Genomic DNA, 54137 nt, shown 5'->3' with positions numbered 1-54137 from the left:
GCGCTGGTCGATATGGCAGGTCGGCTGATCGGCATCAACACCGCCATCGTCACCCGCGATGGCGGATCGAACGGGATCGGGTTTGCCATCCCCTCGGCGCTGGTGGCGAGGGTGGTGGAACAGGCCAAGGCCGGTGCCACGCAGTTCAACCGCCCCTGGGCCGGCATCGGCGGGCAAGAGGTGGACGGCAGCCTGTCCGAAGCCCTTGGTATGGACCGTCCGCTGGGGGTGCTTGTCACAACCTTGCACCCGCAAAGCCCCTTTGCCACCGCCGGCCTGGTGGAGGGCGATGTGGTGCTGTCGCTGGGTGGGGCTGCCATCAACACGCCGCAGGAATTCATGTTCCGGCTGGCGGTTCTGGGAAGCGGCCCGCAAGAGGTGCGCTATCTACACAAGGGCGTTGAGGCCACCACCTCGGTCACGCTGGGCCCCGCACCCGATACCCCGGACCGGCAGGCGGTCACGGTAACGGAAGAGGTGGTGCTGCAAGGGGCCAGCCTGGCGCGGATCAACCCGGCCGTGATGGCCGAACTGGGCCTTCCACTGGGCGCCAGCGGCGTGGCGGTCACCGCGGTTGATGGGGTTGCCCGTGACGTGGGGCTGCGGCCCGGTGATATTCTGGTGGCGCTGAACGGCCAGATGGTCACCACCCCGGACGAGGCGCTTGCGGCCAGCCGTGAACAGGCCCGGCGCTGGCAGATCGACCTGATCCGCGGTGGTCAGACGCTGCGCCTGCGCTTCCGGCTTTAGATTCCCGGCGCCGAGGCCTAGACTGCCGCCATGGCAGACCTGTTCGACACCGCAAACGCGCCCCGGCAAGGTGCGCCCCGCCCGCTGGCCGACAGGCTGCGGCCCAAGTCGCTGGCCGAGGTAATCGGGCAGGAGTCGGTGCTGTCGCCCGATGGCCCCCTGGGGGCCATGCTGGCGGCGCGGTCGCTGTCCTCGCTGATCCTGTGGGGGCCGCCGGGAGTGGGCAAGACCACCATCGCGCGGCTGCTGGCGGCGGAAACCGATCTGGCCTTCGTGCAGATCAGCGCCATCTTCACCGGCGTGCCCGATCTGAAAAAGGTGTTCGAGCAGGCGAAGATCCGGCGGCAGAACGGGCGGGGAACGCTGCTGTTCGTCGATGAAATCCACCGCTTCAACAAGGCCCAGCAAGACGGGTTCCTGCCGCATATGGAGGATGGCACCATCCTTCTGGTCGGGGCCACCACCGAAAACCCCAGTTTCGAACTGAACGCGGCACTTCTGAGCCGGGCGCAGGTGATCGTGCTGGAACGGCTTGATCTGGCTGATCTGGAACGGCTGGCGCAGCGGGCGGAAAAGGAACTGGGCCGTGCCCTGCCGCTGAAGGGCGAGGCGCGCGAGGCGATGCTGGAAATGGCCGATGGGGATGGCCGGGCGCTTCTGAACCTGATCGAACAGGTGGCGGCCTGGCGGCTGGACCATCACCTTGACCGCGACGAACTGGCCCGGCGGCTGATGCGCCGCGCTGCGCGCTATGACAAGTCGGGCGATGAGCATTACAACCTGATCTCGGCCTTGCACAAATCGGTGCGCGGCAGCGATCCCGATGCCGCACTGTACTGGTTTGCGCGGATGCTGGAGGGCGGCGAAGACCCGCGTTTTCTGGCCCGCCGCATCACCCGCATGGCGGTTGAGGATATCGGGCTGGCTGATCCGCAGGCACAGGACGTATGCCTGCAGGGCTGGCAAACGTATGAACGTCTGGGCAGCCCCGAAGGCGAGCTGGCGCTGGCACAGGCGGTGGTCTACCTGGCGCTCGCGCCCAAGTCGAACGCGGTCTATACCGCCTACAAGGCGGCCCGGGCGCTGGCCCGCGAGACCGGCAGCCAGATGCCGCCCCGCCACATCCTGAACGCGCCGACCCGGCTGATGAAGGACATCGGCTATGGGTCCGGCTATGCCTATGACCACGACGCCGAAGACAGTTTCTCGGGGCAGGACTATTTCCCCGAAGGCATGAAGCGGCCGGTGCTTTACACCCCGCCCGAACGCGGCTTCGAGCGTGAGCTGAAGAAGCGGATCGACTATTTCGCCAAGCTGCGCAGCCGCCGGCAGGGCGGTTCTTGACGCAAGCCCCGCCCGCGCCCTAAGGGGCGCGAGACCCCCGCAGGAGCCGCCATGCTGGACGATGAGCTTTCGGACGATATTCACCCGCTGTTCCACGGGGCCCCCAAGTCGACCGAGTTCCGCAAGCTGCGCAAGCGGCTGGTGCAGAACGTGCGCGAGGCGATCGAGACATATGGCATGGTCCGCCCCGGCGACCGCTGGCTGGTCTGCCTTTCGGGCGGCAAGGACAGCTATACCCTGCTGGCGGTGCTGACCGAGCTGAAATGGCGCGGCCTGCTGCCGGTGGACCTGCTGGCCTGCAATCTGGATCAGGGCCAGCCCGGCTTTCCGGCCACTGTGCTGCCCGAGTTTCTGACGCGGATGGGCGTGCCGCATCGGATTGAGTATCAGGATACCTATTCGGTGGTGACCTCGAAGATCGCGCCGGGGGGCACCATGTGCAGTTTGTGTTCGCGGCTGCGGCGCGGCAACCTGTACCGCATCGCGCGCGAGGAAGGTTGCAGCACGGTGGTGCTGGGCCATCACCGCGATGACATTCTGGAAACCTTCTTCATGAACCTGTTCCACGGCGGGCGGCTGGCCTCCATGCCGCCGCGGCTGGTGAACGAAGAGGGCGATCTGTTCCTGGCCCGCCCGCTGGCCTTTGTGCCCGAGGCGGATTGCGACCGTTTCGCCCGGGCCATGAACTACCCCATCATCCCCTGCGATCTGTGCGGCAGCCAGGAAGGCCTGCAACGCGCGCAGGTCAAGAAACTGCTGGATGACTGGGAAACCCGCAGTCCCGGCCGGCGGCAGGTGATGTTCCGCGCGCTGATGAACGTGCGGCCGTCGCATCTGGCCGACCCGGCGCTGTTTGATTTCGCCGCGCTGGCGCTTGGCCTGCCGGGCGATACGGAAAATCCGAAACAACTTCGCCTGCCGGATTAACGAAGCGATCAACCCTTTTGGTCTTACTGGCCCGGATTGCGGGTGCCCCGGTGGCGCGCGCGTCAGGGGAAAGGACGGCCAGATGTCGAATCTGCGGTTCCCGCAGGCCGCGCAACGGGTGCTTCGGGCGTTCACCTGGGTGCGCCGCCCGGAACTGGTGGTGTTCGTGCCGGCCATGACGCTGGCCGGGTTCTGGCTGGGCGGCGAATCCGTGCTTCTGGCGCTGGCGCTTGGTCTGCCGCTGCTGTTTGCGATCGGCGGCCCCGCCCTTACCGGACGCCCGCCCCCGCAGGACGACGGTGACGGCACCACATCCGTCAGCCAGGCCATCGCGGCGATGGACCGTATCCTGCCCCGGATCGGCCAGTCGGGCCGCACAACGGCCTGTCTGGTGATTCAGTTCGACGATCTTGACACGCTGCTTGACCGGCACGGTCGCGCCGCCCAGGCCGAGGTGGTGGCGCGCACCACCGACCGTATCCGCGGCGCCCTGCGCACGGGCGATCTGGTCGCCGCGTTGCAGGGATCTGCCATTGCCGTGGTGCTGGCGCCGGTGCGGCGGCTGGATCTGGAAACGCTGGTGCAGATGAGCGCGCGGTTGCAGGCCGCCATCACCACGCCGGTTTCGCTGGGGGGCGTGCAGGTTCACATCAGCGCCTCTATCGGGTTCTGCCCGGGGGGCCGGTCCCCGGAGCCGAACGGCAAGGCGCTGCTGGATGCGGCCCAGACCGCCGCCGAGGAGGCGTTTCGCCATGGGCCGGGCGGAATCCGGGCCTGGTCCGCCGATATGGCGCAGGGAAGGGCCGCGCGCGATGCGCTGCGCGACGATCTGGAAACCGCGCTTGAGACGGGCCAGATCCGCCCGCATTTCCAGCCGCAGATCTGCACCGACACCGGCGAAATCTCGGGGGTTGAGGCGCTTGCCCGCTGGCATCACCCCGAACGCGGCTGCCTTTGCCCTGCCGATTTCCTGCCCGCGCTGGAAGGCAACGATCTTGGCGAACGGCTGGGCGAGGTGATGCTGTTCCAGGCGCTGACCGCGCTGGTTGGCTGGGACAGGGCCGGTCTGCGGGTGCCTTCGGTCTCGGTCAACTTCTCGGCAGAGGAACTGCGCAACCCGCGCCTTCCCGACCGCATCCGGTGGGAGCTGGATCGGTTCGACCTGCCGCCCGAGCGGCTGACGATTGAAATCCTGGAAACGGTGGTGGCGCGGACCGACAATGACATGATCGTGTCCAATATCGCCCAGCTTGCCCGGCTGGGCTGCGGCATCGACCTTGATGATTTCGGCACCGGCAATGCGGCCCTTTCGACGCTGCGCCGCTTTGCCGTGCGCCGGCTGAAGATCGACCGCAGCTTCGTGACCCGTGTCGATCAGGACCGCGATCAGCAGCGGATGGTTTCGGCCATTGTCTCGCTGGCCGACCGGCTGGACCTTCAGACGCTGGCCGAAGGGGTTGAGACGGCAGGAGAACATGCGATGCTGTCGCAACTGGGCTGCGGCCATGTGCAGGGCTTTGGCTTGGCCCGGCCCATGCCGCTGGACGAGGCGACCGACTGGATCGCCCGGCATCGGAACCGGCAGGACCGCCTGCCGCGGATCGGATTGCAGGGCGGGGGGATGGCGGGTGGCTAGGGGCTGCAAGGCCGGATTTCCCGCGGATTCGGGCCGGAAATCGCCCCGCTGCGCGATTGTGCCCCGCCGATGAGGGGCGAAACCGCTTGACCTTTGCCGCCCCCTTCTGTTGAACAGCGCCGATCCTTCCTTCACGCTTGGCGGTGTCCAGATGGGCGACAACAACAACAAGAATCTGATCCTCGCCACGGTGCTCAGCTTTCTGGTCATCATGGTCTGGTTCGTGCTGTTCCCGCCGCCCGAGCCGGTGGTTGCGCCCGATCCGGCCACGGCCACAAAGACCGCCCCTGAAGGCAGCGCTGCAACGCCGGCGGTGCCGGGGGCCCCTGCCGCCGCTGCGGCTGGCGCCGATGTGGCGACCGCCGTGCCGGAATCGCCCCGGCTGAGCATCGACACGCCCGAACTGCAGGGCTCGATCTCGATGAAGGGCGCGCGGATCGACGATCTGCTGCTGAAGAAATACCCCGAGACGCTGGACCCGGGCTCGCCCATCGTGCGGCTTCTGTCGCCGGTCGGGGAAGAGCATCCCTATTATGCCGTGTTCGGCTGGCTGCCTGTTTCGGGCCTTGCCGCCGGAGAGGTGCCCGATGCCCGCACCGAATGGACCATCGCCAAGGGCACGACGCTGGCACCCGGCCAGCCGGTCACCCTGTCATGGGACAATGGCAAGGGCCTGACCTTCCTGCGCGAATTCCAGGTGGATGAAAACTATCTCTTCACCGTGACCGACACGGTGAAGAACACCGGCGCCGCGCCGGCGCAACTGTCGCCCTATGGCATTGTTGCCCGCCACGGCCTGCCGAAGATGCAGAACTTCTTTGTCATCCACGAAGGCGCGGTGCGCCGCACCGATGGCACCTTGGAAGAGACCCGCTACAAGGACGTGGTCAAGCTGGACGCCAACCCGGCCGAGGCTGCCGCGACCGAGATCGTGGAATCGACGGGCGACGGCTGGATCGGCTTTACCGACCATTACTGGATGACGATCCTGGTGCCGGAACAGGGCAAGCCCTTCACCCAGGTGACCAAGCACGTCGCGCAATCCGACATCTACCAGGCCGAGGTGCGCCAGCCCGCCGTGAGCGTGGCGCCGGGCGAAAGCATCACCAACAGCACCCGCCTGTTCGCGGGCGCCAAGGAATGGGAAGTGATCCGCGCCTATCAGAATGAGGCCGGTATTCCCGGGTTCATCGACTCCATCGACTGGGGCTGGTTCTATTTCCTGACCAAGCCGATCTTCCAGGTGCTGCACTGGCTGCACGGGCTGATCGGCAACATGGGTCTGGCCATCATCGCGCTGACCTTCGTGCTGAAGCTGATCGTGCTGCCGCTGGCCTACAAGTCCTATGTCTCGATGGCGCGGATGAAGGAACTTCAGCCCGAGATGGAGGCGATCAAGCTGCGCGCCGGTGACGACAAGCAGCGGTTGCAGCGCGAAACGCTGCAGCTTTACAAGGACAAGAAGGTAAACCCGGCGGCGGGCTGTCTGCCGATCCTGATCCAGATCCCGATCTTCTTCAGCCTGTACAAGGTGATCTTCGTCACCATCGAACTGCGCCACGCGGCGTTCTTTGGCTGGCTTCGTGACCTGTCGGCGCCCGACACCTCATCCATCTACAACCTGTTCGGCCTGCTGCCCTGGGCTTCGCCCACGCCGGGCACGCTGATGGCGACGATCTTCATCGGTGTGCTGCCCATCCTGCTGGGCATCACCATGTGGCTGCAACAGAAGCTGAACCCGGCGCCCGCCGATCCGGTGCAGCAGCAGATCTTTGCCTGGATGCCCTGGGTGTTCATGTTCATGCTGGGCGGCTTCGCCAGCGGTCTGGTGGTCTACTGGATCACCAACAACCTGATCACCTTCACCCAGCAATACCTGATCATGCGCAGCCACGGCCACAAGCCTGACCTGTTCGGCAACATCAAGTCAGGCTTCCGCAAGAAAGAGGCGGTGGCGGTGGCCACCGTGACACCCGCGCCGGCCAAGGCCGACGCCAAGCCGGCCCCGAAAGAGGCAACGCCGAAGCCGGTGGCGAAATCTCCGCCCAAGGGCGGCGGACGGAAGAAATGACAGGGCGACTGGCGTATATCTTCCGCCACCCGATCAAGGCTCACGGACGCGAGGAACTCGCGTCCGTTGTGCTTTCGGCGGGGGCGGCGCTGCCATGGGACAGGCACTGGGCCGTGGCACATGCGGTGTCGAAGTTTGATAGCGCGGCGCCGGCCTGGGTGTCCTGCGGCAACTTCCAGCGGGGCGCGCGCACGGCCAGCCTGATGGCCATCGAGGCGCGGTTCGATCCGCTGTCGGGCGTGATGTCGCTGACCCACCCGGAGCTTCCGCCCCTGACCTTTCGCCCCGAGACGGAAGGCGCGCGTCTGATCGACTGGATCGCGCCGATCAGCCCGCAAGACCAGTTCCGCCCGGTCGCGCTGGTGCGGGCGCCCGATGCGGCGATGACCGACACGCCCTTTGCCAGCGTCTCGATCAAGAACCTTGCCTCGAACGCGGCGCTGGCGGCGCATATGGGGGTGGATCTGTCGATCCATCGCTGGCGTGGCAACCTCTGGCTGGACGGTGTGCCCGCCTGGGCCGAGTTCGACTGGATCGGCCGCCAGCTGCGCATTGGCGGTGCCGTGCTTGAGGTGCGCGAACGGGTGGGGCGCTGCAAGGCCACGACCGTGAACCCCGCCACCGGCCGCGTTGATGCCGATACGCTGGCCGCGCTGCGGCAGGTGGTTGGCGCGCAGGATTTCGGAGTTTTCGCCGTGGTCATCGACCCCGGCCCCATTGCCCGCGATGACCGGGTGGAGCTTTTGCCATGACCCTTGCCTTTTCGCTTGCCCCCGAACCCGAGGACGAGGCCCGCGAGGCCGGGCGGCTGCTGTTCGCCGGCCCGGTCGATTTCGTCAAGGGCGTGGTCGCCATGTCGGGCCTGCCGCCGGCTGACCGGCTGGAGGTCTGCTTTGCCGGCCGGTCGAACGTGGGCAAATCCAGCCTGATCAATGCGCTGACCGGGCGCAAGAACCTGGCCCGTGCATCGAACACGCCGGGGCGGACGCAGGAGATCAACTATTTCGCCCTGGGCGACAGCCGTTACCTGGTTGACCTGCCCGGCTATGGCTATGCCGAGGCGCCGGTGGCCATCGTTGCCAAGTGGCAGGCGCTGCTGAAGCAATATCTGCAAGGCCGCCAGACCCTGCGCCGTGCCTTCGTGCTGATCGACACGCGGCATGGCGTCAAGGAGGTGGACGAGGAGATCCTGTCGATGCTGGACCGCGCGGCGGTGACCTTCCAGGTGGTAATGACCAAGGCCGACAAGGTGAACCGTGCCACGCGCGAGGCGAACATTGCCCAGGTGATGCAGGCGCTGCAAAAGCACCCGGCCGCCTATCCCGAGATCGTGGTCACAAGTTCCGAAAAGGGCGAGGGGATCGAGACCCTGCGCGCGCTGGTCGCCACGCTGCAATAGGTGGCCCGGCGTCAACCGGGCTGGAAAGGCGGCGCGACCTGCGCCACAAAGGGGGCCTGAAAGGTTGCCCATGTCTTCCATGTCGCCCGAACCGCGTTCCGCCCTTGCGCCCCTGTCGCACCCGAGTTTCCGTCTGATCTGGACGGCCACGCTGGCATCGAACCTTGGCTCGCTGGTGCAGGGGGTTGGCGCGGCCTGGCAGATGGCCGAACTGACCGATTCCGAACGGATGGTCGCGCTGGTGCAGGCCTCGACCACGCTGCCGATCATGGTTCTGGCGGTGGCGTCCGGCGCCGTGGCCGACAATTTCGACCGCCGCCGGGTGATGCTTCTGGCGCAGGTTTTCATGTGTGCGGTTTCCACCCTGCTGGCGCTGGCCGCCTGGGCCGATCTGCTGGGACCATGGAGCCTGCTGGCCTTTACCTTCCTGATCGGGCTGGGCGCGGCGCTGCACCTGCCGGCGTGGCAGGCGTCGATGCGCGATCTGGTGCCGCGCGAAGACCTGCCTGCCGCGGTGACGCTGAATTCGGTCAGCTTCAACCTGATGCGGTCGGTGGGGCCGGCGCTTGGCGGGCTGATCGTGGCCTCGGCCGGGCCGGCGGCGGCCTTCGCGCTGAACGCGGTCAGCTATCTGGCGGTGATCTATGCGCTGGCACGCTGGAAATCGCCGGTCGAGGAGCGGAACCTGCCGGCCGAACGGCTGGGCAGCGCGATGTGGGCCGGGCTGCGCTATGTCACCTATTCGCCCAATCTGGTGCTGGTGATGGGGCGGGGCTTCCTGTTCGGGTTTGGTGCCGTGGCGGTGATGGCGCTGCTGCCGCTGGTCACGCGCGATCAGCTTGGCGGCGGGGCCACCAGTTTCGGCCTGATGCTGGGCATCTTTGGCCTTGGGGCCATTGGCGGGGCCTTTGCCAGCTCAACCATCCGGCGGCTGTTCCGGCTGGAAACCATCGTGGCCGGGTCTTTCGCCGCCTTCGCCGCGGGAACCACGGTGCTGGCGCTGGCCAACAGCATCCTGGCCGCCGTGCCGGGGCTGATGCTGTGCGGCGCGGCCTGGGTGCTGGCGCTGTCGAACTTCAACGTCTCGACCCAGCTTGCCACGCCACGCTGGGTGGTGGGGCGGGCGCTGGCGATCTACCAGTCGCTGGCCTTTGGCGGCATGGCACTGGGGGCCTGGATCTGGGGCCATCTGGCCGAGACGACGACGATTCCCACCGCGCTGTATTCCGCTGCGGCCTTTCTGGCGCTTGGCGGGGCCATCGGGTTCTTCCTGCCGATGCCGGCCCTGTCGGAAGCGAACCTTGACCCGGCCAACCGCTTCAACGCCCCGGCGTTGCGGCTGAAGCTGAAGCCCCGATCCGGGCCGATCATGGTGATGGTGGACTGGGATATTCCCACCGACAAGACCGAGGCCTTCCTGGGCCTGATGGCCGAACGCCGCCGCTTCCGCCGGCGGGATGGCGCCCGGCAATGGGTGCTGATGCGCGATCTGGAAAACCCCGACATCTGGGTCGAAAGCTACCATGTGGCGAACTGGACCGATTACCTGCGCCACAACCAGCGCCGCACCGCGACGGATGCCACCAATTTCGACCGGCTGATGGAGCTGCACCGCGGCCCCGGCTTCCCCCGCGTCCATCGCATGATCGAGCGCTATACCGTGCCCGACCATGACGACATGACGCCGCTGGACCCGGCCTAGACGTGCTGGGCGCCGTTCACCTCAAGCTCGGCGCCCGAGATATAGGTCGATTGGTCCGAACACAGGAACCAGATCGCATCGGCCACTTCCGAGGTCTTGCCAAGCCGCTGCATGGGCAGCTTTTCCACGATCTTGTCGGTTCCGGGCGACAGGATCGCGGTGTCGATCTCGCCCGGGGCAATGGCGTTGACGCGCACCCCCAGCGGGCCGAAGTCATGCGCCATTTCCCGCGTCAGCGCCGCCAGCGCCGCCTTTGAGGTGGAATAGGCCGCCCCGGCAAAGGGGTGAACCCGGCTGCCGGCAATTGAGGTGACGTTCACGATGGCGCCCTTGGCGGCCGAGAGTTCGTTCATCAGCCCGCGCGCCAGAATGATGGGGGCAAAGAAGTTGACATGGAACACCTGTCCCCAGGTCCGCAGGTCGGTGTCCAGCGTGTTCAGCCGGCTGCCGCCCGGCCCTTTCGGCGAAATCCCGGCGTTGTTGACCAGCGCGTGCAGCTTGCCGTCGATCCGCGAGCGGATTTCCTCGATCGCGGCGATGGTTGCGTCGGGCGAGGCCAGGTCCAGTTGCACATGCGCCTCGCGGCCGCCGGGCCAGGGGCAGCGGTCATCGAAGGGCTGGCGCGAACAGGTCAGGATGCGCCAGCCCTCGCGTTCGAACCGCTTGACGGTTGCGTGGCCGATCCCGCGCGAGGCGCCGGTCAGCAGCAGGGTCTTGGTTTCGGTCATTCGGCGCACTCCTCAGGATTGCGCTGAACCCTAGGCTGCGGCGCGGCAAAGGCAATCCCTGCTTGGCAGAAGGGATGAAAAGTCTTATGCGGCGCCAGTGCCCGGAGGCCCTGATGAAGCAGCAGACCCTGACCATGCAAGACGCCCAAGCCACCGCCAAGATGTTGTCCGAAGCCCTTCCCTATCTGCAGCGGTTTTCCGGTGCGGTGGTGGTGGTCAAGTTCGGCGGCAATGCCATGGGCGATGATGCCGCCATGGCCGAATTCGCCCGCGACATCGTGCTGATGCGGCAGGTGGGCGTGCATCCGGTGGTGGTGCATGGCGGCGGCCCGATGATCAATGACATGCTGGGCAAACTGGGCATCAAGTCGGAATTTGTCCGTGGCAAGCGGGTAACGGACAAGGCCACCGTGCAGGTGGTCGAGATGATTCTGTCAGGTCTGGTGAACAAGCGGATCGTGCAGGCGATCATGGATGCCGGCGGCCGGGCCGTGGGCATTTCCGGCAAGGACGACGACCTGATGGTGTGTGAGGCCGACGATCCCGAACTGGGCTTTGTCGGCCGTCCGGTCGAGATGAACGTGCAGGTGCTGCGCGACCTGTACAACGCCGGGATCATTCCGGTGGTGGCGCCGGTGGCGACGGGCATGAAGGACAACGAGACCTTCAACGTGAACGGCGACACGGCGGCCGGGGCCATTGCCGGCGCCTTGCAGGCCGACCGCCTGCTGCTGCTGACCGATGTGCCGGGGGTCAAGGACGCCAGCGGTCAGGTGATGACGCAGATCACGCCGGACGAGATTCGCCAGATGACGGCGGACGGGGTGATTTCCGGCGGGATGATTCCCAAGACGGAAACCGCGCTGATGGCCATTGAACAGGGCACCCGCGCGGTGACGATTCTGGATGGGCGCATCCCGAACGCCTGTCTGGTGGAACTGTTCACCGACCATGGCGCGGGCAGCCAGATCCGCGCGACCGCGCCGCGCGTCACGCCGCATGTGAAGCGGTGACCCCGGCCGAACTGGACGCCCGCCTTTTGGCGGAGTTTCTTGAGGTGCTTGGCGGCTTTGCCGTGGCCGAGGGGGAAGAGGGTTTCCCCCCGGGCACGCGGACGGTGCTGCTGCTGGGCCCGCGCGAGCCGGGGTTCTGGCCGCATTTGCAGGCCCAGACGGAATGGGACGGATCGCCCGATCCGGTGGACCGCTGGTCGCGCCGGGTTGTGGGGCGGCTGGCCTGCGATCTGGGGGCCAAGGCGCTGTTCCCCTTTGGCGGGCCACCCTACCACCCGTTCTACGCTTGGGCGCTGCGCACGGGGCGCTGCTGGCCCAGCCCGGTGCGGTTGCTGATCCATGCCTCGCAGGGGATGCTGGTGAGCATCCGTGGCGCGCTGGCGCTGCGTGACGAGGTGGCGGTGCCGCCGCCGGTGGCGCAGCCCTGTGAAACCTGTGCCGCCCCCTGCCGGACGGCCTGCCCTGCCGGGGCACTGGGGGCCGCGGGCTATGACCTGCCCGCCTGCCATGGCTGGCTGGATACGGGCGGGGCCGACTGTCTGACCGGGGGCTGTCTTGTGCGGCGCGCTTGCCCGGTCTCGGCTACCTATGCAAGGATGCCGGAACAGTCCGCCTATCATATGAGGCAGTTCCACCGATGAAGCGCCTGATCCTGACCCGGCACGCAAAATCAAGCTGGGATGATCCCACCATGGCCGACCATGACCGGCCCCTGAACGAACGCGGCAAGGCGGCGGCCGCCGATCTGGGGCAATGGCTGGCCAGCCGCGGCTATGTGCCGGAAGAGGTGCTGTGTTCGGATGCCCTGCGCACCCGCAAGACATTTTCCGGCATCGCCCCCGCGCTGCCCGGGACGCCGGTGCTGGAACTGAAGCCCGCGCTTTATCATGCCGGGCCGGATGTGATGATGGCCGTGCTGCGCCATGGCAAGGCCGATACGGTGATGATGATCGGCCACAATCCGGGCATCGCGGAATTCGCGCATCGGCTGGTGTCGAAGACCCCGCCCAGCCACGACTTCACCCGCTATCCGACCGGGGCGACGCTGGTGGTGGACTTTGCCATCGACAGTTGGGCGGATGTCGGCTTCGGGCAGGGCGTGCCGGTCGACTTCGTGGTCCCGCGCGAGATTGATGCGTGAGGGTTGTCTGACTGATGAACCCAGACCAAGGGATCAGTGCTGGACGTGTCCCGCTTTGATAAGATGATCTGTTTCGTCAAAGCAGACGAACAGGGAATCGTAGTCAATCCCTAGGCCGCTGCACATGCCAAGCGACCAGTTCATGCACCCCGACGCGTCCTTTTCTGGGTGCCCAGCGGGACCAAGAAGGTCGACGACCGCTTCAAGCGTTGTACCTGCTTTCAGATGCCGCCGCAGCAGGCTGCGCACCATTGGGCCGCGCGGACAATCGCTCTCCTTCATGACACACTGGTAGTCAGTCAGACCCTCGCAACTTCCGGCCTCGGTCCATTTTTCCGGTGTGAAGGTTTCCCCCATGAACGGGAACTCATGAAGCCAGAAGCGCGGCGCCAGCACGAATATCAGAATGGCCGCCGCCAGCAGGGCGACGGCCAGTAGGATTGCACGGGCTATCCACCTGAACAGGCGGGCCATTCGAATAGGTGCCCGTGGTTCAGTGCCCCAGAATCTGCGACAGGAACAGTTTGGTCCGTTCGCTTTGCGGGTTCGAGAAGAACTCTTTCGGGGCGTTCTGTTCGACGATCTGGCCCTGGTCCATGAAGATCACCCGGTTCGCCACGGCCTGGGCAAAGCCCATTTCGTGGGTCACGCAAAGCATGGTCATGCCTTCCTCGGCCAGCGCGATCATGGTGTCGAGCACTTCCTTGATCATCTCGGGGTCAAGTGCCGAGGTGGGTTCGTCAAACAGCATGATCCGCGGCTTCATGCACAGCGAGCGCGCAATTGCCACCCGCTGCTGCTGACCGCCCGAAAGCTGGCCCGGATACTTGTGTGCCTGTTCAGGGATCTTGACCTTGCGCAGGAAGTGCATCGCGGTCTCTTCCGCCTCGCGCTTCGGGATCTTGCGGACCCAGATCGGCGCGAGGGTGCAGTTTTCCAGAATGGTCAGATGCGGGAACAGGTTGAAGTGCTGGAACACCATCCCGACTTCCGAGCGGACCTTGTCGATGTTCTTCAGGTCCGAGGTCAGTTCGGTGCCGTCCACCACGATCTGGCCGGACTGGTGTTCCTCCAGCCGGTTGATGCAGCGGATCAGCGTTGACTTGCCCGATCCGGACGGTCCGCAGATCACGATCCGTTCGCCCTTCTGCACCGTCATGTTTATGTCGCGCAGAACGTGGAACTGACCGTACCACTTGTTCATGCCGCGGATTTCGATGGCGACCTCATCCGAGATCTTCATCTGCTTTTGCGCTTCGGCCATGGGGGTACTCTCCATTAACGGTGGTCGGTCTTCAGCTTGCGCTCGAGATACATCGAGTAGCGCGACATGCCGAAGCAGATGAGGAAGAAGATGACGCCGACAAAGATGTAGGGCTCCCAGTAGATGCCCTTCCAGTTGATGTCGGCCCGGACGGACTGGGTGACGCCGCGCAGCGGATCAAGCAGGCCGATGAAGGAGACCAGCGTGGTGTCCTTGAACAGGCCGATGAAGGTGGACACGATCCCCGGGATCGAGATCTTCAGGGCCTGCGGCATGATGATCAGCCGCTGCGCCTGCCAGTAATCCAGCCCCAGCGCATCGGCAGCCTCATACTGGCCGCGGGGCAGGGCGGCCAGACCGCCGCGGATGACCTCGGCCAGATAGGCGGCCGAGAACAGCGAGGCGAGGATGATCACGCGCAGGATCAGGTCGAAGTTGGTGCCCGGCGGCAGGAAGTAGGCCAGCAGCAGCGAGGCGGTGAACAGCAGCGTGATCAGCGGAACGCCGCGGATGAACTCGATGAAGCCGACCGAGAGCCGTTTCACCAGGAACATGTCCGACCGGCGGCCAAGCGCCAGCAGGATGCCCAGCGGCAGCGAGGCGGTGATGGCGGTGACGCCGATCACGATGGCCAGAAGAAAGCCGCCGAACTGGTCAGAGTTGACCGAGGCCAGGCCGACCGGGGCGATGCCGGTCATGGTTTTCACCAGCCAGGGGTGGACGAACATCCCATAGGCCCCGATGGCCAGCAGCCCGCCAAGGATGCCGATCCCGGCGGCGCGGCTGCGGGCGGCGTTGAAGATCCCGATGGCGGCCAGCACCCCGCCCAGACTAAGGAGCGAGGCGAAGGGGAAGTCGGCGACCATCGACAGGTTCAGGTCCAGCACACCGCTGACCACACGCATCACGGCGATCAGGGCCCAGACCAGCATGGCGACCACCCAGATCACGGCGGACACAAGCGCACCAAGCGACTTGCCCAGCAGGCCCGCGTTTTCGCCCAGACCGGGATAGAAGCTGTTGGCCGAGGACAGGGTTTTCAGGAAGCCGGTGCTGATCGTGTCGATATAGCCGATCAGCGTTGCGGCCACGATGGCCCCGCCGATGGCCACGATGGCGGCATAAAGGGTGTTCGGGCCGGCGCTGCGCAGCTTGCCGTAGAGCAGGCCGAAGCCGATGCCCACCACAACCGCCAGGATGGCCGAGAGGTAGGTCCAGACCTGGCCCCCCCACAGCAGGAACAGGGCGGCGAAGGGATAGGCCAGCGTGACCCAGATCAGCAGCTTGGGCCGGAACCAGGCCACGGCGAACAGGGCTGCCATCAGAACGATGGTCACGATTTCCACCAGGATCGGGGTGGACAGCGCCATCATCGCCAGCGCGGCCAGCACGCCGGTGATGCCGGTCATGATCGCGGCCTTGCGGTCGTTCCAGTAAAGAACCGGCGACAGGGCCACGAACAGCAGGCCGCAGGCCAGCACCGGGCGCCAGTACAGGTCTTGCGGGTAGAAGCCGAAGATATACTGGTGCCAGCGGGCCTTGATCACCGCCCAGCAAGCGCCGTCGGTGGCCCCTTCCGAGGCGACGATCGCCCGGCATTCGGACAGGCTGGTGGCGTTCCAGACGCCATGCCACCACCACGGAAAGGCCATCCAGACCAGCGAGACGACGACATAAAGGCCCAGTAGGGTAAGGACGGTGTTCAGCGGACCCGAGAACAGATTCTCGCGCAGCCATTTCACCACGCCGGATTCGCGCAGCGGCGGTTCCTGCGGCGGCAGCATTTCGGTTCGGATGAAGCTATCGGACATCTCAGCGCTCCTTCAGCTTCACGGCATTGTTGTAGACGTTCATCAGCGCCGAGATCAGCAGGCTGATCGTCAGGTAGATGAGCATCATCAGCAACATGCACTCCAACTCTCGCCCGGTCTGGTTCAGCGTGATACCGCCCAGGGTGCCGCGCAGGTCAAGGTAGCTGACCGCGATGCCCAGCGAGGTGTTCTTGGTCAGGTTCAGATACTGGCTGATCAGCGGCGGGATGATCACCCGCAGCGCCTGCGGCAGGATGATCAGGTTCATCGTGCGGCCCGGGCGCAGGCCCAGGGCAAAGGCGGCCTCGGATTGGCCGCGGCTGATGGCCATGATCCCGGCGCGGACGATTTCGGCGATGAAGGCGCCGGTATACAGGGCAAGGGCCAGCGTGAGCGCGGTAAAGCTGTGCTGCACCAGGATGCCGCCCTGGAAGTTGAAGCCCTTGGACACGCCGTTCTCATCGGCGGCAAAGGCCGGCAGTTGCAGGTGGAAGCCCATTGCCACCAGCAGCAGGATGGTGGGCGCGAACAGGATCAGCAGCGATTGCCACCAGGTAGTTGGGCGGTCGCCGGTGTCTTCCTGAATGGCTTTTGCGCGGCGCAGCAGCGCGCGGTTGGCCAGCACCGAACCGATGATCACCGCCAGCGTCGCCAGAACCGAGTAATTGATCGGCACGCTGCCGATCTGGGTGCCGCCAAGCGGGCGATCCAGCATCGGCGTGGCGACATAAGACCCGCGGTTGGTCAGGGCGACCGTGCCGAACAGCATCTTCTGGGCGGCGGGGTAGATGTCATCCGAGGTGTCCTCGGTCTGCCAACTGTCCACCATGGCCTGCGTCACCTTGAAATCATTGGGCGCGGGCTGGGTTTCCGAGGTGACAACAAAGACCAGGATGATCCACAGCAGCAGGGGCACGTTGCGGAAGGCTTCGACATAGACCGTCATCAGGCGGCTGATCAGCCAGTTGTGCGACAGCCGGAGAACCCCGACGAAGATGCCGATCACGGTGGCCAGAACGCAGCCGATGAAGGCCACGAGCAGGGTGTTCAGCAACCCGATGATGACCGCGCGCCCGTGGGTGCTGTCATTGGTATAGGGGATCAACTGTTGTTCGATGTCATACCCGGCACGAACCCAGAGGAAGCCGAAGTTGATGTCCTTGCCCTTGGCGGCAAGGTTCTGGATCGTGTTGTCCAGCAACCATCCCACCATCAGCAGGAACAGGATCAGCACGACCACCTGAATGGTGATCGACCGAAACCGGGTGTCGTAGATGAGCATTGAAAGGCGGAAGCCTTCCTTGGGTGCCTCGGAGGCAAGTGCCATGTGTGCTTTTCCCCTGTGTCCGTCCGGCTTCCGGCTTTTTGCCGGTTATGTCGCGTGATTGCGCGCGGATCGGATCATTCTTGAAACGAAGAAGGGCGCACCCGTTTGGGGTGCGCCCTGGAACTCATGCTCAGCGGAAGGGCGGAGCGTACTGCAGGCCGCCCTGGGTCCACAGCGCGTTCAGGCCACGGGCCAGGCCGATCGGGGTGGCCGAGCCGATGTTGGCTTCGAAGATTTCGCCATAGTTGCCGCCGGCCATGATCGCCGCCTTGAAGGCGCCGTTGTCGAGGCCAAGCATCTTGCCCATGTCACCTTCCAGGCCCAGCAGGCGGCGCACTTCCGGGTCGGTCGACGATGCGGCGACCTCTTCGATGTTGGCCTTGGTGATGCCCTTTTCTTCCGCGATCAGCAGGGAATAGAAGGTCCAGCGAACCACGTCGCCCCACTGGCTGTCGCCATGACGGACGACCGGGCCGAGGGGTTCCTTCGAGATGATTTCCGGAAGGATGATGTGGTTTTCCGGGTCAGCCATGGTGGCACGCGCGGCGGCCAGGCCCGACGCATCGGTGGTGTAGGTGTCGCAGGCGCCGGCCAGATATTGGCGCTGCGCTTCGCTGTCATCCTGCACGGTAACCGGGGTGTAGCTGATGTTGTTGAACTTGAAGAAGTCCGCCAGGTTCAGCTCGGTCGTGGTGCCGGTCTGGATGCAGACGGTGGCGCCGTCCAGTTCCTTGGCCGACGACACGCCCAGGTCTTTCTTCACCATGAAGCCCTGGCCGTCATAGTAGTTCACGGCAACGAAATCGAGCTTCAGGTCAACGTCGCGCGAATAGGTCCAGGTCGAGTTGCGGACCAGAACGTCAACTTCGCCCGAAGCCAGCGCGGTGAAGCGGGTTTCGCCGGTGGTGGGAACGAACTTGACCTTGGTCGGGTCGCCCAGAACGGCGGCGGCGACGGCACGGCAGAGGGCAACGTCGAAGCCGACCCAGGTGCCATTCGCATCGGGCATACCGAAGCCCGTCAGGCCGGTGTTCGAGCCGCAGATCAGCTCGCCACGCGCCTTGACATCATCCAGCGTGCCGGCCGAGGCAAACCCTGCGATCAGGGTGGATGCCGCGAGCGCGCCGAGGAGTGCCGATTTGTTCATATTTACCTCTTCCTGAGTTTTGCCCTTTTCGGGCTACGTTTGTTTGTGCCCTGCGGGCGCGCAGGGGCGGATGCTGTCGGAGGCTGCCCTCCCAGTCCGTGCAGTTTCCGCGAAAGCGCTTTGGATGGTCAAGAGTTCATCACAGGCTTCAGAAAAATCGCCTATCAAGCGGGCATTGCTTGGGTTTTTTGCACTGTTCGGGGGCGGTTCCCGAAGGGCAGGGCCAAATTGTTACCGGCACAATTCGTAGAATCGGTGCGCATCGAAGAATGCGGCCTGCCGCAGCGCTGCGGTCTCGGCGGCTTCTTCATCGGTTCCCCAAAGCTCGGCCTGCCAATCCTCGTCTATCCGGCAAAGCGACCAGGCCTCTTCGGCGGTCACGCGGCGGTTGATCAGCGCCAGCGCCAGAACCAGCGATCCGGGGATCGCGACAAGATCGTGAAAGGCGGCAAGGCGGAAGGTCGACAGTGCGGCGACCTGCGATCTGAGCGCCGCCAGACTGGCCGCGGGTTGCGGCACGGGAATGATGCCGCCGCCCACCGCAAGCGGTGCTGACAGGGCGGTGGCGGCCCAGTCCAGCAGCGGATTCCAGCCCGCCGCCTGTCGCGCGGCCAGGGCCTGCGGCGCCTCGGCGCGATAGCACAGCAGATCGGTGCCGCCATATTCGGCCAGCAGATCCACCACTTCCGCCTGCTGGACGGACAGCTTGTCGATGGCGGAATTGGCGGTGCGTGTCAGCGGCATGGTGTCGGGCCGCACCTCGCCGGTCTGCGCGTCCCACTCGGCCGCGATGGCCTCGGCCAGGGCCTGCGTCGGAACGATCAGCGGCGCCTTGGCGGGCGTCTTCACGCGCCGTCCGTCCAGCAGAACGGCAAAGCCGCCCTCCGCCGGTTCGGCCGTGGCCCTGGTCCAGAAGCGTTTCAGTGTCCAGCCGCTCATGCCAATGCGCCCCCTGTCGTCAGCCGAATACCTCGAACGGGTCGGCGGGAACATCGTCTTCCTTCCAGTCCAGCGCCTTCCAGGTGCGGGCCATGTGTTCGGGCAGGGGCGCGGTGAAGGTCATCATTTCCTTGGTGACCGGGTGTTCGATGCTGATCGAGCGCGCGTGCAGGTGCATCTTGCGCGACACATCCCCGCCGATGGCGGCGCCCCAGCCTTCGCCCTGATTTTCCGCCTGCGATCCGCCATACTTGCCGTCGCCGATGATCGGATGGCCGATCTCGGCCATATGGGCGCGCAACTGGTGGGTGCGGCCGGTGACCGGCTCCAGCGCCATCCAGGACAGGCGGTTGCCCAGGAACCAGAGGGTGAAGAAATCGGTCTGGGCGCGCTTGGCTTCGGGGTGGTCCTTGGCCTTGGCGGGGTGGATGCAGATCATCTTTTCGCCTTCGCCGCCCTTGCCGCGCCCCGGCGCCTTTTCAAGATAGAACTTGATCGAGCCCTTCTTCGGGTTCGGCACGCCGGCGACGACGGCCCAGTAGATTTTCCGCGCGGCGCGGTGGCGCAGGCTTTCCGACAGGGCGCGCGCAACCCGGTCGGTGCGGGCCAGCAGCAGGATGCCCGAGGTATCCTTGTCCAGCCGGTGCACCAGCTTGGGGCGTTCCTTGTAGCCGAAGGTCAGCGCCTCGGTCAGGCCATCGACATGGCGGTCACCCTGTCCGCTGCCCCCCTGCGACGGCAGGCCCGGCGGCTTGTTCAGCACGATCATGTGCTGGTCCATCCACAGCACGGCCGACTGGATCATCTTCACGTCGGCCGGGCTGAAGCGCGACCGTTCGGCCGGCGCCGGGGCGGGCGTGTCGGGAATGGGCGGCACGCGCACGGTCTGGCCGGGGGCCACGCGGTCGGCGGGTTTCACGCGGGCGCCATCCAGCCGCAACTGGCCGGTGCGGCACAGCTTTTCCACCGCGCCTTGCGTCAGTTGCGGAAAGCGGCGTTTCAGCCAGCGGTCAAGGCGCTGTTCGCCCTCATCCTCGGTTACGGTCAGAAGCTGGACGCCGGTCATGCAAAGACCCCCCGGAACAGGTGAAGTGCCAGCGCAATGGCGGCAAGGGACAGCAGGACCGAGCCTGCCACATAAACCAGCGCAAGGCCGGTCTGGCCACGTTCGTAAAGCGTGATCGTATCCAGCGAGAAGGCCGAAAACGTGGTAAAGCCGCCCAGCACGCCGGTCATCAGGAAGGGCGCCAGCCGGTTGCCGGACTTTTCGGCCAGAAGCACCACCAGCAGCCCCATCAGGAAAGACCCGGCCACGTTGATGATCAGCGTGGCATAGGGAAAGCCGGTGCCCAGCAGCCGGCCCGCCGTGACATTCACGACATAGCGCGCAGAGGCGCCGATGGCGCCCCCGGCAGCAACCTGGGCAAGGGTGGTTCCCGAAATCATGTGCGGCCTATGCGGCGGGGTGGGGTCAGAGTCAATCGGCGGGGCGGTTGCGGGTCTGGTCGAAATCGGGGTCCGTGCCGGGCACCGGGTCATAGCCATGGCCGCCCCAGGGGTGGCAGCGGCAGATCCGGTGCACCGTCAGCCAGCCGCCTTTCAGCCCGCCATGCCGCGCCAGCGCCTCAAGCGAATAGGCGCTGCAGGTGGGCTGATAGCGGCAGCCATGGCCGACCCAGGGCGACAGCACCAGCCGATAGGCGCGCACGGGCAGGGACAGGGCAAAGGCAAGCGGTGTCATGGCCGGGGCGCCCGTGGGGCTTGAACGGCGGCCAGGGCGGCCTCCAGATCGGCCAGCAGGGCGGCGAAGGGACGGGCGATGGTGGCCTCGGGCCGGGCGACCAGCACATAATCCCAGCCGGGCTGAGCCAGACGCGGCAGCACGGCCCGGGCCACTTCGCGCAGGCGGCGCTTGGCGCGGTTGCGGGCCACGGCATTGCCGATCTTCTTCGAGGCGGTGAACCCGATCTGCACCTTGTCCGTGCCGTCGCGCCGGTCACGGGCCTGCAACAGGAAGGATCCCGCCCCCTGCCGGCGGGCGGATGCGGCCTTCAGGAATTCAGGCCGGGTCTTCATCACGCAAACGGAAACCGCCGGAGGCGCGAGGGGCGCTTCGGCGGGTTGCCTTGTGCCCTGTGCCTCCGGCGGCGTCATGTCTTCATCCTTCCGCGCGAAAGGCGCGGCTGGGGGCCTTAGGCCGACAGAACCTTGCGGCCCTTGGCGCGGCGCGCGGCCAGGACAAGGCGACCGCCCTTGGTGGCCATGCGCGCACGGAAGCCGTGCCGGCGCTTGCGAACCAGAGTCGAGGGTTGGTAGGTACGCTTCATTGCGGCTCTCCGTCAGATCGGGTGCCCGAACCGAAGGGATTCGAGGGCTTGGAACTTGAAGCCCGCTCACTACGGGCGACGGCGGCGGCTGTCAACCTGTGCGACGCGGATTTCCTGCAAGAATTCCGCGCCGTGGCCCGCTGGGGGGGCTCCCGGGGATCAAGGCGGCGTGAAATCGGCGGACAGGGCGCATCCGCGGATGTGCGCCCGGCGTAACTGGGCTATGCCTGTCAGACCCGGTGCCAAGGATACCGCGATGCCCGCCTTCTGGAAACGCCTGCCGCTGTTGCTGATCGTGCTTGCCGCGGTGGCGGGGGCGGTGCTGCTGCGCGACCGGCTGAGTTTTGCCGCGCTGGCCGAGAATCGCGCCGCGCTGCTGGCGTTCCGCGATGCGCATTACGGGCAGGCGGTGGCGGCCTTCGTGGCGGCCTATGTGGCCATCGTCGCCTTTTCCCTGCCGGGCGCGACCGTGGCAACGCTGACCGGCGGCTTCCTGTTCGGCACCTTTCCGGGGGTGCTGTTCAACGTGGCCGGGGCCAGCATCGGCGCGGTGCTGATCTTTCTGGCCGCCCGGTCCGGCCTGGGCGCGGGCGTGGCGCAGCGGGTTGCGGCGCAGGGCGGCGCGGGGGCGCGGCTGATGGCGGCCCTGCGCGAAAACGAATGGTCGGTGCTGTTCCTGATGCGTCTGGTTCCGGCGGTGCCGTTCTTTCTGGCCAACCTGATTCCGGCCTTTACCGGCACCCGGCTTTGGCCCTTTGCGGTGACCACCTTCCTTGGCATCCTTCCGGCAATGCTGGTCTTTACCAGCATCGGTGCCGGTCTGTCCGAGGTGTTCGCGCGGGGGGAAACGCCGGATCTGGGGGTGATCTTCGCGCCGCATGTGCTGCTGCCGCTTCTGGGCCTGGCGGCGCTGGCGGCCTTGCCGATGGTTCTGAAAATGTTTCGCAAGGGGGCCGCATGATGCAGCAGATCAAGACCGACCTTTGCGTGATCGGCGCCGGTTCGGGCGGGCTGTCGGTGGCGGCGGGCGCGGTGCAGATGGGCGCGCGCGTCGTGCTGATCGAGGCGGGCGAGATGGGCGGCGACTGCCTGAACGCGGGCTGCGTGCCGTCAAAGGCGCTGATCGCGGCGGCGGCAGCGGCCGAAGCGCAGCGCAAGGGGTTTCGCGGCGTTGCGGGCGTGGCGCCGGTGGTGGATTTCGCGGCGGTGAAGGACCATGTGGCCGCGGTGATTGCCGCCATCGAGCCGCACGACAGCCAGGCGCGGTTCGAAGGGCTGGGTTGCACGGTGATCCGGGCGCAGGCCCGTTTTACCGGCCCGCAGGAGGTGGAGGCCGGCACCGCCCGCATCACGGCGCGGCGCTTCGTCATCGCCACCGGCAGCCGGCCCTTCGTGCCACCGATTCCGGGGCTGGAGACGGTGCCCTTCCACACCAACGAGACGATCTTTGCCCTGCGCGACCGGCCCGACCATCTGCTGATCATCGGCGGCGGGCCGATCGGACTGGAAATGGCGCAGGCGCATCGCCGGCTGGGCTGCGCGGTGACCGTGGTCGAGGCGGCGCAGGCCTTGGGCCGCGAAGACCCCGAGGCGGCGGCGGTGGTGCTGGCATCCCTGCGCGCCGAGGGGGTGGAGATTCGTGAAGGCGTGGGCGTGGCCGCGGTGGAAGGGCAGGCCGGGGCGATCACGCTGAGGCTGGCCGATGGGGCAAGGCTGACCGGGTCGCACCTCCTGGTGGCGGTGGGGCGCAAGGTGGCGGTCGCGGGGCTGGGGCTTGAGGCGGCGGGTGTCGAATTCGACGCGAAGGGCGTCAAGGTCGATGCGCGGCTGCGGTCGGTCAGCAATCGCAAGGTCTTTGCCGTGGGCGATGCGGCGGGGGGCCTGCAGTTCACACATGTGGCGGGCTATCACGCTGGCATCGTGGTGCGGCAGGCCGTGCTGGGGTTGCCGGCGAAGACCCGCACCGACCACATCCCCCGCGCCACCTATACCGACCCGGAACTGGCGCAGGTGGGCCTGACCGAGGCCGAGGCGCGGGCTGTCCACGGGGCGAAGCTGACCGTTGTCCGCGCCGGGTTCGACGGCAACGACCGGGCGGTTGCCGGTGCCAGGGGCAAGGGCTTCGTCAAGGTCATGGTGGTTGGCGGGCGGCCGGTCGGGGCGCTGATCGTGGGGCCGGCGGCGGGCGAACTGATCGGGATCTGGGCGCTGGCTTTGGCGGCCCGGTTGAAGCTGACGGCGCTTGCCGGGACCGTTCTGCCCTATCCCACGCTGTCAGAAGCATCGAAACGTGCCGCAAGCGCCTATTTTTCCCCGAAACTCTTTGATAATCCTGTGCTCAAGGCGGTGGTGCGTTTCGTGCAAAGGGTGTTGCCCTAGGCCGGCGCACCCCGGAGGCCAAGGCCCCCGGCCCCCGCGGACGATTTGGTGAAGGGAAGTCGGGTGTCGCAGGTCAGGACACGCGGACAGTTCTTCCGAACGCTGTCGGGGCGGTTCCTGCTTCTGACGGTGGCCTTCGTCATGCTTGCCGAAGTGCTGATCTTCCTGCCGTCGATCGCGCGGTTCCGGGCCGATTACATGCTGGAACGGCTGAAACAGGCGCAGATCGCCGCGCTGGTGCAACTGGCCGCGGATGAAATGGTCAGCCCCGAACTGGAAGCCGAACTGCTGCGCAATGCCGAGGTTTACAACGTGGTGCTGCGGCGCAACGATGTGCGGCAGCTTGTGCTGTCGTCGCCGGTGCCGGGGGCGGTGTCGGGCAATTACGACCTGCGCACCGCCGGCCCGTGGGAGCTGATCCGCGATGCGGTGATGACGCTGGTGGAACGGGAAAACCGCATCGTGCGGGTGATCGGCAACCCGGTGCAGGAAGGCGGCCAGCTTATCGAAATCACCATGCAGACCGAACCGCTGCGCAAGGCGATGGTGCGCTATGGCGGTCGCATTCTCTATCTTTCGGCCCTGATCTCGGCGGTGACGGCGGTGCTGCTGTTCATCGCGGCGCAAAAGCTGATCGTGCAGCCGATCCGGCGCGTGGTGCGGCACATGCAGCTTTATGCCGAAGCCCCGGAAGACGCGCGGCGGGTGATCGCGCCCGTGGCCGAGCTGGAGGAGATGCGTGTCGCCGAAGAGGCGCTGGCCAGCCTGCAAACCCAGTTGACCGGGGCGCTGCGGCAGAAGGAACGGCTGGCCCAGCTTGGCGGCGCGGTGGCCAAGATCAGCCACGACCTGCGCAATATCCTGACCACGGCCCAGCTTTTTGCCGACCGGATCGAGGACAGCGCCGATCCGGTGGTGGCGCGGTCGGCGCCCAAGCTGGTGAATTCGATCAGCCGGGCGGTGGCGCTGTGCGAATCGACGCTGGCCTTCGGCAAGGCGGAAGAGCCGCCGCCGCAACTGTCGCGCTTTGCCTTGCGGCCGCTGGTCGAGGAGATGATCGAGGGCGAGGGGCTGGCCGAGGCGGTTCCCATGATCGGGCCGGTGGCGCTGACCGAAGGGGCGGCGCCTGCGGGGCTGGTGTCCTGTCTGATCGACGTGCCGCCCGGCCTGACGCTGCGTGCCGACCGCGAACAGTTGTATCGCGTGCTGTCGAACCTGATCCGCAATGCCCGCCAGGCGCTGGAAGCCACGGGCGTTCCGGGCATGATCGAGCTTTCGGCCGGCGAGGGCGAGGCCGAATGGTGGATCCGCGTCGGCGATACCGGGCCCGGCCTGCCGCAGAAGGCGCGGGAAAACCTGTTCTCGGCCTTTCAGGGCGGCGCGCGCAAGGGCGGCACCGGCCTTGGCCTTGCCATATCGTCCGAACTGGTGCGCGGGCATGGCGGGCGGCTGGAACTGGTGCGCAGCGATGCCGACGGCACCGAGTTCATGATCCACCTGCCGAAAGAGACAATGGACGCAGATACATGATCGCGCGTTTTGTCTCTTGCATTGCGCCGACAGCACGGCTACATCGCCCGGCATTGCGGACCCGTAGCTCAGCTGGATAGAGCATCAGACTACGAATCTGAGGGTCGGGCGTTCGAATCGCTCCGGGTCCGCCATTTTTTCAAAGAAAATCAGGCGGTTGCCGGGGTGCGGGATTTTTCCTGTCCACCGATCCACCTGCGTCCTCGGAGGATTTGCGGCGGATGGACAGTCGGACGGGCCAGACCTTCCCCCTTCCGGGCAATAAAAGGCGGGGCCGAAGAATATAGCGGCGCGGCGGCTTTGGCAGAATGATGCGCTAGCTTTGGCAGAAAATAATTTTCCGTCAGGTTGCAGGTCTGCACGTCAGATCCAGATGAATTCCTAACACGGCGCCCCTGATAACTTCGACTCGCGCCCGGCCTCCGCCCATCGTTCGGAAAACCAGACGCGGGTGATGGCAACTTCAGAAATTTCTGATCAGCAGTTCCGCCCTGTTGGTCTGCGCGCCGTGTGCTCCAATCGAATAGGTCGTGGTCACCTCCTCGATGCGCGCCCAGGCGAACAGTGAGCGGATCTCTGGCACGTCATTGATCGACAGGATGGCGCGGCCTTTAAGGCCCCTTAAAGCCGCCTCCAGACGCTCGAAATCGGGCCGGCTGAACAGGTGCTTGCCGTAGTCGCCCTCACTGCCCCAATAGGGCGGGTCGAGGTAGAAGAGCGTCGCGTCGCTGTCGTAACGGCGGATGAAGGCCTCGAAGTCCAGGCATTCGATCACCACGCCGGACAGGCGGCTGTGCAGATCCTCGAGCATAGGCTCAAGCGTGGTCAGGTTGAACCGCGCCGGGCGGCCGGTCTGCACCCCGAAGTTGCGACCACTGACCTTGCCGCCGAACGCGGTGCGCTGGAGGTAGAGGAACCGCGCTGCGCGTTCCAGATCGGTCAGGGTTTCGGGGTTGGTTTCGACCAGGCGGTTGAATTCGACCCGCGTCGTCAACTGGAATCGCAGCACGTCGAGGAACTGCGGATAGTGGCGCTGCAGGATGCGGAACAGCGTGGCCACGTCGCGGCCGGCGTCGTTGATCACCTCGGCCCGCGGGCGCGAGGAGCGGCGCAGGAAGATGCCGCCCATCCCGACAAAGGGCTCGGCATAGGTGGTGTGATTTCTGTCGGCGTCGATCGCCGCGCAGATCCGCTTGGCGAGGTTTCGCTTGCCTCCGATCCAGGGGGCAATGGGCCGCACCGGGGTCACCGGCATTAGGGGTTCATACATCCGAATCGTGCTCCTCTGCCGCTGCCCTTGAAAGAGGGCGGATGCGGCCAAAAGCGCAGGCTGGTCGGCGGGGGCTTTCTGACGGCTTCCCCGTGTCAGAGGGGGTTACCGCCCCCTCTGGCCTCCCTTGAGGCCTTAGCCCACCCAGGCCAGCAGCGTCGCCAGCTCGGACGGTGATACAGCCCGCGACCAGATCCCGACGTTGCCGATCGAGCCCGGCAGGTCGCCGGGTTGGGCGGCCTGGGCGGCCCCGAGGGCTAGAGAGGCCATCGTCCAGGCCCCGGCCAGCGTGACGGTGGTCGATACACCCGTCGTCAGGTGCAGCGTCGCGGTGGTGCCCGAAATGACCAGGACAGCCCCGACCGCGCCCGCGAAATCAGCGGCGAGAGCAGCGTCGAAATTCTGGGTGAGGTTTTGGTAGCGCAGGTACTTGTTGCCGCTGGTGTAGCGATAGGCCAGCCGGGATATGGGCGAGGCGCTACCGAAGACATAGTGGTTGTCGACCGTCAGAGCCGGGGCGTCGAATACCACATTGACCGCGATCGTGATGGCGGTGGAGGCGCCGATCTGTGTGCCAGAAAGCTCCAGGCAGCCCGCCGGCGTGCCGCTGCCGTTGCCCATGCGGATGCGGCCATTGTCCAGGACGGGCTGACGGGCGGTGTTGCCCTGGGCCAAGACACGGCCGTTCTTGCGGCCAGTCCAGGCCGAGACCTTGCCGGATGCCAGGGTGACCGAGGCGGTCGTCGGCGCCCAAACATCCAGCGCATCGGGGATCGCGTCGACCAGCGTGTCGATGGGCACGACCACGCCAAAGGTGCGGTCGGCGGGGGCCACGAAATCAAACGTCAGGTGCATCGGTCTCTCCTACAGCGACAGGCGGAACGAATTGGTCCAGCGGTAGAGCGGGGTTCCCGGCAGCAGCTTGCTGTCCCAGACGTCGCTGGTCCTTAGAAGGCCTCTGTGGGCCGTCCATTGGTTCCCGGCGAACCCCGAAACGTCCTGGCGCTGCATGGCATACCGAACGGCGGTGGGCGGGGCAGAACAGGTAAGGACGACCGTGCGGCCACGGATCGACAGGCCGGTGATCGTTGCGCCCTCGAGCTCGAAACCCAGCCAGGAGTCGATGCCCTGCCCGCCGTAGCGACTGGCGTCGTGGGCCACCAGATATTCACCCGGCCGCAGGTGCTCGTAGTCCAGCACCAGCGTGCTGCCGATCAAACTGGGACGGGGGCGGTGGATTGTCCAAGGACGGCCGGCCGCGGTCTCGACAGCCGCGCGGGCCGAAACCTCGGCAAACTGGATCGTCGCCGGCGCCAGCGGATGCACGTTGTTGTCACCGATGGGATAGGCGTATTCGGGCGTGGTGAGCACGCCACCGCCGGCCTCGCAGAGTTGCAGCACCTCATCGACAACGTACCACTCCTCGCCCGCCTGCGCTGTGTTGGCATCACCGCCCGGCTGGCTGATCAGCATCGTCGCCGGGCCGGCCGCACCGACACTGGCCAGCATGGCGCGCATCTTGGCGATGTACCGCCAAAGTTGATCCAGATAGACGCCGGCGGGGTAGGATTTGGCCGAAGTGCCATGAACCCAATAGTGCCAGGGCACATACAGGGTTTTACCTTGCGCGGCGGCGACGGCGACCATGTTTTCGTACCAATACAGCATGTTGGTCCAGACCGTGAGAGAGCCGGTCCCGGTCAATGCGTTATCGTCGATGTCCTCGATCGGGATGCCGGCCACCCCATGGCAACCCGTCACCACCGGCACCAGCGGCAGTCCGGCCTCGGCCCGGTAGAGGTTGATTCCGGCGGCCATCGGCCAGGCGGCCGTGGCGGTGGTGGTCACGGCGGCCGGCTCCAGACCCGTCGCCGGTACCGCGAGGTTATAGCCCTGCGACCGGGGCATGTCGCAGGTGGTGATCGGGACACCATCGCCGCGCTGCATACCGGCGAGCTGCAGGGTCGATCCGGTCAGGATGCGGGCGGCGACCTCGGACATCGTCACGCCAGATCCGGCAAAATCGCCGCCGACAGACAAAGACTGCCCATTGCAGGTGACGGCGTGCAGGGCGGTGGTCGACAGCGCCTGCGCCTGCACGCCGATGATCGCCGCCCCGCGCGACCAGAAATCAGCGCACATATGGGCGTCCAACCCGCTCTGTGCCTCGGTGGTGCCGCTGCGCCAGACCAGCAGCGCCTGACCGGCGGCGTCCCGGGCCAGTTCGCGCACACCGGCACCCCTGACGGTGGTCAGTGGCACCGCCAGAGCGGAATCGACGACCGCGCCGATTTCCGGGACCGCCCGGTCCCACCAGTCGCGCGCCATGTACATGTCCACGCCGGCATCAGCCGGATCGGCCGCGTCGCGCCAGACGATCAGGGCCTGATCGCTGTTGTCGAACACCAGCGCCTGCACCGACTCCGGTCGCGCCTGCACCTCGAACGGGCCGGATGCGGGCGGGCCGCGCAGGCTGTCCAGCCAGGCGGAGACGCTGCCGGAGTATCCGGCCGACACGGCCACCTGATAGGCCGACAGGCCCGGCGGGCCCGGCGGCGAGATCACGAATGGCCAGTCGGCGGCGGAAAACTCGGTCGCGGGCGTCAGGCGGATCGGCGCCGCGCCGGGCAGCACCAGCGTCGCGTCGATATAGGTGGTGATCGACAGGTCAGTCATGGGTCACGGGCTCGCCCAGGACCAAGGTGTATGTGCCCGAGGGCACACGAATCGTCCCGGTCGGATCAGTGCCCCAGATGTCGCCCACAAGGGTCTGCCCCGCCGGCCAGTCGGCCGTCTCGGCCGCCGTCGCGGCCAACACCACTTTGAACGCGGTCGGGTCCGCGACCGTGCAGGTCAGCTCGGCCACCAGCTCACCCGCCCGGTCACGCAGTTGGCTGCGGAAAGTCCATCCCGCAATGGTCGGCACGGTGGCGCCCTGGTAGACGATCGGCAGGGTGGCGATGGCTGAAAAGGTCGCCCCGGGTTTGAATGCGGCGGCTGACATCACAGATCCTCCCCAAGGGCATCCAGCGGGGCCAGCGCGGCCGCCACGTCCTCGGGCGTCGTGGCCGCATCGATGGCGGCGCCGACGGCCATCCGCAGCCCCTCCAGCTCGGCGGCCGTCTGGCGCCACAGGGCCGCGAGGTTGAGCCAGAGCTGCGCCAGGCTGGGCGCATCCGGGGCGGTGATGCCGATCTCGGCCACCAGCAGCGGATAGGCGGCCGGGTCCGGCACAGGATCGGCCAGCCAGGCGCGGGCCTCGGCCTCCTTGGCGAGGTAGATCATGTCCTGACCGGGTAGATCGGTGATCAGGGCGGTGCGGGCGCGGGTGATTGCCGCGGTCAGCCGCAGCCGCGCGGCCGCCTGAGCCTGCGCCAGCAGCGTGGCAGCATCGGGGCCCGGCGGCGGGGCAAAGTTGCCCCCGTCCCACATCCAGCCCGGCCCTCCCTCGGTGATCTCGGGCCAGCCGCCCGCCCAGTCCGGCACCGCCTGCGGATCAACCTCGATCACATTGACGACCACGCCGGTTTCGATCTCTGCCAGTCGCATGATGCCCCCCTTACCCGATCCAGATCCGCACTTCGCCGCGTGCGCCCGCGCCCGGGTTGGCGTTGGAATTCCCGCCGCCGCCACCGCCGGGCGCCGATCCCGCCGCACCGGAACCGCCGCCATTGCCGCCGAACAGGCTGCTGCCACCGTTTCCGCCGCCGCCCCCGAAGACCGCCCGAGACGTGGTCGATCCGAAGGAGCTGCGACCGCCACCGCCCCCCCAGATCGTTTTTGCGTCACGCGAGCTGGGTCCACCATCGCCGCCGCCCGGAGCGTTGCCGGACACCTCGCCACCGCCAGTCCCCCCGGTTGCTATCTCTGTGGTGCCAGGGCCAGTTCCCCCACCGCCGCCGCCGTAGGCCGTCAGCAGCGATCCGACCGTGGTATTGCCACCGGCAAATCCGGGGGCGCCGTTGAAGCCCTGGACACCGCCGCCAGCACCGATGCTGATCACGACGCTTGACGGCAGGTCGGCATACCGGATGCGCAGGGCGCAGTATCCACCGCCGCCGCCACCAGCATGCGATTGCAGCGAGGTGCCCCGCCCGCCGCTGCCGCCGCCGCCCCAGGCCTCGATCAGCACGGGCGTGTCATCGGCAAATCCGGCCGGCTTGGTCCAGGTGGTGCTTGTCGGCGTCCACCAGTAATAGGGCGGCAGGGCGCCGGCCTCGCCGCCCCCGCCGGACAGGATGCGCCACGACCCCGACACATATTCGATCAGGTCGCGCCGCCCGGCGGCCAGGGCCCCGATGCCCAGATCAACGCCGGTCGCATCGACCACCGGCACGGCCGCGCCGCCGCCGATGGCCAGCGTGACCGGGCCAGAGTTGGCGGCGGCCCAGGTGACCGTCGCCTTCATGCCGGCGATCAGACCCGCTGTCAGCGGCGGGTCGATGGTGGCGGTCACCGCATTGCCGGTGCCGCCGACGGACGCCAGCGGAAACACCGCCGCGTCGATCAGCATGGCCAGCCGGTCGTGATACTGGGCCAGAAACTCCAGCCCGGTTGGCGACGGGTCAGACGCCTCGGAATACAGGGTCCGCTCAGCCATTGTGCAGCTCCGGGGCCTCATCGACCAGGGTCAGGCTCATCACAAAGTCCTCCTTGGGGCTCATGTCCTTGACGATGGCGCGCAGATGGTGGCGGTCGCGGGTGCCCACGACGACCAGCCCGTCGGGCGCCACGCCGTCAGGATCAATCGGTGTCTCGAACTCGATGGTCGCGGTGCCGGCATCGTCGCCGGTGATCGTGTGCAGCGTGATATCGCCCGTGGTGCGGCGGATCAGGGCTGCGCTGCGGGCGCCGATCAGGCTCATGTCCGGCACGGCCGACATGGCAGCGATGTCGGGAAACCCATCGCGCGTGAACACCGGCACCTCGGTATCCAGCTCCAGCGCGACCACGTCGCCGGCCTCGTCCAGCCAGACCGTGGCGATGCGGGCGCTGGCGCTGTTGCCACCGATGGTGTCGTGCTGCACGGCCACCAGGCTGCCCCGGCGGCACACGATGGCCTCGGCCGGGGCATCCAGGGTGTATTCAACGGACCGCAGCTCGAGCTGCGCCAGGTCATAGGCAGCCCGGGCCCGCACCTCGGCCTCGGTCACCAGCCCCTCATACTCGACCTGCTCCAGCAGCCCGTTGTCCTGCCCGCCCGCGCGCAGCACGGTGATCTGCCGCGCATCGTAATCGCGGGCCGCATCCCGAAATGTCACGCGCAGGCCGTCTGCCTGCCGGGGCATCGCCCGGCGCCAGGCAAACCCGCGCATGTTGCGCGGCGTGAACACCTGCACCGGGGCCTCGGCGCTGCGGTCGCGGTCCATCACCACGCCCCAGCGATCGCTCATATAGGGGCGGGCATAGCCGCAGGCCGCCACGATCTCGGCCGCCTGGGCCACCGACTGCCCCTCGAGCAGCGCGTTGACGGTGTAGCCCTGCGCCGTGCATTGGGCCCTGAAATCCAGCAGATTGTCGTTGTCCAGCATGTCGGCCGGCAGCGCATCGGCATTGAGGCGCCCGGCCAGGATGTCGCGCAGATGCGGCGCGGGGTTGCTGGTCACCGTCCAGGCGCGCCAGTCGGTGCCGTCCCAATCCGGCACATAGCCGCCCGCAAGCACCGACAGCCGGTCAAGCTGGCGGTTGCGGGCGCGGATCGCGATCATGGCCATGTCGCCGGGGGCCACCGGCGGCGCGGACCAGATGCTGACAGATCGCAGCAACACCAGGCTGTCGGCCAGTTTGTCGCGCGACCGGGCGATGGTCGGTCCAGCCGGGTCGCGATAGCCGAACAGCGCCCAGACCGATCCGCCCACCGTATAGGCCGACGAGCTGTAATCGCCGGATGCGATGGTGCAGCCGCGCGTGATCTCGATCTCCCAGGCCCCACGCGGCCAGTCGTCGGGGTGCAGGTGGATGCGGGCCTCATAGCGGCTCAGCGCGCAGTTGGTGACGCCGGTCGAATCGAGATTGTCGGTGGCCATCCAGGCCGCGCCGCCGGTGCCAAAGGTCGCGTCGGCGGTCCAGCCGCCACCGGCAGGCGACGCGGTCTGGTCGGCCGAGGCCCGGCGCGCCTCGATCCAGCCGTCGGTCGCGGGCGATGACGGCGCCGCCGGCGCCAGCGGGGCGGTCGTCCAGACCAGCCGGATCGTGGCGCGCAACTGGCGCAGCGACGCGCCCTGGAAATGCAGCTCGGGCAGGGGGCGCCAGGTGGTGCTGCCCCGGGGCCGCATCCGCAGCCGCACCGGAACGCGCATCCGGCTGTTGCCACCCTCATAGTGCAGGCCCTGCGGGAAGATCAGGTGCAACTGGTGCTCGTCCGGCGCATCGCGGGTCGAGACCACCTGCGCCTGCGGCAGCGCATCGGCCACCTCGATCGTGGTATCCAGTCGCGCCTGGTCGTCGCCGTCGACGGTGTGGCCGCGCAGCTCGGCCTGCGGGGCCTCGGTCCGGGTCTGGCGGCGGATCAGGGTCAGCGGCGCGTCGCCCGGCCAGCCCTCGCGCGTTTCGATCTCGCAGCCCGGCAGATCGGCCGCGCTGGCCGCGCCGATGCGGATATCCTGAAGCCGGTGCGGACCGCCCAGCACATAGACCGCCTCGACCACCTCGTCGGCGCCGTCGAAATAGGTATGCGGCTCCAGCCCGAGCGGCGGGTAAATCTTCCGCTCGCCCACGACGCGGGGCAGCGCGCCATTGGGCTCCAGCACGTTGCCCTCGGCCGAGCTTGCCCCGTCATTGCGGAACTTGGCCTGCTTGCTGGCGGCGGTCTGGGGCGGCGCGATCAGCGACTGTATCAGCAGCGTGCCGACGATCTGCACCCCGGCGGCGGCGATATAGGCGGCGGTGCTGCCGGCGGCGAATTTCGCCAGCCCGAACTTGGTAGCCAGCCCGCCCTGGGCAATCCAGCCGGCGGCAAAGGTCAAAGCGAAGCTCGCGATCAGGGCAAAGATCATCTTGCCGCGCCCGCCCCGGCCGCCGCGCGGCGCCTGGTGGAACGACAGCTCGATCACGCGCCCGGCCTGCGGGGCACGGGTGCGGATGCGCCCCCAGGCAGCGCGCGGCACCGGCGCGCCGTTGATACAGATCACCCCGTGATCCCCGAAATCTACAGGCAGCGCTGCGAACCGTTTAACGGCCTCTTCAAGGGTCAGCTTGGGCGGCAGGAATGCGACCGCCGGCGTCAGGTCAAACGGCGCGCGATAGGTGCACAGGATCTGGCCGGCCGGAATCATGCGCGACGCCTCCAGCCGATGATCCGGCCCGCCACGGACCAGTGACTGACCGGCACCACAACCGCGCCGCTGCCCGCCTCGATGTGCAGCAGCCGCGTCTGGCTGACCATGACGCCGACATGCACCACGCTGCTGCGGCCGCCCGTGCCGCGCATAAGCACCACGTCCAGCTCATCCGGGATCGCCGGCACGCGCCAGCCATCGTCAGCCCCCGCACGCATGGTGCGGGCGATGCGGATCAGGTCCATCGCGCTGATCTCGCCATAGCTGGGCAGGTCGATCCCCAGAAGGTCGGCATAGACCTGGCGGACCAGCCCCCAGCAGTCATAGGCATCGGGGCCCCGGCCACCGTCCACGAATGGCAGGCCGACATAGGCCTCCCACCAGGGGCGGGCGGTCGGGGCGGGCATGATGGAGCGCGCGGCGGTCATTTGAACAGCGCCGGCAAGCGGGACTCGGTCGCAAACAGCCGGGGCCACGGCTCTTGCGTGTAGTCGCGCAGCATCAGGGTGCCCGACAGTTGGCTGACGTTGCATTCGATATCGACCAGGACAAACCGCATCGCCGGATAGACCGGCGTCACTGGCCCCGGCGCCACACGCGGATCCTGTGACAGGTCGAAATCGGCAGACGACAGCACCGACAGGGTGACATAGGCGCGATCGGTCAGCACGCGCAGCGCCGTGCCGATCCGCCGATCCACGTTCGGAATCGTAATGCTGGCCTCAGGTGGGCCATCGGTATCGGTCGGCAAGGACACGCGGAACAGCAGCCCCAGCCAAAGATGGCCATCCATCTGGTAGTCGATCACGTCGCTGACCACCCGGATCGGCTGCGCCAGCGCCGGGTGCTCGACCAGAACGAAGGGCAACAGCGCATCGGTCGAGGCGACCGATTCCAGCGCGAGACGGGCGGCAGGGCTGATATCGCGGTCGGTCATGACAAGGCTCCGGGGGCAAAGACGGTGATACTGGCCAGCCCCACCGGCGGGCTGGGCGGCCACCAGCCGGCGGTCAGGGTCACGGCCGACAGCACGGTCGCGACGCCGGCCCCGGTCAGCAGCCGCACGTCCGACAGGCCATGCGCCGCGATGATCCCGGGCGCGCCGCTGATCGCCGCCGCAGCCCCCACCTGGGCCGTGCCGTTGTGATAGAGGCCCCGCGCCAGATCATAGGCGGCCACCGGCGCGACCAGCCGGTCGGGCGGGATCAAGCTGGCCCACCAGGGCGTCGAGGGCAGGCGGATCATCGACAACCGGAAATCCCAGTTCGTCTCGGATACACGCGACGTCCGACAGGGTTCGGTGGCCGCAAACTTCCACTTCCTGACACTTTCATCCTCGGGGTCGCGCCACAGAAATTCCTTTGCCCCCCGATCGATCTCGGCCCAGAACGTCAGGAATGCGGCGTGTTCAGTTTCGTCGGCGGCGGGGAACGTGCCTGCATATGCCCACGCCTCGGCCGTCACGCGCGGGCGCGACAATGGCGGGCCAAGCTCCGGATCAAAATTGGCGCGAGTTTCGAACGGGGTGCCTTCCCAACTGTCCGCAGCGGGGCTTTGCAAAAAATCAGCAGGCCAAACGGGCATCAGCGTCATCGCTTGGTCACCTTCGTGCCAATACCGTACCGCGAGGAGTTCTGGCGGTCGAATTTACCTCTGGCCGTGGCGCGGCCCACGATCAGGGTGACGGCGCCGTCAGCATCCATGCCATCGCCCGAGGTTTCGCGGATCGGCTCAGGTGAGTAGTTGCGGATCTGGACGATCGGTGCCTGCCGGCCCGCGCTGGCAGCGGCGCTGCCGGCCGAGACACCAAAGGTCCGCCCCCATGCCGGCATCGACGATCCGGTCCCGACGCTGCCTCCGCTGGCATAGGCATGCAGCTTCTGGCCGGTGACCACCTGGAACAGGTCACTGATGTCGCCCCCGTTGTTGATCATCTCCAGGAGCGGCAAGTTTGCCGCGGTGGCGGCCGCATTGATGACGTACTCACCATCTGACAACCAGGCGGGGATGGAGTCGCTGGTGGACGTGCCAGGTCCGGAAATGTAGCCACCTTCCGCCTTCATAAGCGGTGCAAAGACCATTCCGAGTAGACCACCGCTTTCGCTGCTGCCGAACATCCCGGCCAGCGGGCCAGTGCCCAGCAGCGCCGCCTGCAGCCCGGCCCGGAGCAGGGCCTCGATCAGCTGCTCGGCGGCGTCTTTTCCACCCATCAGCGCGTCGATGAGTGCGTCGCCTGTCATCTGCGATACAGACCTCAGGCTGTTCATGGCCGCCTGCTCGGCCAGCCGCGCCGAAATCAACTCCTCGACCTTGGCTTTCTCGGCGTCGGTCGCGGTTACCATCTGCTCGCGGTAGCGGATCATCTCCTTCTTTACGGGGTCTGTCTCCCGCAACAGCTCCAGCTCGCGCTCCTGCTGTTTGATCAGTGATGCGACAGCATTGGCCTCTTTCGACGCGCCGCCGCCACCGCCGCCAGCGCTGGTCTCGACACCGAAATCGATATTGGTCGGCGCCTCGCGTGGCCGAGGCGAGACGAAGATCGGCTCGCCGCCGCTGGCGATGGCCTCCATGGTGCCCAGCGTGGTACCCGCCCAACCTGACAAAGCTGCAGGGATGCCGCTGGCCCGGCCAACGAGGTTGACCGCGATGGTGATCGACCGGCTGGTGATCGAGTCGATGGCGGTCTTGATCCGCTCTGCCTGTTGCGCAGCCTCGGCGGCCGTCTGGCCCACCCCGTTGATCTGCGCATCCAGTTGCCGGGCGTTTGCCTCCGCCTCAAGCGCCTTGTCTGCCAGCGCTCCGACCTCGCCACTGGCATCACCGGACCGCAGCGCGATGCTCTCCAGCGCTGCCGCCACCATGGCATAGGCATTGGCCTGCTCTGCCGGCGATCCCGCATTCTTCAGCGCTTCCAGCGCGGCATTGAGGGCGATGGCCTCCGAAAGGGTCGCGCCCAGCTCATTTCGCAGATTGGCAACCGCAGTGGCTTCGTTCTGGCCGACGAAGAACGATCCGATGTAGCTGCTTTCGGCCAGGGCGGTGAATTCGCTGCTGGCCTGCGTCAGTGCCCGTCGTGCCGCACGTTCGTCGGCACGGTCCTGCGCCTCGATCATGTGACGGATTTCCCGCGTCACCTCGCCATACTTGGCGCGCAGCGATTCCAGGCCATTGGCGCTCAGGCTGGCCGAGTTCTGCTGCATCCGGCCCACAGCTTCGCTGGCGCGGTTCATGGCCTCTTCGAAGGTCAGCGCCTCCTCAGACGACGACATCAGCCACTGGACTGCTGCTGCGCCGAAGCCAATCACGGCCATGGTGGCCAGGCTCATGGGCGACAGAAACGCGGTGAATGTGCCCCGCAACGCCGCGCCCAGGCCAACGCCCTGCGCGCGCATCATCTGGAACACCTGCGTGACCTGTGAGCCCTGCTGCATCATCAGGACAAATGGGTTCTGCCCCGCCGCGATCATCATTGAGATGTCGTTCAGTTGATAGCCAAGCTGGGTAACGTAGAAGCCCGTCTGTTGCGTGGCACCGCTAAAGCCCCGCATCTGCCCTGTGGCCGGGGCCATGGCGGCGGCGGCGCGATCACGCGCGGCACTGGCCTCCATGGCTGAGATCGCCCCCAGCCGTTCTGCCTCGGCAATGTCGCGCAGATCCTGCTCATACTGACGGCTGGCTGCGAACAGCGGGTTGTACTTGGCCCGCAGGCTATCCAGCGCCTGGCCGTGACGCAGGGTGTCGGCAATCGTGCCGTCCGAAACGGCATTCAGGCCGGTCGTTTGCGCAATGAGCTGCTGGACCATCGTTTCCTGACGGCCGATCGCGGCTGTCGTCCCGTCCAGGGTGACGCCGGCGGCCTGCATACGGTCCATCAGGGCGATGGTCTGACGGGCCAGCAGGTCATGCGCCTGGGCCGCCTCGCTGGCCGACAAGGCGCCCATTTCCTCGTAAGCTGCCACCTGCTGCACCGCCGCGCCCAGGGCATAATACTCGCCAACCATCGGCTGGATCGCTGCCCGGGTCATTTGCACCAGGCTGCCCCATTCCGCTTCGCCTGCAACCAGGTCGCTCAGGCCCGACGCCGCTGATGTCGCGGCCGGGCCAATAGCCGCCATGTCAGCGCCCGCGCCGTTTACAGCGCGGCCGGTTGACGTCGCAACGTCCGCCAGGCTCTTGACCTCGGCGCGCATGGCGCCGATTTCGGCCTTCGCCTGGGCGGCGTTGGCCTGTAGCAGCATACTGACGCGCAGCTCAGCGCCCACGGCGGTTCATCTCCTCGATTGCAGCGGTCTCGATCGCGCGTACATCGTCCCAGACGTCCGGCGTCATCGTGATCCCGGCCAGGTCCAGACCCGCCCGGGCGGCGGTGTAGTCGAGGCCGAGCCATACGACCCGGGCCTCCTCTGACGTGGACAACTCGGCCGTGCGCCACTGGCCGCTGATCGCACACCAGGCCTGCCAGGCCGGCAGGTGTTCGACCCACAGGTGCAGATCCGCCGGCTCGTCATCCACATCGACCTCGATGGTCAGGCCCATGGCGGCGGCATCGCGGGTCGCTCTGTCGATGCCGGCCGCACTGGCCCTACCGGACCGTTGCCGCGCCCAGAGACGCGCGGCGGCGGTCAGTTTCCCCGTTTGGCGGCCTTCACGCCTGAGGTGGCCGAGAAATACGCGGTGGTCAGCGCCTGGCGGACGAACGGGATATCGATCAGCGTGTCGAGGTTCGCGGCGCTGTACTCGAAGGCGTCGCCGTCGCTGTCGACAGCCCCCTCCCAGCCCACGACGATGCGCCGCAGGAACTCGTCAGCACCCTCGGCCGAGACAGCATCGAAGGAGGCGGCCTCCGAGCGGGTCAGGGCCCGGAACTCGACCGTGAAGGTCTGCTCGGTCTGGCCATTGTCCACGGGCACGAAAACCCGGACCGAGGTCTTGAAAGTGGGGTTCTTGATGATCTTCAGCACAGGGTCTCTCCCGATCAGGTGAATGCAAGGGTGAACTGGTCGTTGCCGGTGGATCCGGGCAGCGCCTTGCCGCGCAGCGCGTATTCGGCGACGTTGTCCTGCTGCTGCAGGTCGCCGGGATTGAGGATCTGCAGGTTCGGCTGCGTCAGGGTCACGACCTGGCCGGCGCCGACCCCATGCACCAGCGTGACGGCCGTCGGCGTGCCGGCGGCGGCCAGGGCGAAGGGGTTGAACGTCGCCAGCAGCTCCATTTCGATCTGGAACTCGCACCGCTCATCCGATCCCGTGATGATGATCTGTGTCCGGCGGATCAGCCCGCGCCGCTTGACGTCGCACCCGGCATCGAAGGTGAAACTGCGCAGCACGGCGGCGGTGAACGCCCCGATCGAGAAGGTCGGCGTGTTTTCGGTCGTTGCCACCTGCGGGACCAGCGACAGTTGGGTGCCATAGGTCGGCGTCGGCAGCGCAGCATCGGACGGCTGGGTAAAGAGGCCGGTCATCGTGAATTCGATGACAACGATACCCTCGGCCGTCAGCTTGTACTTCCAGGTGCCGCGGCAGCCCAGCATCTTGAAAAGCGTGCCGTCCAGGTAGAAGTAAATCGAGCTGCTCTCGTGGTTCCGGCTGATCGGGTTATAGGTCACCGACGCCCCGGCCACGACCACTTCCGCGCATTTGCACGAGCGCAGGAAGACGGCGTATCCCGGAGGCGTCCCAGCCGTGCCGCTGCCCTTGGCCTCGACCTCGAACGTGATCTTCGTCATCTTCCCGACCAGCACGCTCGGACGCGCGCCCTGGATTGGCCGGGTGTGCTGGCGCGTAACCTCGGTCGCCTCCATCGGCGTGAACTTCACGTTCTGGCCGAGCACCGCATTCGCGGGCGCAGGTGCTGAATCCACGCCATAGGTCGTTTCGATCTTCGCGAGCAGCGCCTGAAGTTCCCACATCATCGACATGGTCAGTCCTCCTTCACGGCGGTTTTCGAACCGCCTTTAATGGTGGGTTTGACGGTCTCGGCAGGCGGCTCGTCCGGCTCAGCCCCGGCCGGGATCAACGCGCCGGATGCGTCGCGGGTGTAGCTGCCGCCCTGGGCAGGCAGCGGATGGGTGGCATCAGCCATGGGGTTCTCCTGTCAGGAAACGGGTGGTTTGCCAGGTCTGGGCGTAAATGCTGACACCGTTGCCCAGGCCGGTCGTTTCGCCACCGACCAGCGCGCAGGCGCCGGCTGTGCGATCCGGGTGCCAGCCTGCGAGCAGATCCTCGATCGCGGCCTTCAGGCCATCAAATCGGGCGGCACGTTCGGCACCGCGAGGGTCGTCATGTTGGCGGGATACCATCGCGGTCACAAACTGGACCTCGATCAACTGACGATGACCGCCGGCGGCATTCCGGTTAGGACGCGCACGTTCGCGCCAGGGCACGACAAAGACCTGTCCGTCCTCGGCAGTGCCGATCCGGCCGGAGATGGCCTGCACGCTCTCGGCGATCTCGACGCGGGCGAAACTGCCGGCGTCATTCAGACGGTCGAAGATCAGCCCCAGCATCACCACCCCCGCAGCTTGTCGGCGGTGAAGACCTGGGCTGGCGTATCCGCGAGCACGCGGCCCGTCTGGGGCGTGGGATCAGTGTCGCCATCGCCGACAGGCAGCGCATAGCGCCCGGCCTGAACGTCCTTCAGCGCGGCGACCGCGTCCTTGAAATCCTGCGCCACATGGTCGGGCGCGCCGTTGCGGTGCAGCGTGTAGCGCGCGATCGACACTGCCCAGGTCTTCAGGACCGGCGGCGTCGAAGGCAGCGGGCGGCTGTACCGCGCGAAGACGTAGCCGTCGATCATCGTGTCGGCCGCGACCAGCGCGGCGGCGATCACCTCCGCGTCGTAGACGCCGTCGCGATTGCGATCCGAGATCTGACGGATTTCGTCTTCGCCCGCGCGGTCGATCAGGTCAGTCAGCGAGGCATAGGTCACGGCGTGGCCTCCAGGTGCACCGCCTCGGCCTCGGCCTTGGCTGCCCATGCCCTGATGGCCAGCACCGGGCCTGCCGTGCAGCTGGCAGTGATGCCGGCGGCGCGGGCGAGGTAGGTGCCGCCGGAAAACCTGACGCGCAGGTTGGTCGGCCCAAGATCAATAACGGTCTCGCCGACCAGCCCCACCACCCCGGCCGCACGCCGGGCTGCGGCGGCCATGTCGCGGTAATCGGATGCAGTCAGGGCCATCACTCTTTGGCCTCACTGAGGCCGGCAATCAGGGCGGCAATCAGGCCGGAAATCTGGAGATTCAGATCACCTTCCACGCGGGCCGGGCGGAAGACCGACCGATTGATCGCCATGAACCCTTTTTCGATCTCCGTGCGACCAATCGACAGCCAACGCTTGTCTACATCGGGCAGCTCGGCAAGCTGGTCCAGCAGCCGCAAAACGGCCTCCTCCACCAACTTGTTGTTGTTCACGAGGGCAACCTTGTCGGCCGACTGCGCCACATAGCCGGCAACCGGCAGGCCAACATGTTTCGGATCATCGCTCATGGGTTGTTTCCTTGACCTGCACTCGGATGGACGCACTTGGGTGAGGTGCGCCCGTCGAAGGGCGGGGAATTGGGGTGGCCCGGAGACCACCCCCTTCAAAACAGCTTCAGCCGGTCAGCGTCCGGACGGTCGGGCGACCCAGGAAGCCATGGATCCGCACCCCGCCGACCAGGCGGTCGTTGAGGGCGGTGGCTGCCATCCAGATCCGGCGCAGGGGCCTGGCGTCCTGAAGCCGCGGGATAAAGACGCCGGGCCAGAAGAAGGCATCAGTGATGTAACTGCCGATCCGGTAGGCGAGGTCGCAGACAAAGGTGGCCAGGGCCGTGGCCCAGGCGATGGTGGAAAGGGCAACCGCGATCATCGGGCGAAGGATCATGCGCATGTGCGTTCCTTGCTTGGGGGGTTGAGGGTGCCAGGGGCAGCGTGCCGCCCCTGGCGCGGGGCATCAGCCCTTGGTGGCCGCTGCGCCCTTCTTCGGGGCGGTCTTCGCGGCCTTCTCGCTCGGGGGGGTATTCTTGTCTGCCGGGGCGGCGCCACTTTGCGGCGGTGCCAAATCCGCCCCTGCCTGAACGGCGGTCCCACTCGCGATCGCCAGGCGATCCGTCAGATCCGCGATCTGGAGTGCCTGCGTGGCGATGGTTGCCTCCAGCTCGGCGATCACGGTGGCGGGGTCGTGATCTTGATCACCGGCGGCCGTCGACGGCACGGAGCCGCCCTCGAGAAGGCCTGCGTCCAGCAGCGCGATCTCCTCCTCGGGCGTCACCTCGTGCTCGCCGGCCAGCAGCCAGCGAGTGCCGACCTTGGCGGGTCCGACAAGGCGGACCTTGCTCACGGGGGCCGACATCAGCCTTGCCCCGCGTTCTGGAACAGGAAGCCCGCGTCGGCGCCCAGGATGTACGGGCGGCGCTCGGTCGTGGTCGGATAGATCCACGACTTGGTTTCGCGGGAGTAGTAGGGCTGTTCGACCTGCGGATAGCCGGTCAGCTCATAGCAGTAGCCGTACGACGGCACCTGGTAGTTGCCGCCCTTGGGCACATAGGCGAGGATCGCATCATCGCCCCAGACATCCGTCGCCGCCGCCGTTTCGGCAGCCGTCTCGGGCAGGTAGACCGCCTTGCCGCACACGACCGTATCCAGCTCGAGCAGCGCTGCCAGCATCTGCATCGTGATCGACTGCGCGGAGGTGTACTTGAACTGATCCTTGATCGACGCGTGGCCGGTCAGCGCGTTCTTGGCATTGGGGCCGAGGATCAGCGTGTTGGCGTAGCGGCCGGTCATACGCCGGATCGCCTCATTGCCGGCCTTGATATCGGCGATGGGCGTCGAGGCACTTTGCGTCCAGCGCGCGGTGGTGGTCAGCGTGACCTTGTTCGTTGCCGCGTAGTTCGCGGCCGTGCGGGCCATGGTCGCGCACTCGTACTCGAGGTTCAGGTCGACAGCATCCAGCACCATGTTGATCGCGCCCTGGCCGAGGTCGAAGCCCGGCACAGACATCGCCTCTTGCTGATGTTCGATCGGCACCACGCCCTCCAGCGCGTCCTGGACCAGGCTGATCGGATCCGAGGCATAGCCATACTGGATGCGTTTCACATTGGATCCGGGCGCCCGTTTCGTGTTCATCAGCCGGAAACTTTCCTTGCCGAACTTGAGCTGGCGCATGGAACGGTTGGGCACGGTCGCGCGCGGGAACAGATACTGCGAGATGAACTCGGCATTGCGGTAGCCGCGCGCATGGGTCGACAGGATGGGGTCGACGACAGCGGCCTGGCGGGAGTTGATGGGGGCCATGGTTGTTGCCTCAGTTCAGGGTGGAGAAGCTGATGGTGACGTATTCACCGTCAGCGGCGGCATGCAGCGCACGCCCGAAGGCGTTGACGCCCGCGCCCTGCGCCTGGACACCGCCGGCGGCGGCCGAGACGACGCGGCCACCGGCCGTGATCGCCCCCACAGCCTTCACGCGGACGAGGCCCGCCTTCATGATCGGGGCGTAATCACCGACGACGGTGCAGGGGCTCTTGGCCACGCCGGCCACGACCGCATCGGCCGCCGTGATCTTGGCGCCGGCAAAGCTGACCAGGTCGTACGCGTCGAAAACACTGGTCGTCAGGATCGTGTCGGTCAGGATGTCTTGAAACAGCATGGTCGCTCCTCAGGAAACAGCGCGCACGGCGTCCATGAACTCCGTGCCGGGGTGGGCGCGCTGATAGGCCAGCGCCTTGTTGTGGATGGCCAGCGCGGCGGCATCGACCGGCCGGCCGTCGGCGGCAAAGGTCGCGGGGGTGCCTTCGGGATCGCCGCCGAGATCCTGTTCGCCAAAGGTCACGACCTTGGGCTGCGCCTGCAGCACCTCGCGGATCGCGGCCGCGGGCGCGAGTTTCTCACCTGCCTCCGAGAACGCGACAGTCGCAGTTGCCGGCAACGCGTCCAGGATTGCGACAACCTTGTCCTTCGAGGCAGGGATCAGCCGGCCGTCCTGCACGAGGCCCTCGGCAAATGTCACATTCTCGGCGTGGGCGATCTCGGCTTCACGCGCGGCGAGACGCTGTTCGCGCGTGGCAACATCAGCCTCACGAGCTGCAAAGGCCGCATCGGGTTGATTGGGCACGGCGGGTTCCTTTTTCGGTTGAGGTTGGGGGTCAGTGGGAGCTGCCGAGAAGCGCAGCTCCTGCGGTTCATCGGCATCGTCGAGCCAGTCGATTTCCCAGGTGGGCAAGATCTTGTCGGCAGCCTCGATGCCGTCGCTTTCGATCAGCCAGTCGCGCAGCCGGCGAAACAGCGAGGCCGATTGGGAGCCAGCACCATAGGCCGCCGTGAAGGTCGCGCCGGCGTCACCGGCGAAGGTGATGTTCTTCAGCCCGCTGACTGCGGGGGCGGCGGCGCCCAGGAAGCCGACATGTTTGGGATACCAGCAGCCCGGCACCGGGTTATGGCCCTGCGCCGGCCCGAAGAATGCCATGCTGACCTTCTTGTAGCGACCGGCCTTCACCAGGTCCGCGAACTGGGGCTCGATCTGATGCACGTTCGCGAAAAGCCGCTCGGCCTTGGTGTCGTAGTCAAACGACTTCACCCAGCCATAGGCCGGGGCATCGGTGTCGGGATGACCGACAACCACGGGCGCCGGGGCCGTCTCCGGGTCATAGGCATCCGCCACAGCCTTCAGGTCGGCCGCCGAATAGGTGATCGGCTCGCCCTGCATCGGCGTGAAGGTGCCGGGGCGGAAGACTTCGATACGGGCGGTGAGGGTGTTGGTCATGGGCATCCGGCTCGAGCTGAGTGTCGAGCAGGTGTCGCATGTGGCTGGCGTGAGATGGTCCGGACATAGGTCCGGCAGGGCGCCATGCTGGCGCGAGGCGGCGGCGGGCACTGCCACCATGCTTCCGAGGCCCTGCGGCGGTCAAGCGCCTTGTTTCGGGTCGGTCCGGCTCAAATGGGCCCGGAGAGCGATCCTAACAGGGGCCTAACAGGCCTTGACGCCTTTGCGGGCGGGGTTGGGCCTTCTGAGGCCGTGAGGCCGCCCTGCGCCGGCATTTGGTGGACATGCTATTCAGCCGACAGCCAGTCCTCTGCGATGGCGATGATCTCGATCTCGTCATCGGGGGAAAGTCCAAGGAATGGCCGCCCCGGGATGTCGCCCCATGGAATCGGTCCGCCACGGCTGCTTGAGCCAAACGAGCCCTGAGCTGCGCCGAACTGCATGACTGCCGCCTGCGGGGCGGGCGATCCGACCCGCAGGTAATCATCCGTGGCCTCGGCGTTGATTTCTGCGGCCATCTTGCCAGTCGCCCGCAGGATCTGGATCGGCGTCTGACCCGCCGCCTCGCGCCGGGCCGTGGTCAGTGCGCTGAGCGGGGCCCAGTGCGACCCGTCGGGAGCAGACTCGGCCGCGAAGTTGCGGGGGATGGCCACGCCCGTGAGATATTCTCCGACGTTCTTGTAAAAGCCGTTGGCGCGCTCCATGCGCTCAACCAGCCGATCCAGTTGCCTGGCGGCGGATGCCTCCAGTTCGACCGTGAAGGTAATGCCCGCCATGTTGATAACCCCTCCTGATTTCGGTATGCTGACGGTGTCGGACAGGTGTGGCGGTGTGTGCCCTTCGAGCCTTTCCGGTACGGCGGCCCGAGCACCCGGGCCGCTATTTTCGTTTCCAGAGCAGCTTGCCGACCCGCTGGGTGTCGATGTGGCGGAAATCCGGCTTTGATCGGTTGAACGATGCGTAGCCCGTCACGCCACCCCACCCCCGGCGCCCAATCTCGAACATCGAGAAAAGAGCCGTGTCAGGATCCACGCGCACATATCGGCGCGTGACCATCAGATCGACAACACCTGGAAACCGGACATCCGGCACCTCACGCACACCAAGCCAGATCTCGTCAGGGTCCAGGATGGCTTCGGCCAGCAGGGGCGCGTAGTCACCGTGTCCGCGCTTTTCGGTCTTCCATCGCCCATTCGGGCTGCGGAAAAGTTGATCAGAGATCGTGATGTGACCGCCGGCAGCATCCTGCCAGAGTTGCGCTTGCCCCAGATCCAGGCCGAACGCCCGCATGAACTCTGCAACATAGTCTTCAGGTGGCAGACCCGGCTGCATGGGACTCCGCTTGAACGGCCGCGCCTTTGCCAGCAGGTCTGCCATAGGTTCGGGCTGATCTATCCTGACAATGCTTCTGCCGCGCAAATCGCCGCTCGGGGTTGCTGCAGGATCCTCGAGCAGGGCCGATGGCACCAGGCCGCGTTCCCACAAATCGCCAGGCATGTAATCCCACCCGTAGCCGATTCCGGCCGGCTGCATGATCATCTGGCCGGTGCCCGGGTCGAGGATCGGCAGGAGCGCGTCTATCGGCGCCTCATCAGGACCAGACTTGCCCAGGCGGGTCAGATCGCGCCGGGACAGAGTGCGCACGCCGCAGCTGCAGAACCAGTCATTGGGCGGGAAGTGTTTTTCCCACCAGGGATCATCCCACATCAGCACAAGGCCATGCCAGTCCAGGTGCAACTTGCGCGGCACCCGTGGGGTCCGGCTGTCACCGTGCAGATACTGCCAGTAGGGGCGGAGCTTGACGACATCGGGGTCGCGCATCTGGCGCAGGCGACCAGCCATGAAGCTGGTGCGAATATTGGTCTCGAAGATCGTGCGGATGCGCCAGTTCCGCTCGCCCCGGTAGTCCCAGCCATATTTGGCCACCAGCCGGTCGAAGTCCTTGGCAAAGTCATCGACATACTTGCCGTTCTGCGCCGCATCGATGATGGCTGCCTGGAACTCCTCAAGCATGGCAGTGTCGGTCACGCCGGCCACGACAAATGACCTGTCGTGGTCTCCCTTCAGCGCATCCAGCCAATACTTCGTGGGCTTGATCCGCTTCTGGCGAAGAAAGTCGATCTGCTCACGGAAGGGCTGACGGACGGATTCAACGGCGAAGGCGGCGGCATCGTCCTCGTCCAGGAACACCGCGTCGCGGCCAGACCATGCCGCCAGTTCCATCGCCTGTGAAAGGGTTTCGGCCAGTGCATCAGGCGTCCAGCGTGCCGCCAGTTCGACAAGGGCGGCAACTGCATCGGTCGACCAGTCCTCGATCGTCGACATATCCGCGGCCGCCAGGATCGCCGACTTGATGCTGGCCAGGCGGCGACCGAAGTGACCCTCGGTTTCCGCAAGAGCTTGGCCGAGAATGCGTTCGACCGGACCGCCCGCTTCAGCAAAACAAACGTGCCGTCCGGTCAGCGTTTTTTTTTGAGCCGCGTGGCCGCAAACATCGCCGGATCAACTGCTAACGGATCAGGCTCCTCGACCTGCGCCGGCTGCAGATCATGCCTGGCGGCAACCAGGGCATCGATGGTCTTGTCCGAAAGACCATCGGTCACATCGAAACTGACGATGTATTCCCGCGCGACCTGGTCGTCGTCGAACCGTGCGGCCTGCTTGACGATTGCGCTGATCGCTTCGTCGGCGGCCTTGGCGGCCGCTGCCTTGGCCTGCCGCGTCTCGGCTGCAGCTTTTTCGTTCTTGGGGCGCAGGCGGCGGACAGCAGGCACGGCTGCGCCGGGCAGGTTATAGTCGACGATCCACTGACAGAGCGTGTCGCGCAGCGTGTCGGTCTGCAGGTCGCCATCGCTGTCGGCGATAACGTCCAGCTGCTCCTGGTGCACGTCGCCCAGGGCGCGGCTGCCACCGTCGGCGCTGACAGACGATGTCAGAGTTTCGCCCGTGACCCGGATCGAGATTTGTTTGTCCCAGTAGTCGCAGAACTCACGGTAGGACACTGTCCCGCCGCGCGTCGCTTCCAGGAATGAGACGTCCGTCCCGATCGGCACGGTGACCGCCGCGCTGGTACGGATATCCATGAGGGTATTCAGCAGCCGGGTCTGTTCGTCGGTCAACATCCCGTAGGGCGTCTTGCCGATCACGGTCGGGCCGGCGAACTTCTCCATGAAGTGCAGCCAGAACGTGATGCCCTCGCGCTTGAACAGCACCGGCCAGAACAGGCTGGACCCAAGGCCCAGACCATATGGGTTGTTTCCACGCACACCCACCCGATGCACGATGAATTTGCGCTGCGGCAGCAACTCCCCCTCTGTCAGGGCCGACCAGGTCAACAGCCGCAGATTCCAGTCCCGGTCGAAAACGAACCGCCGCTGGTCATGTGCCTTGATCCTGACGGGCTTGATCAGCGCACCGTCGCGCGCCCACACGATCTCGGCGACCGCAAAGCCCTTCAGGGTGGCGTTGGCCAGATCCTTGCAGATCTGATCGAAGGGAAGCGCTTCGATCATGCTGTCAACCAGATCTGCCGCCTCCTTGTCGATCGGACGATCACCGCCCGGCACAACCTCCCAGTCCCGGCTGATCAGGGCGTTCTTGCGCTTGTCCAGCATGGCGCCGGCATGGGTGTCGCGCTCGATCTCGTCATAGATCGCCAGACCCTTGCCGCCGCCCTGGGCGATCAGGGTCTCGTCGGCATGTTGCAGGACACCCGAAAAGAACGGGATGGTGATGTCGTTCGCGACCGATGCGATCAACTGGCGCTGGTCGGCGGGCAAGTTCTTGCGGCCGGCGTCGGCGAAGGCGGCAGAGCGGGCGGGCGGGCGGTGCTTGGGCTTCTTGCGGCTCATTTCGGCTTCCTCTTGGTCTCGATGGTCCAGCCGTCCTTTTCGAGTGCGGGCCACAAAATGCCGGCTGTCCGTGCGCATACCCGCACCACCAGACTGCCCGAGCAGTCGGAATAGCGGTTATTCACGGCAGATGTTTCCGCGCCCTGCAAAGTGCTGCACCAGCGCCCTTTCCGACCGTCCGGCGCGACCCACCTGAAACGTCTGACCCGTTTGCGAGATCCCGGGGTCATCTCTGCGCCCCACCATCTTCGGCTCGCGTCAGCAGGGCGACCACCCGTTTCTCGGCGTCGTAGATGCTTTCGCCATATCCACGCGACACCTCATGACGATTGCCGAGGACATCGGTGATGATCAGGTGATTTTCGTGGAAGCTCCGGGTCACCGACACGATGTGTTCGGGGTTCACCGCTATCCCATTGCCCAGATTGACCAGAGCCATTACCGCCTCCTGCAGCGTTGCTGCCCATGCTTGCCGCACCAGTAGATCCAGAGGCCGAAATCGCCGACCTTCGCGCCTAGCCACCGGATGGCGGTCCAAAAGAGCCAGCGCATTACCGCCTCCCCCCCAGCCGATACCCGCCCAGCCGATCCCCGCCCGTCGGCGCCGAGGCGGTCTGCATCTGCCCGGCCGCGCCACCGCCAGCGTAGAACAGGGTGTGCTGCCAGAGCATGTCGAGAGTGTCAGGGCCGTCGTCATGCGCTCCGTTCGGCCACTGCTGCAACTGCTCGATCAGCGTGGTCTGGGTCGGGTTCAGGCGGATCAGCCCGGCTGCGATCGGCGGCTGCAGGCGCTCGATGCGCAGATTCTTGTCGGCGGCCGGGATGATCGGCACGGCCGAGATTCCGACACCTTGCCGGGCCGCCTCGACCATCAGCGAGGTGCGCAGGAACTCCTGAAACTGCACGCTCTCGACGAACCACAGCAGGCAGCGGTATTCGCGCTGCAGGGCAATGGTGTCGGAAATGATGATGTCAGGCAGCCGCCGGCGGATCGAGGCCTCAACCACATCCATCTTTCCTGACAGCCGGTCGAAACCGCCAATCAGGATGGCGGACGGGTCACGCCCCTTGTTCTTCTTGCCCAGGCTGGGGTCGATCGCGCCGAAATGGATCCACTCGCGCACCGGCTGGGTCCAGAACACCAGCTTGGCAAAGGGGTTTCCCTCGCTGATCGGCTGGTTCTGGTATTCGGTCGCGAAACTATCATGGCCGCCGGCGCGCTGCAGCATCAGCCAGGCCAGAGGCTGCACGGCCGGCCAGTTGACCACGGCGCCGGCGTCCATCTCGGCTACTCGTGCGTCGTAGAACGCGCGGGCGGCGTCCTCACCGTCGTTGTGGTAAAGCTCCTCGAACTCTTCCCAAAGGTCCATCCGATCCGGCCATTTCATGATGGCCTGGAACTTGGTCACGTTCCACGCGGGCTTTTTCGACTCACGGACCGTGACCGCATCCCAGTGCAGAATGGTGTTGACCCAAAGGACGTGCATCGACCCGTCCGGCGGGCCGACCTTCAGTGCCGCCTTGTTGATCCAGCTTTCCAGCTTGTCGCGCTGATCGGGGCTGCGCACCTGTTCGTCGTTCTCGATGTCGTCGAAGAACATCAGGTCGGGGCGGTGCGGGCCGTGGCGCCGGCCGCGCAGCTTCTGGCCGGCACCCAGCCCTTCGACACGGATGTTCTGCCGAGTGACGATCTCGCCCTCGCGCCAGACGCGCCCTTTTCCGCAAGCCTCGGGGAAATCGGTCTGAAGGCGGGGGTTGCTCTCCAGCTCGGCCTTGATCGCCTCGATCAGCAGGGCAGCCTGGGCGTAGACGTCACAGACCTCAAGGCAATACCGGGTCTTGCGCAATACGATGCAGTACAGCGCAAAGCCCAAGCTGATGTGGGTGGACTTCGAGGATCCGCGCGGCGCGATCAGCATCTCGCGCAAGCCCTTGTTCGCCGTCAGGATCTTCGGGGCCAGATCAAAGATGGCCCTGTGAAACAGGCTGTCTTCGCCCTTCACATAGTGCGGCAGATACGTCTTCAGGAAGAACTCGAAGCCATCCTCCCCAAACATGGAAACCCGCCGCAGGCGCTCTGCCTTGGCGGCGGGATCAGACGGAAAGGCCTCGACGCTCAGCTCGATGTTGCGCGCGAATTCCTGTGCCATCTCGGCCAGGCGGTCGCGGAACTCTTTCTTGCTGACCGCTGCCTTCAGCTGCGGCTTCCGCGTCATGTGGTGTAAAGCTCGGCGATACGCTCGCCGAACGGCTCGATGATCTCAAGGATCGTGGCGGCGTGCTGGGGGAAGAACTCGCGCACGAAGTCCAGGAGCTTGGCCATGACGTCCTGGGCGACGCCCAGTTCGGACACCTTGGGCGCGAAACGCTTGGCGCTGGCGGCCATCTTGGTCATCGCATCGGAGAGCGAGACCAACATGCCGACCTTTTCCTGCGTCGTGTGCGTGCCGACCTTGATTTCGTCAAGGATGGCCTGCGCCTGGATCATGAAATCCTCGACAACCGAGGACACCACGACCTCTACGCCTTCGCCCGCGATGACATGGGCAGTGCGGGCCTTGTCCCAGTCGTCACCCGCCTCCTTCGCCGCCTTCTTCCAGCGGCCCACCGTTGCCTCGGAAACCCCGTAGGCAGCCGCGATGGTGCTCTGCATCATGCGGCGATAGACATAGTCGGACCGCGCTTTGCGCCGCACGTCGTCACGGGACATTGAAGCCACCTGCGAGCAGAAAGGCGATAGCACCCATGACAATCCCGCCCAGGACGAGGCGGGTGATCCAGCTCAGGGAGCCCTTGATGTCGGAGAGCGATTGCTGGATGTGCCGGTCGCGCTCGGCCGCAACGGCAACATGCGTCTCCACGGATTTCAGCCGGCCGTCATGCTCATCCAGCCGCTTGTGCGCCTGGTTGATCCGTTCGACGTGAAAGGAGTTAACGTCGGTCATCACTTCGAGATCCACTTCGACATCACGTCCTTCAGGGTATGGCCGCCCATGTAGAGGGAGCAGTAGACCGCCGTGAACCAGCCGAGGGCGTCGTAGGGGGCGGGCGGCAGGGCGATCCGCCAGATCGCATTGGCGACATGGAGGATCACGATGTTCCAAGCCCACAGAAACAGAATCAGGTACATGCCCCCGGGCCGCCAGGCGCGCATCCAGATCGGCTCTGCTGCCTCTGCCTGGAGCAGCGCGAACTGGCCCTGCAGCCCGGCGGCATAGAGTGCCACCAGCTCGGGAGCCATCGGCTCGACGGTGCGCATCGCCTCAATGACCCTGCCCGGATACTGTTCGGCCACGGCCTCGACCTCGGACGGCGGCACCTTCAGCGCGTCGGCAATGTGGCGCATGACCTCGGTTGCCAGGCCGCCACCAGCATCGCCCAGCTTGCGCGAGAGGATGCGCTCGATCATCGGCATTCCGGCCGAAAGCGCGATGGACGCGAGGGTCGCAGACATCAGAAGCTCCTGAGAACGGCCGCAACCCGCGGCAATGCACTGGCAATCTTGGCCGCGACCACGTCGCGATATCGGTAGGCAAGCACCGCCAGCCAGATCAGCAGCACGGCCAGGACTCCGGTATCAACCCAGCCGGGCAGCGTATGGTCGGCCGCGCCCGTCGTCGTGACATAGGTCGCCGCGGGCGCTGCTGCGGCCGGCGGCGTGGCCTTGGAAACGGCGTCGATCCGGCGCTGCAGCGTGCTGAGCGTGGCCCGGCCGATGATGCCGTCTTGGGTCAGATCATGGTCGGCCTGGAACGTCGTGACAGCGGGCAACAGGATCTGTCCCTGGATGCCGCCGACCGCATAGCCGAGCCGGGCCAGGGCCGCCCGCGCCGCTGCCTTTTCGGCGGCGGTCAATGTCAGGCCCCATGTTGCCCACCCCAAAGAGGGCGCCTCAGCGGCCCGGACGGGATACTTCGCCAGCAGCAGGATGTCCGCTTCGCGCTGACGCCGTGCGATCAGGCCCGGCAGCACGCGACCGCCGCCCTTGTTCCAAAGCCCCAGCGCCGCTCGCACGACGGCCGCTTTCGCGCCCTCTTTCCAGCGCTTCACCCACGATGCCTGGGCAATCGCCCCAGTGTTCCAGTCGAACAGTACCCCGGCATCAAACTCGTGCTGCGCAGGCAAGCGCGCCGCGCTGCCATTCAGCCGCGTCATGGCGCGCGCCACCCTGGGCTCATAGTTCAGACGCAGGGCGGCGGCCATCAGCTCGCGGGCCTGTGCGCGCGTGATCACCATGCCAGCGCGCGGCTTGATCACGCCCGACGCGGCCGTCAGCCCCGGGCCAATGGTCCACTCCCCTGACGGGCAGCGATAGGCCCGCAGCACGACACCTTCCTCGGCCTCGAGGGCGGCTTTTCCTTCATCGCTGGTGTTCATGATCACAAATCCCGGTCCACCCGGGTGCGCGCCCGGGTGACGGACAATCGCCCGCCGCAACTGCCATTAGGTCCGGACAAACGTCCGGGGTGGCGATTATTTTATTCGGAGAAAAGATCGGGTTGGCGCGGGTCAGGCGCGTTGGCGATCCTGCGCACATGACGCTCGGAAAGCCCCAGCATACGGGCGATCTCGCCGCGAGTGCGGCCCGTCGCTGACAACTCCTGCACGGATCGCCGGCGAGCGCCAGCGCGGGCGTGCGGAATGTAGACAGACTGGTCCGCCATGAAGTGACATACCGCCCGACCATCGTCTTCGCCAAGGGCTTTGATAATCGGATGGTCCGCCGTCGGGTTTTTGGGGATGCGAAGATCCCGGCCGCCGAATTCCTGCATAAGCCGCAATGCCACGCCGACGCCCAGCGTCTCCGCAAGGTCGATGAGCGATTCAGGCAGGGCGGCCGAGGCTGTCATTACCGGCAGCCCTCCGGCACGTCATAGTCGCCAGGGCGCTCAAGGCGGCGCCGACAGGGCGGGATCCAACCGAATTCCGGTTCGCGACGCATTCGAGGCTGATGCGTCTCCCAGATGATCCAGCAGTAGGCCGTGGCGGTGCTACCGGTAGGCGAAAGGCGCCCCCTATGCATCACAACGCGCTCTGAAAACTGCAAGATCAACCGGGGCGGATAGGGTTTGAACAGGCTCTCATACCGCCCGATGCCTTCGAGAAAGGCGCTGCGAACGATGACCGCAACGGCTTGACGGCTGGTGCGGAGCGCACGGGCGATGAACTGATCAGCCAGGCGAAACGGCGGGTTGGTAACGGTCCAATCGACCGGATCAGGATCGGGGCCCCAAAGGTAGTCCTGCACTGGAAACCCCGCGCCATAGTCATGCACATCCGATGCCTCGACATCGCGGAAGTATTCCTTCAGCGGCCCCACCATGTGGCCGCGGTTGGCGGCCGGCTCCCGGCAGGAGTCCTCGTCCGTGTGGAGCCATAGAAGGGTGTTTTGCAGGTGATCGAACAATGCTCGCGTGGACCAGGGCGGCGTCGGGAAGTCGTCCAGGCTGTCATGGGGTTCACGCCGTTGCTGCATCACGGCCGAGGAGCGGTTCTGGGTCATGCGGCCCCCATCTGCTGTTCGGCCTGGACACGCGTCTCCATCGAAACCCGCAACTGGATCTCGCG

The 54137-nt window shown here is 66.3% G+C and carries 61 protein-coding genes, 1 tRNA gene and 1 pseudogene (2 of these 63 cut by a window edge); 15 read left to right on the top strand and 48 right to left on the bottom strand.

Annotated elements, in window-relative coordinates; genetic code table 11:
• The 8 genes from B6K69_RS08165 to B6K69_RS08130 form a co-directional block, all read left to right on the top strand.
• Positions 1-750, top strand: partial view of a trypsin-like peptidase domain-containing protein gene (locus B6K69_RS08165; protein ID WP_108643435.1) — the 3' portion only. Its footprint begins 636 nt before the window's first position; only the last 750 of its 1386 coding nucleotides appear in the window; the start codon falls outside the window, past its left edge; it ends in the stop codon at positions 748-750.
• 30 nt (positions 751-780) lie between these two features.
• Positions 781-2094 carry a replication-associated recombination protein A gene (locus B6K69_RS08160; protein ID WP_108643434.1) on the top strand — a complete coding sequence of 438 codons (1314 nt, stop codon included), beginning with the start codon at positions 781-783 and terminating at the stop codon, positions 2092-2094.
• A gap of 51 nt (positions 2095-2145) precedes the next feature.
• Positions 2146-3021, top strand: a complete 876-nt coding sequence (gene ttcA, locus B6K69_RS08155; RefSeq protein ID WP_108643433.1) for a tRNA 2-thiocytidine(32) synthetase TtcA — start codon at positions 2146-2148, stop codon at positions 3019-3021.
• Positions 3022-3103: 82 nt separating this feature from the next.
• Positions 3104-4657, top strand: coding sequence for a putative bifunctional diguanylate cyclase/phosphodiesterase (locus B6K69_RS08150; protein ID WP_108643432.1), 1554 nt, complete (start codon positions 3104-3106; stop codon positions 4655-4657).
• Positions 4658-4808: 151 nt separating this feature from the next.
• Positions 4809-6728, top strand: a complete 1920-nt coding sequence (yidC, locus tag B6K69_RS08145; protein ID WP_108644844.1) for a membrane protein insertase YidC — start codon at positions 4809-4811, stop codon at positions 6726-6728.
• Entirely contained in the window at positions 6725-7480 is a 756-nt protein-coding gene (locus tag B6K69_RS08140; protein WP_108643431.1) for an MOSC domain-containing protein, read from the top strand. Before yidC ends, B6K69_RS08140 begins: the two co-directional genes overlap by 4 nt.
• Positions 7477-8127, top strand: coding sequence for a ribosome biogenesis GTP-binding protein YihA/YsxC (yihA, locus tag B6K69_RS08135; protein WP_107673907.1), 651 nt, complete (start codon positions 7477-7479; stop codon positions 8125-8127). The genes B6K69_RS08140 and yihA overlap by 4 nt, the downstream gene beginning before the upstream one ends.
• A 79-nt stretch (positions 8128-8206) precedes the next feature.
• Positions 8207-9829 carry an MFS transporter gene (locus B6K69_RS08130; protein WP_108643430.1) on the top strand — a complete coding sequence of 541 codons (1623 nt, stop codon included), beginning with the start codon at positions 8207-8209 and terminating at the stop codon, positions 9827-9829.
• On the opposite strand, the gene B6K69_RS08125 is transcribed toward B6K69_RS08130, so the two are convergent.
• Positions 9826-10557 (bottom strand): SDR family NAD(P)-dependent oxidoreductase, encoded by a 732-nt coding sequence (locus tag B6K69_RS08125; protein WP_108643429.1) that lies wholly within the window; start codon positions 10555-10557, stop codon positions 9826-9828. The genes B6K69_RS08130 and B6K69_RS08125 overlap by 4 nt on opposite strands.
• A gap of 134 nt (positions 10558-10691) precedes the next feature.
• On the opposite strand from B6K69_RS08125, the gene argB reads away from it, so the two are divergent.
• Genes argB through B6K69_RS08110 form a run of 3 tightly spaced genes read left to right on the top strand, consistent with a single transcriptional unit; the run spans position 10692 to position 12711 of the window.
• Entirely contained in the window at positions 10692-11570 is an 879-nt protein-coding gene (argB, locus tag B6K69_RS08120) for an acetylglutamate kinase (RefSeq protein ID WP_107673988.1), read from the top strand.
• Positions 11567-12211 (top strand): ferredoxin, encoded by a 645-nt coding sequence (locus B6K69_RS08115; protein WP_108643428.1) that lies wholly within the window; start codon positions 11567-11569, stop codon positions 12209-12211. Before argB ends, B6K69_RS08115 begins: the two co-directional genes overlap by 4 nt.
• Positions 12208-12711, top strand: coding sequence for a SixA phosphatase family protein (locus B6K69_RS08110; RefSeq protein WP_107673903.1), 504 nt, complete (start codon positions 12208-12210; stop codon positions 12709-12711). The genes B6K69_RS08115 and B6K69_RS08110 overlap by 4 nt, the downstream gene beginning before the upstream one ends.
• Before the next feature lie 33 nt (positions 12712-12744).
• Here B6K69_RS08110 and B6K69_RS08105 read toward each other — a convergent pair whose 3' ends face one another.
• The 11 genes and pseudogenes from B6K69_RS08105 to rpmH all read right to left on the bottom strand — a co-directional run bounded on the left by B6K69_RS08105 (position 12745) and on the right by rpmH (position 21526).
• Positions 12745-13185, bottom strand: a complete 441-nt coding sequence (locus B6K69_RS08105) for a hypothetical protein (RefSeq protein WP_108643427.1) — start codon at positions 13183-13185, stop codon at positions 12745-12747.
• Positions 13186-13204: 19 nt separating this feature from the next.
• Positions 13205-13975 carry an amino acid ABC transporter ATP-binding protein gene (locus tag B6K69_RS08100; RefSeq protein ID WP_164681913.1) on the bottom strand — a complete coding sequence of 257 codons (771 nt, stop codon included), beginning with the start codon at positions 13973-13975 and terminating at the stop codon, positions 13205-13207.
• A gap of 14 nt (positions 13976-13989) precedes the next feature.
• Positions 13990-14643 (bottom strand): annotated as a pseudogene (locus B6K69_RS18625) (amino acid ABC transporter permease); the annotation flags it as partial.
• Between the two features lie 1144 nt (positions 14644-15787).
• Entirely contained in the window at positions 15788-17113 is a 1326-nt protein-coding gene (locus B6K69_RS08090; protein ID WP_107673900.1) for an amino acid ABC transporter permease, read from the bottom strand.
• Positions 17114-17243: 130 nt separating this feature from the next.
• A complete protein-coding gene (locus B6K69_RS08085) occupies positions 17244-18260 on the bottom strand; it encodes an amino acid ABC transporter substrate-binding protein (RefSeq protein ID WP_107673899.1) in 1017 nt (338 codons plus the stop codon).
• 231 nt (positions 18261-18491) lie between these two features.
• Positions 18492-19199, bottom strand: coding sequence for an ATP12 family chaperone protein (locus B6K69_RS08080; protein WP_108643425.1), 708 nt, complete (start codon positions 19197-19199; stop codon positions 18492-18494).
• Positions 19200-19218: 19 nt separating this feature from the next.
• Positions 19219-20265 (bottom strand): RluA family pseudouridine synthase, encoded by a 1047-nt coding sequence (locus B6K69_RS08075; protein ID WP_107673897.1) that lies wholly within the window; start codon positions 20263-20265, stop codon positions 19219-19221.
• The gene (crcB, locus tag B6K69_RS08070) at positions 20262-20645 is read right to left on the bottom strand and encodes a fluoride efflux transporter CrcB (RefSeq protein WP_108643424.1); all 384 of its coding nucleotides are present in this window, start codon (positions 20643-20645) and stop codon (positions 20262-20264) included. The genes B6K69_RS08075 and crcB overlap by 4 nt, the downstream gene beginning before the upstream one ends.
• A gap of 31 nt (positions 20646-20676) precedes the next feature.
• A complete protein-coding gene (gene yidD, locus B6K69_RS08065) occupies positions 20677-20940 on the bottom strand; it encodes a membrane protein insertion efficiency factor YidD (RefSeq protein WP_107673895.1) in 264 nt (87 codons plus the stop codon).
• Entirely contained in the window at positions 20937-21353 is a 417-nt protein-coding gene (rnpA, locus tag B6K69_RS08060) for a ribonuclease P protein component (RefSeq protein ID WP_108643423.1), read from the bottom strand. Before rnpA ends, yidD begins: the two co-directional genes overlap by 4 nt.
• Positions 21354-21391: 38 nt before the next feature.
• Positions 21392-21526: a 50S ribosomal protein L34 gene (gene rpmH, locus B6K69_RS08055; RefSeq protein ID WP_107673893.1), complete on the bottom strand. Its 135-nt coding sequence runs from the start codon at positions 21524-21526 to the stop codon at positions 21392-21394.
• A gap of 256 nt (positions 21527-21782) precedes the next feature.
• Between rpmH and B6K69_RS08050 the strand changes: the two genes are divergently transcribed.
• From B6K69_RS08050 to B6K69_RS08035, 4 genes are all read left to right on the top strand, one after another.
• Complete coding sequence (locus B6K69_RS08050) at positions 21783-22487, top strand: TVP38/TMEM64 family protein (protein ID WP_228156839.1); 705 nt, start codon at positions 21783-21785, stop codon at positions 22485-22487.
• Positions 22487-23905, top strand: a complete 1419-nt coding sequence (locus tag B6K69_RS08045) for a dihydrolipoyl dehydrogenase family protein (protein WP_108644843.1) — start codon at positions 22487-22489, stop codon at positions 23903-23905. Before B6K69_RS08050 ends, B6K69_RS08045 begins: the two co-directional genes overlap by 1 nt.
• Before the next feature lie 141 nt (positions 23906-24046).
• A complete protein-coding gene (locus B6K69_RS08040; RefSeq protein ID WP_107673986.1) occupies positions 24047-25435 on the top strand; it encodes a sensor histidine kinase in 1389 nt (462 codons plus the stop codon).
• Positions 25436-25492: 57 nt separating this feature from the next.
• Positions 25493-25569: transfer RNA gene (locus tag B6K69_RS08035), tRNA-Arg, on the top strand.
• Positions 25570-25898: 329 nt separating this feature from the next.
• Here B6K69_RS08035 and B6K69_RS08030 read toward each other — a convergent pair.
• The 36 genes from B6K69_RS08030 to B6K69_RS07860 all read right to left on the bottom strand — a co-directional run.
• The gene (locus B6K69_RS08030) at positions 25899-26705 is read right to left on the bottom strand and encodes a DNA adenine methylase (protein WP_108643421.1); all 807 of its coding nucleotides are present in this window, start codon (positions 26703-26705) and stop codon (positions 25899-25901) included.
• A 135-nt stretch (positions 26706-26840) separates the two neighbouring features.
• A complete protein-coding gene (locus B6K69_RS08025; RefSeq protein ID WP_108643420.1) occupies positions 26841-27560 on the bottom strand; it encodes a hypothetical protein in 720 nt (239 codons plus the stop codon).
• A 9-nt stretch (positions 27561-27569) separates the two neighbouring features.
• On the bottom strand, positions 27570-29381 hold the full coding sequence (locus B6K69_RS08020; protein ID WP_108643419.1) for a hypothetical protein: 1812 nt from the start codon (positions 29379-29381) through the stop codon (positions 27570-27572).
• On the bottom strand, positions 29374-29709 hold the full coding sequence (locus B6K69_RS08015) for a hypothetical protein (protein WP_108643418.1): 336 nt from the start codon (positions 29707-29709) through the stop codon (positions 29374-29376). The genes B6K69_RS08020 and B6K69_RS08015 overlap by 8 nt, the downstream gene beginning before the upstream one ends.
• Positions 29709-30254: a hypothetical protein gene (locus B6K69_RS08010; protein WP_108643417.1), complete on the bottom strand. Its 546-nt coding sequence runs from the start codon at positions 30252-30254 to the stop codon at positions 29709-29711. Before B6K69_RS08010 ends, B6K69_RS08015 begins: the two co-directional genes overlap by 1 nt.
• A gap of 10 nt (positions 30255-30264) precedes the next feature.
• Positions 30265-31305, bottom strand: a complete 1041-nt coding sequence (locus tag B6K69_RS18605; protein WP_108643416.1) for a glycine-rich domain-containing protein — start codon at positions 31303-31305, stop codon at positions 30265-30267.
• Positions 31298-33979 (bottom strand): phage tail protein, encoded by a 2682-nt coding sequence (locus tag B6K69_RS08000; RefSeq protein ID WP_108643415.1) that lies wholly within the window; start codon positions 33977-33979, stop codon positions 31298-31300. The genes B6K69_RS18605 and B6K69_RS08000 overlap by 8 nt, the downstream gene beginning before the upstream one ends.
• A complete protein-coding gene (locus tag B6K69_RS07995; RefSeq protein ID WP_164681912.1) occupies positions 33976-34410 on the bottom strand; it encodes a C40 family peptidase in 435 nt (144 codons plus the stop codon). The genes B6K69_RS08000 and B6K69_RS07995 overlap by 4 nt, the downstream gene beginning before the upstream one ends.
• Positions 34407-34919, bottom strand: coding sequence for a DUF1833 family protein (locus B6K69_RS07990; RefSeq protein WP_108643413.1), 513 nt, complete (start codon positions 34917-34919; stop codon positions 34407-34409). Before B6K69_RS07990 ends, B6K69_RS07995 begins: the two co-directional genes overlap by 4 nt.
• Positions 34916-35575, bottom strand: a complete 660-nt coding sequence (locus B6K69_RS07985) for a hypothetical protein (RefSeq protein WP_123876549.1) — start codon at positions 35573-35575, stop codon at positions 34916-34918. Before B6K69_RS07985 ends, B6K69_RS07990 begins: the two co-directional genes overlap by 4 nt.
• Complete coding sequence (locus B6K69_RS07980; protein ID WP_123876548.1) at positions 35572-38244, bottom strand: phage tail length tape measure family protein; 2673 nt, start codon at positions 38242-38244, stop codon at positions 35572-35574. Before B6K69_RS07980 ends, B6K69_RS07985 begins: the two co-directional genes overlap by 4 nt.
• Positions 38234-38518 carry a DUF1799 domain-containing protein gene (locus tag B6K69_RS07975; protein WP_108643410.1) on the bottom strand — a complete coding sequence of 95 codons (285 nt, stop codon included), beginning with the start codon at positions 38516-38518 and terminating at the stop codon, positions 38234-38236. Before B6K69_RS07975 ends, B6K69_RS07980 begins: the two co-directional genes overlap by 11 nt.
• Positions 38519-38604: 86 nt before the next feature.
• A complete protein-coding gene (locus B6K69_RS07970) occupies positions 38605-38943 on the bottom strand; it encodes a phage tail assembly chaperone (RefSeq protein WP_108643409.1) in 339 nt (112 codons plus the stop codon).
• A gap of 14 nt (positions 38944-38957) precedes the next feature.
• Complete coding sequence (locus B6K69_RS07965) at positions 38958-39899, bottom strand: phage tail tube protein (RefSeq protein ID WP_108643408.1); 942 nt, start codon at positions 39897-39899, stop codon at positions 38958-38960.
• 2 nt (positions 39900-39901) lie between these two features.
• Entirely contained in the window at positions 39902-40063 is a 162-nt protein-coding gene (locus B6K69_RS18160; protein ID WP_164681843.1) for a hypothetical protein, read from the bottom strand.
• The gene (locus tag B6K69_RS07960) at positions 40056-40487 is read right to left on the bottom strand and encodes a phage tail terminator protein (RefSeq protein ID WP_108643407.1); all 432 of its coding nucleotides are present in this window, start codon (positions 40485-40487) and stop codon (positions 40056-40058) included. Before B6K69_RS07960 ends, B6K69_RS18160 begins: the two co-directional genes overlap by 8 nt.
• Positions 40487-40909 (bottom strand): gp436 family protein, encoded by a 423-nt coding sequence (locus B6K69_RS07955; protein ID WP_108643406.1) that lies wholly within the window; start codon positions 40907-40909, stop codon positions 40487-40489. Before B6K69_RS07955 ends, B6K69_RS07960 begins: the two co-directional genes overlap by 1 nt.
• Positions 40906-41157 carry a hypothetical protein gene (locus tag B6K69_RS07950; protein WP_108643405.1) on the bottom strand — a complete coding sequence of 84 codons (252 nt, stop codon included), beginning with the start codon at positions 41155-41157 and terminating at the stop codon, positions 40906-40908. The genes B6K69_RS07955 and B6K69_RS07950 overlap by 4 nt, the downstream gene beginning before the upstream one ends.
• A complete protein-coding gene (locus B6K69_RS07945; protein ID WP_108643404.1) occupies positions 41157-41465 on the bottom strand; it encodes an Acb2/Tad1 domain-containing protein in 309 nt (102 codons plus the stop codon). Before B6K69_RS07945 ends, B6K69_RS07950 begins: the two co-directional genes overlap by 1 nt.
• A gap of 106 nt (positions 41466-41571) precedes the next feature.
• A complete protein-coding gene (locus B6K69_RS07940) occupies positions 41572-41847 on the bottom strand; it encodes a hypothetical protein (protein ID WP_108643403.1) in 276 nt (91 codons plus the stop codon).
• Positions 41848-41910: 63 nt separating this feature from the next.
• The gene (locus tag B6K69_RS07935; RefSeq protein ID WP_108643402.1) at positions 41911-42309 is read right to left on the bottom strand and encodes a hypothetical protein; all 399 of its coding nucleotides are present in this window, start codon (positions 42307-42309) and stop codon (positions 41911-41913) included.
• Positions 42309-43253 carry a major capsid protein gene (locus B6K69_RS07930; RefSeq protein WP_108643401.1) on the bottom strand — a complete coding sequence of 315 codons (945 nt, stop codon included), beginning with the start codon at positions 43251-43253 and terminating at the stop codon, positions 42309-42311. Before B6K69_RS07930 ends, B6K69_RS07935 begins: the two co-directional genes overlap by 1 nt.
• 10 nt (positions 43254-43263) lie before the next feature.
• On the bottom strand, positions 43264-43605 hold the full coding sequence (locus B6K69_RS07925) for a capsid cement protein (protein WP_108643400.1): 342 nt from the start codon (positions 43603-43605) through the stop codon (positions 43264-43266).
• A 9-nt stretch (positions 43606-43614) separates the two neighbouring features.
• The gene (locus tag B6K69_RS07920) at positions 43615-44718 is read right to left on the bottom strand and encodes a hypothetical protein (protein WP_108644842.1); all 1104 of its coding nucleotides are present in this window, start codon (positions 44716-44718) and stop codon (positions 43615-43617) included.
• Between the two features lie 287 nt (positions 44719-45005).
• Complete coding sequence (locus B6K69_RS07915; protein ID WP_108643399.1) at positions 45006-45494, bottom strand: phage virion morphogenesis protein; 489 nt, start codon at positions 45492-45494, stop codon at positions 45006-45008.
• A gap of 103 nt (positions 45495-45597) precedes the next feature.
• The gene (locus B6K69_RS07910) at positions 45598-47043 is read right to left on the bottom strand and encodes a PBECR2 nuclease fold domain-containing protein (RefSeq protein WP_108643398.1); all 1446 of its coding nucleotides are present in this window, start codon (positions 47041-47043) and stop codon (positions 45598-45600) included.
• Positions 47044-47177: 134 nt separating this feature from the next.
• Positions 47178-48569, bottom strand: a complete 1392-nt coding sequence (locus B6K69_RS07905) for a DUF935 domain-containing protein (protein ID WP_108643397.1) — start codon at positions 48567-48569, stop codon at positions 47178-47180.
• Between the two features lie 226 nt (positions 48570-48795).
• Complete coding sequence (locus tag B6K69_RS07900) at positions 48796-49008, bottom strand: hypothetical protein (protein WP_108643396.1); 213 nt, start codon at positions 49006-49008, stop codon at positions 48796-48798.
• A 112-nt stretch (positions 49009-49120) separates the two neighbouring features.
• A complete protein-coding gene (terL, locus tag B6K69_RS07895; protein WP_108643395.1) occupies positions 49121-50785 on the bottom strand; it encodes a phage terminase large subunit in 1665 nt (554 codons plus the stop codon).
• A complete protein-coding gene (locus tag B6K69_RS07890; protein ID WP_108643394.1) occupies positions 50782-51279 on the bottom strand; it encodes a DUF1804 family protein in 498 nt (165 codons plus the stop codon). The genes terL and B6K69_RS07890 overlap by 4 nt, the downstream gene beginning before the upstream one ends.
• On the bottom strand, positions 51269-51514 hold the full coding sequence (locus B6K69_RS07885; RefSeq protein WP_108643393.1) for a hemolysin XhlA family protein: 246 nt from the start codon (positions 51512-51514) through the stop codon (positions 51269-51271). Before B6K69_RS07885 ends, B6K69_RS07890 begins: the two co-directional genes overlap by 11 nt.
• A complete protein-coding gene (locus B6K69_RS07880; RefSeq protein WP_108643392.1) occupies positions 51514-52023 on the bottom strand; it encodes a thioredoxin domain-containing protein in 510 nt (169 codons plus the stop codon). Before B6K69_RS07880 ends, B6K69_RS07885 begins: the two co-directional genes overlap by 1 nt.
• On the bottom strand, positions 52023-52946 hold the full coding sequence (locus B6K69_RS07875; RefSeq protein ID WP_108643391.1) for a lysozyme: 924 nt from the start codon (positions 52944-52946) through the stop codon (positions 52023-52025). The genes B6K69_RS07880 and B6K69_RS07875 overlap by 1 nt, the downstream gene beginning before the upstream one ends.
• A gap of 101 nt (positions 52947-53047) precedes the next feature.
• Positions 53048-53419, bottom strand: a complete 372-nt coding sequence (locus tag B6K69_RS07870; RefSeq protein ID WP_108643390.1) for a hypothetical protein — start codon at positions 53417-53419, stop codon at positions 53048-53050.
• Entirely contained in the window at positions 53419-54072 is a 654-nt protein-coding gene (locus B6K69_RS07865) for a methyltransferase (RefSeq protein WP_108643389.1), read from the bottom strand. Before B6K69_RS07865 ends, B6K69_RS07870 begins: the two co-directional genes overlap by 1 nt.
• Positions 54069-54137: the 3' end of a hypothetical protein gene (locus tag B6K69_RS07860; RefSeq protein WP_108643388.1), read on the bottom strand. 345 nt of this gene lie beyond the right edge of the window; only the last 69 of its 414 coding nucleotides appear in the window; its start codon lies beyond the right edge, outside the window; it ends in the stop codon at positions 54069-54071. Before B6K69_RS07860 ends, B6K69_RS07865 begins: the two co-directional genes overlap by 4 nt.

Source organism: Pseudogemmobacter blasticus, from assembly GCF_003071405.1.
Lineage (GTDB): Bacteria > Pseudomonadota > Alphaproteobacteria > Rhodobacterales > Rhodobacteraceae > Pseudogemmobacter > Pseudogemmobacter blasticus.
This window is presented reverse-complemented; position numbering and strand designations above follow the sequence as displayed.

Bases quoted from the DNA above. Each gene is read 5' to 3' on its own strand.
- B6K69_RS08160 (WP_108643434.1), top strand. From the start codon at position 781: ATGGCAGACCTGTTCGACACCGCAAACGCGCCCCGGCAAGGTGCGCCC.
- ttcA (WP_108643433.1), top strand. From the start codon at position 2,146: ATGCTGGACGATGAGCTTTCGGACGATATTCACCCGCTGTTCCACGGG.
- B6K69_RS08150 (WP_108643432.1), top strand. From the start codon at position 3,104: ATGTCGAATCTGCGGTTCCCGCAGGCCGCGCAACGGGTGCTTCGGGCG.
- yidC (WP_108644844.1), top strand. From the start codon at position 4,809: ATGGGCGACAACAACAACAAGAATCTGATCCTCGCCACGGTGCTCAGC.
- B6K69_RS08140 (WP_108643431.1), top strand. From the start codon at position 6,725: ATGACAGGGCGACTGGCGTATATCTTCCGCCACCCGATCAAGGCTCAC.
- yihA (WP_107673907.1), top strand. From the start codon at position 7,477: ATGACCCTTGCCTTTTCGCTTGCCCCCGAACCCGAGGACGAGGCCCGC.
- B6K69_RS08130 (WP_108643430.1), top strand. From the start codon at position 8,207: ATGTCGCCCGAACCGCGTTCCGCCCTTGCGCCCCTGTCGCACCCGAGT.
- B6K69_RS08125 (WP_108643429.1), bottom strand. From the start codon at position 10,557: ATGACCGAAACCAAGACCCTGCTGCTGACCGGCGCCTCGCGCGGGATC.
- argB (WP_107673988.1), top strand. From the start codon at position 10,692: ATGCAAGACGCCCAAGCCACCGCCAAGATGTTGTCCGAAGCCCTTCCC.
- B6K69_RS08110 (WP_107673903.1), top strand. From the start codon at position 12,208: ATGAAGCGCCTGATCCTGACCCGGCACGCAAAATCAAGCTGGGATGAT.
- B6K69_RS08105 (WP_108643427.1), bottom strand. From the start codon at position 13,185: ATGGCCCGCCTGTTCAGGTGGATAGCCCGTGCAATCCTACTGGCCGTC.
- B6K69_RS08100 (WP_164681913.1), bottom strand. From the start codon at position 13,975: ATGGCCGAAGCGCAAAAGCAGATGAAGATCTCGGATGAGGTCGCCATC.
- B6K69_RS08090 (WP_107673900.1), bottom strand. From the start codon at position 17,113: ATGGCACTTGCCTCCGAGGCACCCAAGGAAGGCTTCCGCCTTTCAATG.
- B6K69_RS08085 (WP_107673899.1), bottom strand. From the start codon at position 18,260: ATGAACAAATCGGCACTCCTCGGCGCGCTCGCGGCATCCACCCTGATC.
- B6K69_RS08080 (WP_108643425.1), bottom strand. From the start codon at position 19,199: ATGAGCGGCTGGACACTGAAACGCTTCTGGACCAGGGCCACGGCCGAA.
- B6K69_RS08075 (WP_107673897.1), bottom strand. From the start codon at position 20,265: ATGACCGGCGTCCAGCTTCTGACCGTAACCGAGGATGAGGGCGAACAG.
- crcB (WP_108643424.1), bottom strand. From the start codon at position 20,645: ATGATTTCGGGAACCACCCTTGCCCAGGTTGCTGCCGGGGGCGCCATC.
- yidD (WP_107673895.1), bottom strand. From the start codon at position 20,940: ATGACACCGCTTGCCTTTGCCCTGTCCCTGCCCGTGCGCGCCTATCGG.
- rnpA (WP_108643423.1), bottom strand. From the start codon at position 21,353: ATGACGCCGCCGGAGGCACAGGGCACAAGGCAACCCGCCGAAGCGCCC.
- rpmH (WP_107673893.1), bottom strand. From the start codon at position 21,526: ATGAAGCGTACCTACCAACCCTCGACTCTGGTTCGCAAGCGCCGGCAC.
- B6K69_RS08050 (WP_228156839.1), top strand. From the start codon at position 21,783: ATGCCCGCCTTCTGGAAACGCCTGCCGCTGTTGCTGATCGTGCTTGCC.
- B6K69_RS08045 (WP_108644843.1), top strand. From the start codon at position 22,487: ATGCAGCAGATCAAGACCGACCTTTGCGTGATCGGCGCCGGTTCGGGC.
- B6K69_RS08040 (WP_107673986.1), top strand. From the start codon at position 24,047: ATGCTTGCCGAAGTGCTGATCTTCCTGCCGTCGATCGCGCGGTTCCGG.
- B6K69_RS08030 (WP_108643421.1), bottom strand. From the start codon at position 26,705: ATGTATGAACCCCTAATGCCGGTGACCCCGGTGCGGCCCATTGCCCCC.
- B6K69_RS08025 (WP_108643420.1), bottom strand. From the start codon at position 27,560: ATGCACCTGACGTTTGATTTCGTGGCCCCCGCCGACCGCACCTTTGGC.
- B6K69_RS08020 (WP_108643419.1), bottom strand. From the start codon at position 29,381: ATGACTGACCTGTCGATCACCACCTATATCGACGCGACGCTGGTGCTG.
- B6K69_RS08015 (WP_108643418.1), bottom strand. From the start codon at position 29,709: ATGTCAGCCGCCGCATTCAAACCCGGGGCGACCTTTTCAGCCATCGCC.
- B6K69_RS08010 (WP_108643417.1), bottom strand. From the start codon at position 30,254: ATGCGACTGGCAGAGATCGAAACCGGCGTGGTCGTCAATGTGATCGAG.
- B6K69_RS18605 (WP_108643416.1), bottom strand. From the start codon at position 31,305: ATGGCTGAGCGGACCCTGTATTCCGAGGCGTCTGACCCGTCGCCAACC.
- B6K69_RS08000 (WP_108643415.1), bottom strand. From the start codon at position 33,979: ATGATTCCGGCCGGCCAGATCCTGTGCACCTATCGCGCGCCGTTTGAC.
- B6K69_RS07995 (WP_164681912.1), bottom strand. From the start codon at position 34,410: ATGACCGCCGCGCGCTCCATCATGCCCGCCCCGACCGCCCGCCCCTGG.
- B6K69_RS07990 (WP_108643413.1), bottom strand. From the start codon at position 34,919: ATGACCGACCGCGATATCAGCCCTGCCGCCCGTCTCGCGCTGGAATCG.
- B6K69_RS07985 (WP_123876549.1), bottom strand. From the start codon at position 35,575: ATGACGCTGATGCCCGTTTGGCCTGCTGATTTTTTGCAAAGCCCCGCT.
- B6K69_RS07975 (WP_108643410.1), bottom strand. From the start codon at position 38,518: ATGGGCCTGACCATCGAGGTCGATGTGGATGACGAGCCGGCGGATCTG.
- B6K69_RS07965 (WP_108643408.1), bottom strand. From the start codon at position 39,899: ATGTCGATGATGTGGGAACTTCAGGCGCTGCTCGCGAAGATCGAAACG.
- B6K69_RS18160 (WP_164681843.1), bottom strand. From the start codon at position 40,063: ATGGCTGATGCCACCCATCCGCTGCCTGCCCAGGGCGGCAGCTACACC.
- B6K69_RS07960 (WP_108643407.1), bottom strand. From the start codon at position 40,487: ATGCTGGGGCTGATCTTCGACCGTCTGAATGACGCCGGCAGTTTCGCC.
- B6K69_RS07950 (WP_108643405.1), bottom strand. From the start codon at position 41,157: ATGGCCCTGACTGCATCCGATTACCGCGACATGGCCGCCGCAGCCCGG.
- B6K69_RS07945 (WP_108643404.1), bottom strand. From the start codon at position 41,465: ATGAGCGATGATCCGAAACATGTTGGCCTGCCGGTTGCCGGCTATGTG.
- B6K69_RS07940 (WP_108643403.1), bottom strand. From the start codon at position 41,847: ATGCGCATGATCCTTCGCCCGATGATCGCGGTTGCCCTTTCCACCATC.
- B6K69_RS07935 (WP_108643402.1), bottom strand. From the start codon at position 42,309: ATGTCGGCCCCCGTGAGCAAGGTCCGCCTTGTCGGACCCGCCAAGGTC.
- B6K69_RS07930 (WP_108643401.1), bottom strand. From the start codon at position 43,253: ATGGCCCCCATCAACTCCCGCCAGGCCGCTGTCGTCGACCCCATCCTG.
- B6K69_RS07925 (WP_108643400.1), bottom strand. From the start codon at position 43,605: ATGCTGTTTCAAGACATCCTGACCGACACGATCCTGACGACCAGTGTT.
- B6K69_RS07920 (WP_108644842.1), bottom strand. From the start codon at position 44,718: ATGACCAACACCCTCACCGCCCGTATCGAAGTCTTCCGCCCCGGCACC.
- B6K69_RS07915 (WP_108643399.1), bottom strand. From the start codon at position 45,494: ATGGCGGGCATTACCTTCACGGTCGAACTGGAGGCATCCGCCGCCAGG.
- B6K69_RS07910 (WP_108643398.1), bottom strand. From the start codon at position 47,043: ATGTCGACGATCGAGGACTGGTCGACCGATGCAGTTGCCGCCCTTGTC.
- B6K69_RS07905 (WP_108643397.1), bottom strand. From the start codon at position 48,569: ATGAGCCGCAAGAAGCCCAAGCACCGCCCGCCCGCCCGCTCTGCCGCC.
- B6K69_RS07900 (WP_108643396.1), bottom strand. From the start codon at position 49,008: ATGGCTCTGGTCAATCTGGGCAATGGGATAGCGGTGAACCCCGAACAC.
- terL (WP_108643395.1), bottom strand. From the start codon at position 50,785: ATGACGCGGAAGCCGCAGCTGAAGGCAGCGGTCAGCAAGAAAGAGTTC.
- B6K69_RS07890 (WP_108643394.1), bottom strand. From the start codon at position 51,279: ATGTCCCGTGACGACGTGCGGCGCAAAGCGCGGTCCGACTATGTCTAT.
- B6K69_RS07885 (WP_108643393.1), bottom strand. From the start codon at position 51,514: ATGACCGACGTTAACTCCTTTCACGTCGAACGGATCAACCAGGCGCAC.
- B6K69_RS07880 (WP_108643392.1), bottom strand. From the start codon at position 52,023: ATGTCTGCGACCCTCGCGTCCATCGCGCTTTCGGCCGGAATGCCGATG.
- B6K69_RS07875 (WP_108643391.1), bottom strand. From the start codon at position 52,946: ATGAACACCAGCGATGAAGGAAAAGCCGCCCTCGAGGCCGAGGAAGGT.
- B6K69_RS07870 (WP_108643390.1), bottom strand. From the start codon at position 53,419: ATGACAGCCTCGGCCGCCCTGCCTGAATCGCTCATCGACCTTGCGGAG.
- B6K69_RS07865 (WP_108643389.1), bottom strand. From the start codon at position 54,072: ATGACCCAGAACCGCTCCTCGGCCGTGATGCAGCAACGGCGTGAACCC.